48 protein-coding genes and 1 pseudogene (1 of these 49 running past the window's edge) are annotated in these 57,671 nt (G+C 32.3%); 21 read left to right on the top strand and 28 right to left on the bottom strand.

Features of this window, described 5'->3' with window-relative positions:
* Positions 1 to 1,890 carry the 3' portion of a TonB-dependent receptor gene (locus tag SLH33_RS03095; RefSeq protein ID WP_320417613.1) on the top strand. The gene continues 348 nt to the left of window position 1, outside the view, so 1,890 of the gene's 2,238 nt are visible here — the last part of the coding sequence; its start codon lies off the left edge, out of view; the stop codon is at positions 1,888 to 1,890.
* Between the two features lie 70 nt (positions 1,891 to 1,960).
* Here SLH33_RS03095 and SLH33_RS03090 read toward each other — a convergent pair whose 3' ends face one another.
* From SLH33_RS03090 to SLH33_RS03065, 6 genes are all read right to left on the bottom strand, one after another.
* Positions 1,961 to 2,761 (bottom strand): anti-sigma factor, encoded by an 801-nt coding sequence (locus SLH33_RS03090; protein ID WP_320417612.1) that lies wholly within the window; start codon positions 2,759 to 2,761, stop codon positions 1,961 to 1,963.
* A gap of 1 nt (position 2,762) precedes the next feature.
* Positions 2,763 to 3,290, bottom strand: a complete 528-nt coding sequence (locus SLH33_RS03085) for an RNA polymerase sigma factor (protein WP_320417611.1) — start codon at positions 3,288 to 3,290, stop codon at positions 2,763 to 2,765.
* A gap of 78 nt (positions 3,291 to 3,368) precedes the next feature.
* Positions 3,369 to 4,256, bottom strand: a complete 888-nt coding sequence (locus SLH33_RS03080; RefSeq protein WP_320417610.1) for a TIGR01777 family oxidoreductase — start codon at positions 4,254 to 4,256, stop codon at positions 3,369 to 3,371.
* Positions 4,250 to 4,822 (bottom strand): YdeI/OmpD-associated family protein, encoded by a 573-nt coding sequence (locus SLH33_RS03075; RefSeq protein WP_320417609.1) that lies wholly within the window; start codon positions 4,820 to 4,822, stop codon positions 4,250 to 4,252. Before SLH33_RS03075 ends, SLH33_RS03080 begins: the two co-directional genes overlap by 7 nt.
* Positions 4,823 to 6,157: a M28 family peptidase gene (locus tag SLH33_RS03070; protein ID WP_320417608.1), complete on the bottom strand. Its 1,335-nt coding sequence runs from the start codon at positions 6,155 to 6,157 to the stop codon at positions 4,823 to 4,825. It abuts the gene before it with no gap.
* Between the two features lie 93 nt (positions 6,158 to 6,250).
* Entirely contained in the window at positions 6,251 to 6,601 is a 351-nt protein-coding gene (locus SLH33_RS03065) for a DUF6249 domain-containing protein (protein WP_320417607.1), read from the bottom strand.
* 139 nt (positions 6,602 to 6,740) lie between these two features.
* On the opposite strand from SLH33_RS03065, the gene SLH33_RS03060 reads away from it, so the two are divergent.
* Both SLH33_RS03060 and SLH33_RS03055 read left to right on the top strand, forming a co-directional pair.
* Positions 6,741 to 7,325 (top strand): sigma-70 family RNA polymerase sigma factor, encoded by a 585-nt coding sequence (locus SLH33_RS03060; RefSeq protein WP_320417606.1) that lies wholly within the window; start codon positions 6,741 to 6,743, stop codon positions 7,323 to 7,325.
* Positions 7,312 to 7,725 (top strand): hypothetical protein, encoded by a 414-nt coding sequence (locus SLH33_RS03055; RefSeq protein WP_320417605.1) that lies wholly within the window; start codon positions 7,312 to 7,314, stop codon positions 7,723 to 7,725. The genes SLH33_RS03060 and SLH33_RS03055 overlap by 14 nt, the downstream gene beginning before the upstream one ends.
* Before the next feature lie 74 nt (positions 7,726 to 7,799).
* On the opposite strand, the gene SLH33_RS03050 is transcribed toward SLH33_RS03055, so the two are convergent.
* The 8 genes from SLH33_RS03050 to SLH33_RS03015 all read right to left on the bottom strand — a co-directional run bounded on the left by SLH33_RS03050 (position 7,800) and on the right by SLH33_RS03015 (position 17,121).
* Entirely contained in the window at positions 7,800 to 9,587 is a 1,788-nt protein-coding gene (locus tag SLH33_RS03050) for a DUF885 domain-containing protein (protein WP_320417604.1), read from the bottom strand.
* Positions 9,588 to 9,820: 233 nt separating this feature from the next.
* The gene (locus tag SLH33_RS03045; RefSeq protein WP_320417603.1) at positions 9,821 to 10,573 is read right to left on the bottom strand and encodes an amidohydrolase family protein; all 753 of its coding nucleotides are present in this window, start codon (positions 10,571 to 10,573) and stop codon (positions 9,821 to 9,823) included.
* A 220-nt stretch (positions 10,574 to 10,793) separates the two neighbouring features.
* The gene (locus SLH33_RS03040; RefSeq protein WP_320417602.1) at positions 10,794 to 11,288 is read right to left on the bottom strand and encodes a hypothetical protein; all 495 of its coding nucleotides are present in this window, start codon (positions 11,286 to 11,288) and stop codon (positions 10,794 to 10,796) included.
* Between the two features lie 19 nt (positions 11,289 to 11,307).
* A complete protein-coding gene (locus SLH33_RS03035) occupies positions 11,308 to 11,721 on the bottom strand; it encodes an OsmC family peroxiredoxin (RefSeq protein WP_320417601.1) in 414 nt (137 codons plus the stop codon).
* An 86-nt stretch (positions 11,722 to 11,807) separates the two neighbouring features.
* Positions 11,808 to 12,659 (bottom strand): AraC family transcriptional regulator, encoded by an 852-nt coding sequence (locus tag SLH33_RS03030; RefSeq protein ID WP_320417600.1) that lies wholly within the window; start codon positions 12,657 to 12,659, stop codon positions 11,808 to 11,810.
* Between the two features lie 195 nt (positions 12,660 to 12,854).
* A complete protein-coding gene (locus SLH33_RS03025; RefSeq protein ID WP_320417599.1) occupies positions 12,855 to 13,493 on the bottom strand; it encodes a YdeI/OmpD-associated family protein in 639 nt (212 codons plus the stop codon).
* Positions 13,494 to 13,597: 104 nt separating this feature from the next.
* The gene (gene htpG / locus SLH33_RS03020) at positions 13,598 to 15,484 is read right to left on the bottom strand and encodes a molecular chaperone HtpG (RefSeq protein WP_320417598.1); all 1,887 of its coding nucleotides are present in this window, start codon (positions 15,482 to 15,484) and stop codon (positions 13,598 to 13,600) included.
* Positions 15,485 to 15,573: 89 nt separating this feature from the next.
* On the bottom strand, positions 15,574 to 17,121 hold the full coding sequence (locus tag SLH33_RS03015) for a hypothetical protein (RefSeq protein WP_320417597.1): 1,548 nt from the start codon (positions 17,119 to 17,121) through the stop codon (positions 15,574 to 15,576).
* 136 nt (positions 17,122 to 17,257) lie between these two features.
* Here SLH33_RS03015 and SLH33_RS03010 point away from each other — a divergent pair, with 136 nt between their 5' ends.
* From SLH33_RS03010 to SLH33_RS02960, 11 genes are all read left to right on the top strand, one after another.
* Entirely contained in the window at positions 17,258 to 18,433 is a 1,176-nt protein-coding gene (locus SLH33_RS03010; RefSeq protein ID WP_320417596.1) for a 2-isopropylmalate synthase, read from the top strand.
* A complete protein-coding gene (leuC, locus tag SLH33_RS03005) occupies positions 18,433 to 19,815 on the top strand; it encodes a 3-isopropylmalate dehydratase large subunit (RefSeq protein ID WP_320417595.1) in 1,383 nt (460 codons plus the stop codon). Before SLH33_RS03010 ends, leuC begins: the two co-directional genes overlap by 1 nt.
* Position 19,816: 1 nt before the next feature.
* Positions 19,817 to 20,395 (top strand): 3-isopropylmalate dehydratase small subunit, encoded by a 579-nt coding sequence (gene leuD, locus SLH33_RS03000; RefSeq protein WP_320417594.1) that lies wholly within the window; start codon positions 19,817 to 19,819, stop codon positions 20,393 to 20,395.
* Positions 20,396 to 20,404: 9 nt separating this feature from the next.
* Positions 20,405 to 21,520 (top strand): 3-isopropylmalate dehydrogenase, encoded by a 1,116-nt coding sequence (gene leuB / locus SLH33_RS02995; protein ID WP_320417593.1) that lies wholly within the window; start codon positions 20,405 to 20,407, stop codon positions 21,518 to 21,520.
* 465 nt (positions 21,521 to 21,985) lie between these two features.
* The gene (locus SLH33_RS02990) at positions 21,986 to 22,870 is read left to right on the top strand and encodes a branched-chain amino acid transaminase (protein WP_320417592.1); all 885 of its coding nucleotides are present in this window, start codon (positions 21,986 to 21,988) and stop codon (positions 22,868 to 22,870) included.
* Positions 22,870 to 24,546, top strand: a complete 1,677-nt coding sequence (gene ilvD / locus SLH33_RS02985) for a dihydroxy-acid dehydratase (protein ID WP_320417591.1) — start codon at positions 22,870 to 22,872, stop codon at positions 24,544 to 24,546. The genes SLH33_RS02990 and ilvD overlap by 1 nt, the downstream gene beginning before the upstream one ends.
* A gap of 11 nt (positions 24,547 to 24,557) precedes the next feature.
* The gene (gene ilvB / locus SLH33_RS02980; RefSeq protein WP_320417590.1) at positions 24,558 to 26,294 is read left to right on the top strand and encodes a biosynthetic-type acetolactate synthase large subunit; all 1,737 of its coding nucleotides are present in this window, start codon (positions 24,558 to 24,560) and stop codon (positions 26,292 to 26,294) included.
* Between the two features lies 1 nt (position 26,295).
* Positions 26,296 to 26,826: an acetolactate synthase small subunit gene (ilvN, locus tag SLH33_RS02975; RefSeq protein WP_320417589.1), complete on the top strand. Its 531-nt coding sequence runs from the start codon at positions 26,296 to 26,298 to the stop codon at positions 26,824 to 26,826.
* Between the two features lie 12 nt (positions 26,827 to 26,838).
* Complete coding sequence (gene ilvC, locus SLH33_RS02970; protein WP_320417588.1) at positions 26,839 to 28,347, top strand: ketol-acid reductoisomerase; 1,509 nt, start codon at positions 26,839 to 26,841, stop codon at positions 28,345 to 28,347.
* A 3-nt stretch (positions 28,348 to 28,350) separates the two neighbouring features.
* Positions 28,351 to 29,613 carry a threonine ammonia-lyase IlvA gene (gene ilvA, locus SLH33_RS02965; RefSeq protein ID WP_320417587.1) on the top strand — a complete coding sequence of 421 codons (1,263 nt, stop codon included), beginning with the start codon at positions 28,351 to 28,353 and terminating at the stop codon, positions 29,611 to 29,613.
* A 100-nt stretch (positions 29,614 to 29,713) separates the two neighbouring features.
* Positions 29,714 to 30,721 (top strand): beta-ketoacyl-ACP synthase III, encoded by a 1,008-nt coding sequence (locus SLH33_RS02960; protein WP_320417586.1) that lies wholly within the window; start codon positions 29,714 to 29,716, stop codon positions 30,719 to 30,721.
* Positions 30,722 to 30,801: 80 nt separating this feature from the next.
* Here SLH33_RS02960 and SLH33_RS02955 read toward each other — a convergent pair whose 3' ends face one another.
* Positions 30,802 to 33,207 carry a TonB-dependent receptor domain-containing protein gene (locus SLH33_RS02955; RefSeq protein ID WP_320417585.1) on the bottom strand — a complete coding sequence of 802 codons (2,406 nt, stop codon included), beginning with the start codon at positions 33,205 to 33,207 and terminating at the stop codon, positions 30,802 to 30,804.
* Between the two features lie 93 nt (positions 33,208 to 33,300).
* On the opposite strand from SLH33_RS02955, the gene SLH33_RS02950 reads away from it, so the two are divergent.
* The gene (locus tag SLH33_RS02950) at positions 33,301 to 33,663 is read left to right on the top strand and encodes a CoA-binding protein (protein WP_320417584.1); all 363 of its coding nucleotides are present in this window, start codon (positions 33,301 to 33,303) and stop codon (positions 33,661 to 33,663) included.
* Here SLH33_RS02950 and SLH33_RS02945 read toward each other — a convergent pair.
* The 5 genes from SLH33_RS02945 to pyrR are packed head-to-tail and all read right to left on the bottom strand — an operon-like array spanning position 33,660 to position 36,765.
* Positions 33,660 to 34,598 (bottom strand): ribonuclease Z, encoded by a 939-nt coding sequence (locus SLH33_RS02945; protein ID WP_320417583.1) that lies wholly within the window; start codon positions 34,596 to 34,598, stop codon positions 33,660 to 33,662. The genes SLH33_RS02950 and SLH33_RS02945 overlap by 4 nt on opposite strands.
* Positions 34,595 to 34,915 (bottom strand): T9SS type A sorting domain-containing protein, encoded by a 321-nt coding sequence (locus SLH33_RS02940; protein WP_320417582.1) that lies wholly within the window; start codon positions 34,913 to 34,915, stop codon positions 34,595 to 34,597. Before SLH33_RS02940 ends, SLH33_RS02945 begins: the two co-directional genes overlap by 4 nt.
* A 40-nt stretch (positions 34,916 to 34,955) precedes the next feature.
* On the bottom strand, positions 34,956 to 35,288 hold the full coding sequence (locus SLH33_RS02935) for a hypothetical protein (RefSeq protein ID WP_320417581.1): 333 nt from the start codon (positions 35,286 to 35,288) through the stop codon (positions 34,956 to 34,958).
* A 2-nt stretch (positions 35,289 to 35,290) separates the two neighbouring features.
* On the bottom strand, positions 35,291 to 36,223 hold the full coding sequence (locus SLH33_RS02930; protein ID WP_320417580.1) for an aspartate carbamoyltransferase catalytic subunit: 933 nt from the start codon (positions 36,221 to 36,223) through the stop codon (positions 35,291 to 35,293).
* The gene (gene pyrR, locus SLH33_RS02925; protein WP_320417579.1) at positions 36,220 to 36,765 is read right to left on the bottom strand and encodes a bifunctional pyr operon transcriptional regulator/uracil phosphoribosyltransferase PyrR; all 546 of its coding nucleotides are present in this window, start codon (positions 36,763 to 36,765) and stop codon (positions 36,220 to 36,222) included. Before pyrR ends, SLH33_RS02930 begins: the two co-directional genes overlap by 4 nt.
* A gap of 325 nt (positions 36,766 to 37,090) precedes the next feature.
* On the opposite strand from pyrR, the gene SLH33_RS02920 reads away from it, so the two are divergent.
* Positions 37,091 to 38,752, top strand: coding sequence for a SulP family inorganic anion transporter (locus tag SLH33_RS02920; protein WP_320417578.1), 1,662 nt, complete (start codon positions 37,091 to 37,093; stop codon positions 38,750 to 38,752).
* Positions 38,753 to 38,894: 142 nt separating this feature from the next.
* Here SLH33_RS02920 and SLH33_RS02915 read toward each other — a convergent pair whose 3' ends face one another.
* The 5 genes from SLH33_RS02915 to SLH33_RS02895 all read right to left on the bottom strand — a co-directional run bounded on the left by SLH33_RS02915 (position 38,895) and on the right by SLH33_RS02895 (position 45,248).
* Positions 38,895 to 40,835, bottom strand: a complete 1,941-nt coding sequence (locus SLH33_RS02915) for a hypothetical protein (RefSeq protein WP_320417577.1) — start codon at positions 40,833 to 40,835, stop codon at positions 38,895 to 38,897.
* Positions 40,836 to 41,083: 248 nt separating this feature from the next.
* Complete coding sequence (locus tag SLH33_RS02910; protein ID WP_320417576.1) at positions 41,084 to 41,785, bottom strand: CPBP family intramembrane glutamic endopeptidase; 702 nt, start codon at positions 41,783 to 41,785, stop codon at positions 41,084 to 41,086.
* Positions 41,786 to 41,825: 40 nt separating this feature from the next.
* Positions 41,826 to 43,571 carry a M14 family metallopeptidase gene (locus SLH33_RS02905; RefSeq protein WP_320417575.1) on the bottom strand — a complete coding sequence of 582 codons (1,746 nt, stop codon included), beginning with the start codon at positions 43,569 to 43,571 and terminating at the stop codon, positions 41,826 to 41,828.
* 144 nt (positions 43,572 to 43,715) lie between these two features.
* The gene (gene coaD, locus SLH33_RS02900; protein ID WP_320417574.1) at positions 43,716 to 44,168 is read right to left on the bottom strand and encodes a pantetheine-phosphate adenylyltransferase; all 453 of its coding nucleotides are present in this window, start codon (positions 44,166 to 44,168) and stop codon (positions 43,716 to 43,718) included.
* Positions 44,169 to 44,273: 105 nt separating this feature from the next.
* Positions 44,274 to 45,248, bottom strand: coding sequence for a D-alanine--D-alanine ligase (locus tag SLH33_RS02895; RefSeq protein ID WP_320417573.1), 975 nt, complete (start codon positions 45,246 to 45,248; stop codon positions 44,274 to 44,276).
* A gap of 109 nt (positions 45,249 to 45,357) precedes the next feature.
* Here SLH33_RS02895 and SLH33_RS02890 point away from each other — a divergent pair, with 109 nt between their 5' ends.
* Positions 45,358 to 45,918 (top strand): PASTA domain-containing protein, encoded by a 561-nt coding sequence (locus SLH33_RS02890; protein WP_320417572.1) that lies wholly within the window; start codon positions 45,358 to 45,360, stop codon positions 45,916 to 45,918.
* 69 nt (positions 45,919 to 45,987) lie between these two features.
* The gene (locus tag SLH33_RS02885; protein ID WP_320417571.1) at positions 45,988 to 47,022 is read left to right on the top strand and encodes an RluA family pseudouridine synthase; all 1,035 of its coding nucleotides are present in this window, start codon (positions 45,988 to 45,990) and stop codon (positions 47,020 to 47,022) included.
* Positions 47,023 to 47,236: 214 nt separating this feature from the next.
* Here the strand turns inward: SLH33_RS02885 and SLH33_RS02880 are convergent, their stop codons facing one another.
* From SLH33_RS02880 to porQ, 3 genes are all read right to left on the bottom strand, one after another.
* Positions 47,237 to 47,869, bottom strand: a complete 633-nt coding sequence (locus SLH33_RS02880; protein WP_320417570.1) for a hypothetical protein — start codon at positions 47,867 to 47,869, stop codon at positions 47,237 to 47,239.
* Between the two features lie 100 nt (positions 47,870 to 47,969).
* Complete coding sequence (gene cmk, locus SLH33_RS02875) at positions 47,970 to 48,665, bottom strand: (d)CMP kinase (protein ID WP_320417569.1); 696 nt, start codon at positions 48,663 to 48,665, stop codon at positions 47,970 to 47,972.
* A gap of 53 nt (positions 48,666 to 48,718) precedes the next feature.
* Positions 48,719 to 49,765: a type IX secretion system protein PorQ gene (gene porQ, locus SLH33_RS02870; RefSeq protein WP_320417568.1), complete on the bottom strand. Its 1,047-nt coding sequence runs from the start codon at positions 49,763 to 49,765 to the stop codon at positions 48,719 to 48,721.
* Positions 49,766 to 49,943: 178 nt separating this feature from the next.
* Between porQ and SLH33_RS02865 the strand changes: the two genes are divergently transcribed.
* The 3 genes and pseudogenes from SLH33_RS02865 to SLH33_RS02855 form a co-directional block, all read left to right on the top strand.
* Positions 49,944 to 52,169 (top strand): gliding motility-associated C-terminal domain-containing protein, encoded by a 2,226-nt coding sequence (locus SLH33_RS02865; RefSeq protein WP_320417567.1) that lies wholly within the window; start codon positions 49,944 to 49,946, stop codon positions 52,167 to 52,169.
* A gap of 15 nt (positions 52,170 to 52,184) precedes the next feature.
* Positions 52,185 to 54,074, top strand: a complete 1,890-nt coding sequence (locus SLH33_RS02860) for a PorP/SprF family type IX secretion system membrane protein (RefSeq protein WP_320417566.1) — start codon at positions 52,185 to 52,187, stop codon at positions 54,072 to 54,074.
* 21 nt (positions 54,075 to 54,095) lie between these two features.
* A pseudogene (locus tag SLH33_RS02855) lies at positions 54,096 to 57,671 on the top strand (hypothetical protein); the annotation flags it as partial.

Below are 57,671 nucleotides of genomic sequence, written 5' to 3'. Positions count from 1 at the left end.
AACGCAATTCAATCAATAACAAAAGTTGATGTTGAAACATCACCAGTTAATTCGTCTCAAGAAATACTTAGAAAAGTTCCAGGACTATTTATTGGTCAACATGCAGGAGGGGGTAAAGCAGAACAAATTTTTTTACGAGGATTTGATATTGATCACGGTACAGATTTAACACTTTCTGTTGATGGTATGCCTATAAATATGGTATCTCATGCACATGGGCAAGGATATAGTGATTTACATTTTATAATTCCTGAAACCATTCAAAAAATTAATTTTGGTAAAGGTCCGTATTACGCAGAAAAAGGTGATTTTAATACTGCAGGTTATGTTGAGTTTGAAACAAAAAAGAAATTAGATAATAGCAAGATAAGCTTAAGTATTGGAGATTTTAACTCATTCAGAACTTTAGCTATGGTAAATTTATTGAAAGATAACAACGCATATCTTGCTTTTGAATATTTAGAATCTGATGGACCCTATGTTTCACCACAAAACTTTAACAGATCAAATATATTTGGTAAGTACAGTATTTCAACTACAAAAAAAGATCAGCTTAGTTTAACTTTTTCTTATTTTAAAAGTAGATGGAATGCTTCAGGACAAATACCTGAGCGTGCTGTAAAAAACGGAAGCATATCTCGTTTTGGATCTATAGATGATACAGAAGGAGGTAATACATCAAGAGCAAATATAAATCTTCAATATGTAACATCTTTAAAAAATACAATAGTTAAAAGCAATTTTTTTTATACAGATTATAATTTTGAGCTATTTTCAAATTTCACCTTTTTTTTTAAAGATCCAGAAAACGGAGACCAAATAAAACAATATGAAAATAGAGAAATTTTAGGGTTTAATACTCAGTTCATTAATTCTACTTCATTGGGTAATTTTGATGTTGAGTTAACAAATGGTATAGGAGTAAGAAAAGATATAGTTAATAATATTGAATTATCACATACTAAAAATAAGGTAGAACGTTTAGAAAGTATTCAATTGGGAAATATAGATCAAAGTAATTTTTATTTGTTTTTCAATTCAGATTTTAAATCAGAAAAATTTACAATTTCTCCATCAATACGATTAGATTATTTTAATTTTTTATATGAAGATAAACGAGCACCAAATTCAGGAACAGCCTTATCTAATAGCAAAACAATTGTTACCCCTCATTTAAATTTTTTATTCAACCAGAACAATAATGTACAATGGTTTTTAAAATCTGGAATAGGATTTCACTCTAACGATGCAAGGTTGGTTTTACAACAAAACACAACAAATATATTACCCAAAGCGTATGGTTTAGATATAGGTAATATATGGAAACCGGTTTCTAATTTAATTTTGAATACCGCGGTTTGGTATCTGTTTTCAGAGGAAGAGTTGGTGTATGTAGGAGACGAAGGAGTAATTGAACCGAACGGAAAATCTGAACGTTTTGGTGTTGATCTTGGTTTTCGTTATCATTTTTCAGATTGGTTGTATTTAGATACCGATGCAACTATAACCAAAGCCATAAATACAGAATTGGATCCAGGTTTTAATTATATTCCATTGGCTCCTAAGTTGACCGTTACAGGAGGATTAGCAATTAAAAAAAAGAAAATATCAGGAAGTTTACGTTATCGATTTCTTGATGATAGACCTGCTAATGAAGACAATTCGATAGTAGCAAGAGGTTATTTTGTAACAGATTTAAATATGAATTATAAAATTCAAAAAAATATTACACTTGGTTTTTCTATTGAAAATTTATTTAATACCAATTGGAAAGAAACTCAATTTGCCACAGAATCAAGGTTAAGAAATGAATCTTCTTCGGTTGAAGAAATTCATTTTACCCCAGGAACTCCTTTTCTTGCAAAAGCAAAAGTAACTTATAGTTTTTAATACATAATCCCCAATGTAGAAAACGCCTAAAAACTCAGTTTTTTAGGCGTTTTATTTTATGTTACTTATTTTAAGAACTTATTGTACCTAGTGTATATAATTGATCTAAAGTTGGTGTTAAACTACCTCCTTCTGGTTCTAAAGTAATACCAAAAGCCTGAGATTCATTAACGTTCTTAATTGTAAAAATTTTAGTAGTATTAGCACTAAAGTTATCTATAGTACCTAAACTGGTAGGGGTTAAAGGATTCAGCTTTAAAGACCATAATTGATAAACTTTTCCCTTTGGAGGAATTGGAAGACCTTGTGCGTCTAAGTAAACGTTATTATTACTTTTATCCCAATAAATTTTTGCAAAAGTATTATCAAATTTACCTTGTCCTTTCAGAGGAACAGAAATTAAATCAGGGTTTCTAAGTACAGCTAATAATTTTTCTTGCGTGTTTAAATTTATTAATGAGCTGTCTAATTGTTTTTGAAATAATACTTTTTCAGAATTGGCAATATTTAGTTTATTATTTAAAGATTTGGTTTTTATTGTGTAAAAAATTAATGTACTACCTAGTAATATACTTGCAGCCCAACCACTATAGTATAAAAGTGATTTTTTTGGGTAAAGAGGTAATACTTTAGATGCATCTTCTTTCTGTTGAAGTATTTTAACTAAAACATCTTTAAATTGAGATTCATTTTTTGATGGGGCTAAACTTGCCGTTAAAGTAGAAATAACCTTTTCAATTTCTTTAACTTCATCTAATATTTCAGGATGCTCTATAATAATATCATGCACTTGCTTATTTTCCTTTTCAGATAAAGCACCAGCTATATATAGTTCCAATATACCAGATTCTATGTATTTCTTTTTATCCATCCTATTTAACCATTTCTCTTAAAGCATTAATACAATTTCTATTTTTAGTTTTAATAGTACCCAAAGGCATGTTTAAACTTTCAGAAGCTTCTTTTTGGGTATATCCTTTAAAATATAACAAATCAATAATTTTTTTACAAGTATCTGCTAACTGACTCACAAAACTTCTAATTCCTATTGAATCAGTTTTTTCATTAAGGTTATCATGTGTTCCTATTATATCTACGAAAATTTGATCATTAAGGTTTTTAGAATTGTTCTTAAAATCTTTAGATCTTACTTTGTCTATAGAAGTATTTCTTGCTATATTTAATAACCAAGTAAAAAGTCTGCCTTTATTTGGGTTATATGAGCTTGCGTTATTCCAAGCTTTAATAAAAATATCTTGGGTTACCTCTTCTGCAATTGTTGAATCTCTTACAATATTAAAAACAACGCCTAAAATGTTGTTATGATACATTTGATAAATAGTTTCAAAAGCTTTTACATTTTTTTGTTGAAAATTTACAATCAGTTCTTCTTCTTGCATGTATGTTTAATTAAAGTGTTTAAATATAATTAATACAATTTAAAAATGGTTTTTAATATTATAAAGTTTATCTACTAATTAATTATCATACAAATTAGTTAAAGCTTTATTTAAGCTGTGGTATTTAAAATTATAAAATGTACTTGTTTTCTCAGTAGAAATTCTACTTCCTTCTAAAATAATATTAGCCATTTTTCCGAAGACTAATTGTAAAATAAAACTTGGAACATGAATAGGTAAAACAGGCTTATGAAGTACTTTTCCTAATATTTTAGTAAAGGTCTTATTTGTTTCTGGATTAGGTGCTACCGCATTAAAAACTCCTATAAAATTATCTTTTTCTATAGCTTCTACATAAAGACTACATAAATCATCAACATGAATCCATGGCATGTATTGTTTACCAGAGCCTATAGGGGCTAAAAACAAAGGAGTGTTCATTCTGTCTAAAGCACCATCATCTTTAGCTAAAACTACTCCAGTTCTTAAAACTGTTACTGGAATATCGAGTTTGTTGAATTGAAAAGCTGCATTTTCCCAACTAACACAAATAGTAGATACAAAATCATTTCCAGGAGGATCTTTTTCAGTAAAAACTATATCTGTTGTAACAGCCCCATAATATCCGATAGCAGAAGCAGAGATGAATTTGTTAAGTGGAATGTTTAATTCTTTTACTTTAGAAAATAGAAGATTTGCAGACTGAACTCTACTATTCATCAATACTTTCTTTCTTTTATCTGTCCAACGTTTATCTGCAATTCCAGCACCTGCAAGATGAATAATATAATCGGTATTCTTTAGTGCTTTTTCATCAATATAACCTTCTTTAATATCCCATTTATATTGGTTTTTCTCTGAAGGATTTCTTGACAAAATTGCTACTTCATAACCTTTAGCTTCAAGAAGCTGTGTTAATTTTTGACCTATTAATCCGGTACCTCCGGTAATTAAAACTTTTACCATGTTCCTCTTTGTTTTTGGTTAGCTTTACACAATTTGATAATTTCTGTAATTCTTTTTTGCCGAGTAGCTTCTCTTTTAGCTTGATTTAACCAATACAAGTAGCTTTTTCTGTAAGAAGGAGCAAAGTTTTGGTAGTTTTCAAAGGCTATAGAGTTGAGTTCAAATTCGGTTTGTAAATCTTCAGGAATGATTAAATTTTCTACATCATCCAATGCAAACCAAGATCCGTTTTCTTTGGCAGTTTCTATAGATTGTAAACCATTTTGATGCATTAAGTCTTGCTCAATCAATTCTTCTATATAAGTTTTGTTGAGTTTACTCCATACACTTTTAGGTTTTCTTGGTGTAAAATACTGTTGTCTTTTACCGTTTCCTAAACTCTTTACGGTACTGTCAATCCACCCAAAACACAAAGCAACTTTTACGGCTTCTTCCCAACGCATTGAAGGAATATCCATTTCTACTTTGTAAAATATTAAATACACACCCTCACTTTGTGTATGATTTTCATGTAACCAATCATACCATAACTCATGATGTTCAAAATATAATTTTGGTTTACTCATTTATCTTATAATTTTTGAAGGAAAACTAACGATGCTTTCATGTCCGTTTTCTCCAACAGCAGATACGCCAAAAAAGTAGTTGTCTATAACAATTCCGTCAAGTGTAAACTCTGTAGTATTTTCAACATATTTAAAGTTGTCCCAAGTAGGGGAAGTGGTATCTCTCCAGTAAATTTTGTACCCTTTTGCTCCGTTTACTTTATCCCACTTTAATTTAGCAGATGCTTCAACAATACCACCAATACCGACATTTTGTGGTGATGGAGGAGCAGAAGCAACACTTGCTAAATTAATTGCATTTACAGCAGTTAACTTTTTTGCGTACTCAAAGTTTACAAACTTTAGTTTGTCTCCATATTCAATTCCGTTTTCGGTGCGAATATCTTGATGCTGTTGCGTGTAGTTTTCATGAGCTTCCATAATTCTGACACCTGGAAAACCAGCATCGTTAAACGGACGGTGATGACCACCGCGTCCAAAACGATCTAATCTGTAAATCATTTTCGGATTCATTTCCGGCATATATGTTTTGGTAGTTGTATAGATAAAACGGGCTAACTGACGAGAGACACCATCAACTTCCCCACCATAAAACCGTCTTGCTTTACGTTGTTGTTCTGTTTCAGTAGGAGGAACCGGTTCACTAAATATTCTAAAGGTTCTATTGTCAATTACTCCATCTACACCTTGAATATTTCCTATCATATCGTTGTTTAAAACTCCAACAATATTCCATCCTTTTTCTTGTGCATACTTCGCTAAACCTTTTCCTCCGAACAAACCTTGTTCTTCACCAGAAAGTCCAACATACATAATACTGTTTTCAAACTGATATTTACTTAAAACACGAGCAGCTTCTATAGTTCCTGCCATTCCAGAGGCATTATCATTAGCTCCGGGAGCATCATCTGTATAATTATTAGGATCAGAAATTCTAGAATCTATATCACCACTCATAATGATATAATTGTTTGGGTATTTTGTTCCTTTTTGAACAGCAACTACATTTACAACCCAAACATCTTTAGTTATACGTTGGTTAGTACCTTTTTTTACCAAATCTTTTTGATAAAAAACATCTAAACAGTTATTGCAATTGGATGCTATTTTTTCAAACTCAGATTTTATCCAACGTCGTGCTGCACCAATTCCTCTGGTAGCAGAAAGGGTGTCGCTTAAGGTATGACGGGTGCCAAAATTAGCAAGTGTTGTAATATCTGCTTCAATTCTTTTAGAAGAAATTCCATTAATTATATCGTAAATTTTAGTATCTGTTTGAGATACTATAATGTATACGTTACATAGGAAAAATAGGAAAGTAGTTAGTCTTTTCATTAATTTGAATTTAGACAACTAATTTACAAAACAAAAAAGAGAATGCTAATAAGCGTTCTCTTTAATCACAACTTTAATAAAGCTGTTATATTTTTACTCTTTATCTAAGTTTTTGGTAATGTTGAATCCTGCAAATAAACCTGCACCTGCCATTAAAAATATCATTGCTGGGTAAATAGCTCCTTCTTCTAACTGAGTATAGGTATGTAAAACTAATGCTATAAATACACCAATACCAATCCCCATTAATAAAAGAGATAAGTTTAAGACAACAACTTTCCAAAACGGAGCTGTTTTTTGAGGCTCTTTTTTAGAGAAGAAAATAGTGGCATCTGCACCTTTCTCAATTAATGCTAAACGCTCTTTATTACGAGTAGTAAAGAATAAATAAAAGATACCAAAAATAATGGCAAATAAAAACATAAATACAATAGCTGCTTCCATATACTAAATTTTAAAAGATTAATTTTATTGTGTTTGCAGGTAAGACATCTCACTTTTTAAAAAGGTTACAAAAAAGTATAAAAAATATTTTTTTAGAAAATGTGTAACCTTTTTTGTGCTAATTATGTCATAGAATAAAATGACTATTAAAAACGACCAAACTTATATAGATAAAGTGTTGAAAGGAGACACTAATGCCTATGCTTTTTTAGTGGAAAAGTATAAGGTTATGGTGTATTCTTTGGCGGTTAAAATGTTGAACAATAAAGAAGAAGCAGAAGAAGTTTCTCAAGATACATTTGTTAAAGCGTATAAAAATTTAGCTAAATTTGAAGGAAAGTCAAAGTTTTCAACTTGGTTGTATAAAATTACATATAGGAATTGTTTAGATGCTATAAAAAAGAATTCAGTAAGATATACTATAACAGATATTAATGAAATAACCTTTAATCAAATTCAAGCTACAGAAACAATTTTAGATGGTATTGAACGTGATGAACGAAGTAAAATTATTAATGATTGCTTACAAAAGTTGCCAGAGGAGGAACGAACCATTTTATGGTTGTTTTACTATCAAGAATTATCTTTAAAAGAAATTATTGAGGTTACAGAGCTTTCTGAAGCTAATGTAAAAGTCAAATTACACCGAGCAAGGAAACATTTACTTACCATTGTTAAAAAGAATGTTGAACCCGAAATAATTAATCATTATGGGAGAAAATAAACATATTGAAGAATTAGATGCTTTTGCAAAAAAGTATGTAAAAGAGATTACCGAAGAAAAGCCTTCAGGAAACTTTACATCAAGTATTATGAATGCTATTTTGGCTGAGGAATCGAAAAAAGTGTATCAAACCAATTATAGATTTTCTTACAGTATCTGGATGGTTTTAGGCGGATTTATTATTGCCTCTATTTATCTTTTGGTAAAAGGAAAATCGACAGCCATTACCTTACCTGAAGTAGATTTTGGAAGCATTCAGTTTCTTGATTTTGAAATGAGACATTTGCTAGATGCTGTCACATTTTCCTTAACCACTGTATATGCTTTTTTCTTTTTAACATTGTTGTTTGGAGTACAAGCATATTTTTTAAAGAATTATTATGAAAAGCGTTTTCAATAACAAAAAATCCCGAGAATTACTCTCGGGATTTTTTATTGTCAGTTCGATCGGAGTCGAGAACTACATATATTTTATTACTTTCTAGAAGTAATCCACTTATCAATCTTATTTTCTAATAAAGCTAACGGAATACATCCTGTTTCTAATACTTGATTGTGGAACTCGCGAATATCAAATTTATCACCTAATTCTTGTTCTGCTTTAGAGCGTAATTCACGGATTTTTAACTGACCAATTTTATACGATAAAGCTTGCCCAGGATTAGCCATATAACGTTCAATTTCTGAAATGATGCTAGCTTCGCTTTCTGCCTCATTATCTAATGAATATTGAATAGCTTGCTCACGTGTCCAACCTTTAGCATGCATACCGGTATCAACGACCAAACGGATAGCACGATGCATTTCCATACCTAACATTCCGAAATATTGATACGGATCTGTATACAACCCTAATTCTTTACCTAAGTTTTCAGTATATAAAGCCCAACCTTCACCGTAAGCACTATACCATAAGGTTTTTCTGAAATCTGGTAAATCCTGATTTTCTTGTGTTAATGAAATTTGATAGTGATGCCCAGGAATAGCTTCATGTAAAAACAATGCTTCATCAGAAAACACATTGTATTTTGACGCATCTGGAATTGGTGTATAGAATACTCCCGGACGCGTACCGTCTAATGATCCTGGATTGTACTCAGCACTTGCAGAAGCTTCTCTAAACTTTTCTGTTTGCTTTACCACAAACGGAGTTTTTGGTTTGTTACCAAATAACTTTTCTAATTGTGGCTTCATTTTTTCATGAATAGCGTTAAAGTTGTCAATAATTTGTTGAGGTTCTGTATATGGCATTAAATCTTTGTTGTTACGAACAAAATCAAAGAATTCTTTTAAATTTCCTTCAAAACCAACTTGCTGTTTTACAGCTTCCATTTCAGATAAAATTCTTTTCACTTCACTTAATCCTAACTCATGAATTTCATCAGCAGTCATATTGGTAGTGGTATAATTTTTAATGGCATGTTGGTAGTATGCTGTTCCTTGAGGAATTGCAGAAATACCACTTTCTTCTAATCCGGCAGCTAAGTAATCAGACGTTAAAAATTCATGCATCGCTTTAAATGATGGAATCAATTTTTGGTCTAACATCTTAGTATAATCAGAGGTTAATTGCTTTTTTTCTTCTGAAGTAAAGCTATCCGGAAAGTTTTTGATTGGAGAGTAAAATAAATGCTCTGTTAACTTGGTAGTTGCTAACCCTTCAAACTGTGGAATTACTTTGTTAATTAACGATTTTGGTAAAACGTAACCCTCTTTAATTCCTTGTTGCATACGCGTTTTAGCCGATTGTAACCAAACATTGAACTTGTCTAAACGACTTAACCAGTTTTCGTAATCTTTAACCGTATTAAATGGTTGTGCACTACTACCACTTGCCAATTGCCCCATGGTTAGGTTAACTGTCCACATTTGGTTAATAGGCATCAATACATCATTTTTAAAACTGTTTTGCGCTAAAGCAATATCACAATCCCAAGCTAAAACAGCTTTACTCATTTGTTGACTATCGGTAAGCTTGTTGTCTGGAAATTCATCTAACTTTGCTTTGTAGTTTGTGTAAAAATCTTTGGTTTTTAACACATACTCGTCAGACAAGGTATTCGGAAATTGATCGTTAAATCTATTATCACCAGCATAGGTTGCGTTAATAGGGTTTAGTTCTAACTTGCCCTCGTTATAGTTATGTAATAACTCATTAAAAGCAGTATTTGGCTCTGTTACTTTTGCTTCTTCTTTAGTTGGTTGCTTACATGAAACTGCAAGCATTGAAAGTGCTATAGCACTTGCAAATAATTTTTTCATGGTGGATTAGTTTATAAAATCAATCAAAGATATTAAATTAAGGTACTTGCAAAACTTTATAAAGAACTGTTTGTAATTATTTCAGCAATTTTAGGTAGAATTACAATATTTTTTTAGCAGTTCAAATAGAGTCAAAAAGAAATAAAAATTGCGTCTTGATGAAATTAGCATTCAATCTTGATCGGATAAAGATTGCATCTTGATGGAATAAAAAGCCTATAAAACCATGCGATTTAACGAATTATTTTTTGATACCATTCCACAGCATTATTGTAAAAAATATTTTCTTGCTCTGTGGTTGTAAAATTGTCTTTTATTAATTGAATATCTTTTATGCTGAAAGGAGTTTTTGCGCGAGTAGAAGGAAGGTCGGTACCAAATAATAAAGCTTTGGGGTTAATACAGTGAATTTTACGCATTACGGGTATAGGATCAAAATCAATTCTTCCAAAACCAGTTGCTTTAATTTTTACACCTTTTTTTGCCCAAAAATATATATCTGTCAGTCCTTTTTTTGTAAGACCTAAATGATCTAGAGAAAAACTAGGTAGTTGTAAAAGTTTAGATTTTAACTCTTTTAAATGGGCACTATCTACATACAGTTCTGTATGCCAATTGTACTCGTGGTAAAGTTTGTTAGAGAGCACAACCATGTTGTTAATGGTTTCTGACCCACCACGTTTTAAGTTAAAACGGACTGCAACTATGTTGGACTTTTGTAACCGATCTAATTCTTTTTGAGTGATGTTTATAGGAATATTAGCCACACCCACATAGTTTTTACCCAGTTGTTGTAAGGAATGGATGAGGTATTCTTGATCAAACTGTTGGAAAGACCCCGATACAATAGCACCACCTACAATATTGAAGCTTTGTGTATCTTTTTGATAATCTTCAATAGTAAAATAAGGTGGAAGATATCCGTTATTAGGAAATAAAGGAAAGTTTGGGTTGATGATATGAAAATGTGCGTCGAAGATTTTCATAATAATTTTTTAAAACCATTAATATACAAAAGAAAAACCTTCTTGATCATTAATTTTATAAGATGTTAAAGAGGTTTGTTTAACGGTTAAGCGTATAAGCAGTAGCGGATTTAATGCACTAATTCTTAAGCTAAGCATAAAGATAACTGAAAATCAGAAATTTTGATTTTAGCACTTTTTCCGCTACTGCTTATACATAATGCTAGTGGTAGGTTTTTTTCTATTTATTGATAATATTTGTTTTTCTCTGTTTTCTAAACTGCATGAATGAACCAACTATAAACACAACAAAAAATACCAATAGGGTTGATCCAATTAATGGGTCTGTTGGTGCTTTTGCCAAAGGATTTCCAATTGGAACACGGGTAAAAGTCTCATTAATAGTTGGAACCCAAGACAAGAAAAAACTAAATGATAATAGAAAATTCTCAAAGTACCGAAATTTATTGTTTCCTAGTTTTTTCTTATATAGGTAATAGGCAACCAGAACTAAAATCACAATGAACAATGCAAAAATATGACCTGGGTTAAAGCCGTTTTTCAATAAACCTAATGAGGTGAGTGAAGTAACAATAGTGAAATAAAAATAAATTTTACCTGTAGTATGCCATAGGTTGATTTTGCCAAATTTCACATAAGAAATAATGGCAGCAACGATAGCAATAATTCCGATAAGGGTGTGGAAAATACCCAAAGTTGATAGTCCTAATACCATAATTATAAGTTCTTTAATATTAAACCAGATGTGATTTTGAACTAATCGAAACATTCAAAACTTTGGAAATTAAACAGTTCTTTTCCGCATCTTTGGTTACAACATCAAATTCTTCTGCAGTTATGCCTGAAATATGTCCAGTAATATTGAGATGAACGCCTGTTATTCCGCTGTTATTCATATACACTTCAGCTTCAGTATCGAGAACTTCAGGATGGAGTCCTTTTTGGGTTAAAGCTAAACTCACAGCCATAGTAAAACATCCGGCATGGGCTGCGGCTAATAACTCTTCGGGGTTTGTACCTTTTTCTTCTCCAGTAAAACGGGTTTTAAAACTGTAGTTGGATTGGTTTAATACCTCGCTTGCAGTGGTCAAGTGTCCTTTTCCTTCTTTTATGGTTCCTGTCCAATGAGCTTTTGCTGTACGTTTCATGTTGTTTGAATTTTAAAATTTTGTGTCATTATTGACATTACAAAAATGAAACAATTTGAAACGAAGGATTTTTTTTAAAAGCTCAATTATTTGTCAATTTGGCTCAAGCGATATTGACTTGGCGAAATTTTATATTTTTCAGTGAAGTTTTTGGTGAAATTGACTAAGTCGTTAAAGCCACAATCGTGAGCAATATCAGAAATACGGCTATCGGAAACAAATAATAATTCGGCAGCTTTCTCCAATTTTTTGGTTTTAAGATAATGAGCGGGCGTGTCGTGGTACAGTTTTGAAAATTCTCTTTTGAAAGACGAAACGCTAAAATTGGTGAGCTGTGCTAATTCTTCAATACTAATTTGAGAATATAAATGTGCTTCTATAACCTGTTTAAATGAATAGGAAATTGGAGAGAATAGTTGAGAAAATATTGTTTTAATTAACTCTGAATCATGTGTCTGAGAGAGTAAAATGATGATTTCCTTCAATTTCAAAATCATCATTTCTTCACTGATTAAGGCAGGGTTTTCAAAATAAAACATCAAACCATCAATATATTTTTTAATCAAAAAATCATGATTGATTTTTCCACTCGATTGATTGGTGACTGCTTTACCTCGCTGTAATAGAGTTGGCAATTCTTTATCGTATATTTTTCTTAAAATATCAGGATGGAATGTTAAAATCACCACTTCACAAACGCCTTCAGATTGGGTGTGATGTATTTCTTTTCCTGAATTTAAGCAATTGAGAAACAACGAATATTCTGCAGGAATATCATACTGAAAATCTCTCTGTTGGTATTGAAGTTCGCCTTCTCGTACAAATAGCATACAGGCTCGTTCCTCTACAGGAAATTCATACTGAAACGGAGGAGTTATCACCAACCGCTGTAGAAATTGTTTTCCAAATAAGTCTATTTTTTGATAGTCGTTGACCATTTATGAATTAGTTAATCATTGAATTTGAAGATTGTATTATAGCACTACTGCTAACAGTGTTAAGAATATGAATTCGTTTTAATCATTTATATTCAACGTCAAACGAAGCTAACCTTTTTTCAGAAGAAAGTCAACCGAAAACTACGATAAATCAGTTAGTTTTTGTAAAAAGTTTGTAGTTTAAATAAAGAAATGCTATTTTCTTTTTGCTTTGTACTTATCATGCAAGCCTTCGCCATTTAAAATTTTAGGTGTGCATTTTTCTATTCTAGAAATTCTGGTTTTAGCTTGTTTAGGCTGAGAAAAATATAAAATATATCCTCTTTGTTTACCAGGAGTTAAAGCAAAAAAAGCATTTTTTAGTTCGCCATCAGTAGCTAATATATTTTCTAATTCTTCAGGTATGGGGTCTGAATTCTTTTTAACTATTACTTGTTGTCCACTTTTTTCAATTTCAATAGCTTCAAAAATCAAGGCTTTTATAATGATTTCGTTTTTTTTGATTTTAGTAGTATTGGTAAATTTTATAATTCTGGTAACATGAGAATTTTCACCTTGTTTTTCCAACAACTTTTGGGTATTACTCAATAAAGAACCTTTAAAGAATGTCAAACAACAAAAGTTTTTAAAAGCACTAATCATTACAACATTCTTTTTTTTATAAGTATAACACGGTACTCCCCATTTAATTTCTTCAGTTAAACTGGTTTCTAGTACAATGTTTCTCAGCAGTTCTAATTCTTGGCTCCATGTATGTACTTTACAATCAGGAGTTCCTCCAAGCTTACAGCGTCCGCATCCTTCGGATAAATATTCTTCAATAGTGCTGGTCATAACTTTATAAAAAATGGGTTTCTAAAGTACTAAATTCATGATAAACAAAAAACCTCTTTGTTTTTCAAAGAGGTTTTAAATAGTTTGTTTGTGGTACTACCACATTACTTAATTAAATCATACGAGCGTTTAATAAAGTCTGTTAACTCTTTACCGTGTAATAGGTTTTGCGATAATTTAGCTAAATCAAACGCCTGTGATATCAATTGCTTTTGTTTGTCTTCCTCTGCATTTAAAATATCAGAAACTAACTCATGGTTGGTGTTTACAACCAGGTTATACATTTCTGGCATATTACCCATTCCCATCATTCCGCCACCAGTTGCGCTCATTTCCTTCATTCTTCGCATAAACTCTGGTACCGTAATTAAGAAAGGAGACGCGTTAGAATTCATTGCCTCTAATTGTACTGTGTAACTAGAGTTGTTAATGGTACTTTCTAAAATTGGTTTTAATTTCTCTTTTTCTTCCTCAGAAAGTTTAGAAATTACCGTATCATCTTTCTTGATTAAATTGTCAATATGATCAGCATCTACACGCTTAAACTGCACTTTAGCATCACCAGATTCCATTTCTAGTTTTTGCATTAAGTGCGAAACTATTGGAGAGTCTAACAACAAAACTTCGTATCCTTTTGCTTTAGCATCTTCAATATACGAGTGTTGTGCATCTTTGTTTGCAGCGTATAAAACAATATGATTACCGTCTTTATCTGTTTGAGCGTCTTTCGTTTTTTCAACTAATTCATCAAACGTAAAATAGGTGTCGTTTACTGTTGGATATAACGCAAACTTCTTTGCTTTATCAAAGAACTTATCTTCAGAAAGCATTCCGTATTCAATAATTACTTTGATATCGTTCCATTTTTGCTCAAAATCTTCACGGTTGTTTTTGAATAAAGATGAAAGCTTATCAGCTACTTTTTTAGTAATGTATCCTGAAATTTTCTTTACAGCTCCGTCTGCTTGTAAGTATGAACGAGATACGTTTAACGGAATATCTGGAGAATCAATTACACCTTTTAGCATTTGTAAAAAGTCAGGTATAATACCTTCAACATTGTCTGTTACAAATACTTGGTTTTGGTATAATTGAATTTTATCTTTTTGAATATCTATGTTTTGAGATAACTTAGGGAAGTATAAAATACCGGTTAAGTTGAACGGATAATCTACATTTAAATGAATGTGGAAAAGCGGCTCTTCAAACTGCATCGGATACAACTCTCTGTAAAAAGTTGTATAATCTTCTGCTTCTAAATCCGCTGGTTTTTTAGTCCATGCTGGTTCGGTATTGTTAATGATGTTATCAACCTCTTTTGTTTCTGGTTTTGCATCTTCAGCAGCATCTTGCGGTAACGGTAAGGTTTCTGTTTTGGTTCCGAATTTAATCGGAATTTGATTAAAGCGATTGTACTTTACTAATAACTCACGGATTTTACCTTCTTCTAAAAACGATTGCTCATCTTCAGAAATGTGTAAGATAATTTCTGTCCCTCTGTCAGTTTTGTCGTGTTGCTCTAAGATGTATTCAGGAGATCCGTCACATGTCCAATGAGCAGCAGGTTCTTCTTTAAATGATTTGGTAATGATCTCTACTTTGTCTGCCACCATAAAAGCAGAATAAAAACCTAATCCGAAGTGACCAATAACACCAGTATCATTATTCGTGTCTTTGTATTTTTCTAAAAACTCTTCTGCACCAGAAAAAGCAATTTGGTTAATGTACTTTTCTACTTCTTCAGCAGTCATACCTAAACCTTGATCAATGATATGAAGTGTTTTGTTGTCTTTATCTATTTTTATTTCAATTTGCGGATTACCATATTCAACCTTAGCTTCTCCAATAGAAATTAAGTGTTTAAGCTTGGTAGTTGCATCTGTAGCATTTGAAATAAGCTCACGTAAAAAGATTTCGTGATCAGAATACAAGAATTTTTTAATTAACGGAAAGATATTTTCTACCGATACATTAATATTTCCTTTACTCATTTTTATCTATGTTTTTAATTTATTTATTAGTTCTGATACAGAAACGACAAAAAAAATACCAAACAAGATAAACTGACAAAATGACTTTTTTAAGGCAATTTCGATTTAATAATAAATGCAACCGGTTTGTTTTCAATCTTACTTTCTAGCCAAGACAGAATATCTAAATACAAAAAGGCTCTTTTCTCATAAGGATGATGCTCATAAGGTTGTAGTACATTATATACTCTTTTAAATTCTTTTTTGAATTCGTGCGGATAGAGATCACTTAAATTTCTAATACTTTCAATAAAAATTTTCTGAACAGCCTGTAAGTTTTTCATTTGAAGTAAAAATTTATAGGTATCTTTAAATTGACGTTCTAAATCGTAATCTAATCCATATTCATAATGGGCAATTAAACTAAGTATACGAGCAAAACACTGTAAATCGTCACCAACTTTTAAGTTTTTAGAATTGATGATTTTTGATAAGTATTCAATCGTTTTTTTGTAATTGCCGGCACCAAAGTACAAACATCCTATTTTGTAGTATAAAATAACGATGTGATGATTATCTAACCTATCTTCATATTCGTTAATTTTTTTATTGATGATGTCAACCAAATACTCACCCTCTGCAAAGGTTCCTTCTAAAAAATGCAAGTGTAATTTGTTTGAATATAAATACAAAAAGGACAACATTTCTGTATTACTATTCATCACTATTTCATTATTGGCAATCTCTTTTTCAAAACAATCAAGTTCTGATTTAAACTTAGCGTAATGTTTCAAAAAGAATAAAGATTCCAGAAAATAATTTTTCCCTTTTAAATAGAAAACTGGGTGGGTTTGAATGTTTTTTGGATCATCTTGAAACAAATCTACCCACTTATTTGAATATTTATAGCTCTGTAAAAAATCTTGAGTGAGAAAACTTCTCCATAAATGTGCTTTGTATAACCATAGTTTTTCACGAAATCCTAATTTTTCAAACTCGTAATCGGGCATTCTGGCTTCAAAATAAGAGTTTATTTCCTCTAACTCTTCATCACTTTTTACATAACCTCTTTTTAATAATAAACTATATAACTGAAGCGATAAATTAGAGAGTTTACTGGTTATTACATTTAGTTGACTAACTTCTTTAGCTTGTAAAGTTAATTCATCGGCTCTTGAACTAATACTTCTGGTAATATATTGGTTTTCAATTACTTTTTCTAATTCTATAATTTCTTGAGCCAAATATTTTTCTTCATAATCCAAAGCTACTTTTTTGGTTTTTTCGAGGATTTTTAAACTTTGTTTATACAGTCCTTTTTGATAAAGAATAGTAGCAAAATCGAGTTGTTCTCTAATCTGAATTCGTATGTTTTTGTGCTGCGGATTTAATCGTAAACTGGTTAAAATTTGTTTGTATAAATGAGACTTTAAATTAGAAAGTTGTTGTTTGCTTACAATTCCTTTATCTAGAATGTCTTTTTCATTGTAATATTTTTGCTTGTCTAAAAACTTAAAAAGGGCAAAAAATTTTGCATCAGTATTCCCATCCAATCTACTTACATATAAGTTAAATTGACGTTTTTCTGATTTAGTTAAAGACTTTATTAAAATAAATAAAGAATCATCATGTTTGTTAACCGTTGTAAAATTTTTCATTTCAACCTGTTGTTTTTTATAGGGTTAGAACGTTTTTTTAGTGCTCTAAACATCGTAAACTCTAATCGCTTATTTGTGCCTTCAGATAAAGCAATATATACATTTGCTTTTATGTTAGATAATTATTTAGACAAATATGAATAACGAAAAGGTCGAAATTTTTGATACTACATTAAGAGATGGAGAGCAAGTTCCAGGATGTAAATTAGATACGCACCAAAAACTAATTATTGCTGAAAGATTAGATGAGTTGGGTGTGGATGTTATTGAAGCAGGGTTTCCTGTATCTAGCCCTGGCGATTTTAATTCTGTAAATGAAATAGCAAAACTAGTTAAAAATGCATCTGTGTGTGGTTTGACCAGAGCAGTTAAAAAAGATATAGAAGTTGCGGCAGAAGCATTAAAATATGCCAGCAAACCCCGAATTCATACCGGTATTGGTACCAGCGATTCACATATAAAATACAAATTCAACTCTTCTCAAGAAGAAGTAATTAAAAGAGCAAAAGAAGCAGTTTCGTATGCTAAAAACTTTGTAGATGATGTGGAGTTTTATGCAGAAGATGCAGGTAGAACAGCAAACGATTTTTTAGCTAAAGTTTGTGAAGAAGCCATAAAATCCGGTGCAACAGTTTTAAATATTCCTGATACTACCGGATATTGTTTGCCAGAAGAATACGGAGCAAAAATTAAGTATTTAAAAGAGCATGTAAAGGGTATAGAAAATGTTACTATTTCTTGTCATTGTCATAACGATTTAGGATTGGCTACGGCAAATTCTATTTCTGGTGTGGTAAATGGTGCTCGTCAAATAGAATGTACCATAAATGGTGTGGGTGAGCGCGCAGGTAATACAGCGTTGGAAGAAGTAGTAATGGTGTTAAGACAACATCCTTATTTAAATCTTCAAACATCTATAAATACACAGCTTTTATATGACACAAGTTTAATGGTTCGTGAAAAAATGGGTATGCCAGTGCAACCCAACAAAGCTATTGTAGGTGCGAATGCGTTTGCACATAGTTCTGGAATTCATCAAGACGGAGTGATAAAAAACAGACAAACGTATGAAATTATTAATCCGGAAGAAGTAGGAGTAACAGAAAGTGCTATTATATTAACCGCCCGAAGCGGTAGAGCTGCATTGGCCTATAGAGCTAAGAAAGTAGGGTATGAGTTAACAAAATTACAGCTTGATATAGCTTACCAAACTTTTTTATTGTTTGCTGATAAGCAAAAAGAAGTAATAGATGAAGATATTCATAAAATTATGAAACAAGTGAGTAAAGTATCTAAAATAGCAGTTGCCTAATGAAAAAGACATTGTTTGATAAAGTGTGGGATGCACATGTGGTTGATGTAGTTAAAAACGGACCTCAAATTTTATACATTGATAAGCATTTGATTCATGAGGTTACAAGTCCGCAAGCATTTAACGAGCTAAAAGAACGAAACATTCCCATAGCAAGACCTGATAAAATTGTGGCTACTGCCGATCATAATACACCAACGGTCAATCAACATTTGCCCATTAAAGATCCGTTGTCTAAAAATCAATTAGAGCAACTTACTAAAAATTGTCAAGAAAACGGAATTACTTTGTATGGTTTAGGTCATGAGTACAACGGTATTGTGCACGTAATGGCGCCAGAATTGGGTATTACCCAACCGGGGATGACTATGGTTTGTGGCGATAGTCATACCTCTACACACGGAGCTTTTGGTACGATTGCTTTTGGTATAGGTACAAGTCAAGTAGCGCAGGTGTTTGCAAGTCAGTGTTTATTGATGGAAAAGCCTAAAAAACTACGAGTAAATGTATATGGCTCGTTGAAAAAAGGAGTACTTCCAAAAGATGTGATTTTGTACATCATAGCTAAACTAGGTACCAATTCAGGAACTGGTTATTTCTGTGAATATGCAGGAGATGTGTTTGAAGATATGTCTATGGAAGGTCGTATGACGGTATGTAATATGAGTATTGAAATGGGGGCGAGAGGAGGTATGATTGCTCCTGATGAAACTACGTTTGAATACATTAAAGGAAGAGAGTTTGCGCCTAAGGGAGAGGAATTAAAGGAGAAAATTGCCTATTGGAAAACCTTAAAAACAGATGAAGGTGCTGTTTTTGATAAAGAATATCATTTTGATGCAGAAGATATTGAGCCAATGGTTACCTATGGTACCAACCCGGGAATGGGAATAAAAATTACAGAAACGATTCCTAAAAATAACAACGAATCTTTTGAGAAATCATTGAGTTACATGAATTTTCAACAAGGAGAAAGCTTGATAAATAAGAAAGTAAACTACGTTTTTATAGGAAGTTGCACCAATTCAAGAATTGAAGATTTTAGAGTAGCAGCTAATTATATAAAAGGAAAAAAGAAAGCAAGAAATGTCAATGCATGGTTAGTTCCGGGTTCACAAAAAGTAGCAAAGCAAATTCAGGATGAAGGACTTCAAAATATTTTTGAAGCGGCAGGTTTTGAGCTTCGTCAACCGGGTTGTTCTGCTTGTTTGGCAATGAATGATGATAAAATCCCCGAAGGAGAATATTGTGTATCAACGTCAAATAGAAATTTTGAAGGTCGTCAAGGACAAGGGGCCCGTACTATTTTGGCAAGTCCACTTGTGGCAGCAGCAACAGCTATTGAAGGAAGAATTATTGACATTACCAAGCACCTCAATTAATATGGAAAAGTTTGTGAAATTAATAGATACGGGAGTTCCGCTGCCAACAGAAAATATAGATACTGATCAAATTATCCCTGCACGCTTTTTAAAAGCAACTGATAAAAAAGGATTTGGAGACAATGTGTTTAGAGATTGGCGTTTTCATAAAGACGGAAGTATTAATAATGACTTTGCTCTTAACCAAGATAAATATTCAGGGAGTATATTAATTGCCGGTGATAATTTTGGATGTGGATCGAGTAGAGAACATGCAGCATGGGCTTTAGCAGGATATGGTTTTAAAGTAGTTATTTCTAGTTTTTTTGCAGATATTTTTAAAGGAAATGCATTAAACAACGGAATCTTACCAATACAAGTATCCGAAGAATATTTAAAAAAGTTACTTAAAAAAGTATCTGAAGAACCAGAAACTACGATTGTAGTGAATTTAGAAGATCAAAGATTAAAAACACCTATAGGAAATATAGAATTTGATATCAATCCATATAAAAAAATATGTCTGTTAAACGGATATGATGATATCGACTTTTTATTAAGTAAAAAAGAAAAAATTGAAGCGTTTGAGGCTTCGCTATAATTTATAATAATGAAGTTTAATATTGCTATTATACCAGGAGACGGAATAGGTCCCGAAGTAACTGCTCAAGCAAAAAAAGCATTAAAAGCCATTGCAGAGGTTTATGATCACACTTTTGTGTATAAAGAAGGATTAATGGGGGCTTGTGCTATTGATGAAACGGGCAATCCGCTACCAGATGAAACATTGAATTTATGTAAAAAATCGGATGCTATTTTATTCGGAGCTATTGGTGACCCTAAATACGATAATGACCCAACAGCAAAAATACGTCCGGAACAAGGTTTGTTACGATTGCGTAAAGAATTAGGTTTGTTTTGTAATGTTCGTCCGGTAAAAGCTTACGATCAACTTATAGAGAGGTCCCCTTTAAAAAAAGACAGAATAAAAGACACCGATATTACCATATTTAGAGAATTGACCGGTGGAATTTATTTTGGTACAAAAGAATTGAGCGAAGATGGACAAACAGCTTTTGATGGTTGTTCTTATACCGTAGAAGAAATTGAAAGAATTGCTCATTTAGCGTTTAAGTCAGCACAAAGCAGACAAAAAAAATTAACATTAGTTGATAAGGCAAACGTGTTAGAAACCTCAAGATTATGGCGTAAAACGGTAACTGCATTATCAAGCCAGTATCCAGATGTAGCATTAGATTTTTTATTTGTTGACAATGCTGCAATGCAGCTTATTTTAAACCCAAAACAGTTTGATGTAATTTTAACTGAGAATTTGTTTGGTGATATTATTTCAGATGAAGCTAGCGTTATTGGCGGTTCTATTGGACTGTTAGCATCGGCATCTGTAGGTAATGAAAATGCGTTATTTGAACCCATTCATGGTTCATATCCGCAAGCAAAAGGAAAAAACACAGCAAATCCATTGGCTTCCATTTTATCAGCCGCAATGTTGTTACAGCATTTAGGGTTGCATACAGAAGCAGCGATAATTGAAAAAGCCGTACAAAAATCTTTAGAATTAGGAATCACTACGGAAGATATTAATTCAGATCAGCCTTTTTCCACCAATAAAGTAGGCGATTTTATTGAAGATTATATTTTCAATCAAGAAGATAATAATATCAATTTTCAGAATTTACATATGGGAAGAAGCACAATTATTTAATTTTTTTAAGTTTTTATTAGGAAAGTTAAAATAATTTTAGATATTTGTTAAATAAATGAAAAAACAAGTTTTAAATATCATTTCTATTATTATCGTTGTGATTAGTTCACAAGGATAAGGAAGTGTATTTTATTACAAAATAAATTTATAAAGGCTTCCTGAATTCAGGAAGCCTTTTTTAGTTTTTAACAGTATGAAAAAAATAGTAAGCATAGTAATCATCTTAATTATTGTCATTATTAGCCCCTTAACGGGTTGATACGGGAAGTTGCTATGCTTAAAAGCCTGTGTCAATATTTTGATGCAGGCTTTTTTTTATGGTGAACATCATAAAAATAAAATTACAAAAACCTAATAATCAATAATTTAACTGATTTTTAAATTCAATTGGTTTAGGAGAAAGCATAAAAATGGAATGTTTATAGAATAGTAAAAAAATAACTTTGAATTAAATCGATTATAGCCATGTATTATACTAACGACAGTTACGTTTTTCATAACGGTAAATTTTTAAAGCCTGCAGAAGCAAATACTAATTTGTACGGACAAACCTTACACTATGGTAATGGTGTGTTTGAAGGTATCAGAGCTTATGATACTCCCGAGGGAGCAAAAATATTTAAAGGCTTAGACCATTACGAAAGACTTATCAAAGGGGCTCACGTAATGAGTATGGAATTTAACTATACTCCAGAAGAGTTATGTGAGATTACCTATGAATTATTAGAAAAAAATAATTTAAAAGATGCGTATATAAGACCATTGATTACTACGGGTGCTGATATGAGTTTACGAACGTCATCTGAGGTTAATATAACCATTCAATGCTGGGAGTGGGGTAAATATATGGGCGATAAGTTACTTAGAGTAATGACCTCAAGTTTTCAAAGACCTAACCCAAAATCGTGTTTTGTAGAAACAAAAGTTACCGGGCACTACGTAAATTCTATCTTATCAACTAATGAAGCTAAACAAAAAGGGTTTGATGAAGCACTTTTGTTAGATATGAATGGGAATGTTGCCGAATGCTCAGGAGCCAATGTATTCATGCAAAAAGGTAATAAATTAGTTACACCTCCAAAAGGACATATCATGCCTGGTATTACACGCTCTACAGTCATTGATTTATGTAAAGAAGAAGGTTTTGAAGTAGAAGAAAAACATTTCACATTAGAAGAATTAAAACAAGCAGATGCTTGCTTTTTTACCGGTACAGCTGCTGAAGTTGTTGGGTTACAATCCTTAGATGATTATCAATTTCCACTAGCGTGGGAAGAGTCGTTAGGTTATCAATTAATGCACATGTATAAAGATTTAGTATTAGGAAAACGCAAATTACAATCAGTATAATGGAGCTAAATAAATACAGTAAAACAGTCACACAAGATCCAACACAACCTGCAGCACAGGCAATGTTACATGCCATCGGATTAACTAATGAAGATTTTTATAAACCCATTATAGGAATTGCCAGTACAGGTTATGAAGGAAATCCGTGTAATATGCATCTGAATGATTTAGCAAAATTGGTCAAAAAAGGAACCAAAAATGAAGATGTGGTAGGACTCATTTTTAATACCATTGGTGTAAGTGATGGTATTTCTATGGGAACACCGGGTATGCGCTATTCATTACCTTCTAGAGATATTATTGCTGATTCTATGGAAACCGTGGTACAAGCAATGAGTTACGACGGGTTAATTACCGTTGTGGGCTGTGATAAGAATATGCCTGGGGCTTTAATGGCAATGATTCGCTTAAACAGACCAAGCATTTTGGTGTATGGTGGTACTATTGATTCTGGTTGTCATAACGGGAAGAAGTTAGATGTAGTTTCTGCTTTTGAAGCTTGGGGAAGCAAAGTTGCAGGCACTATGAGCGAAGCAGAATATCAAAGTATTGTTGAAAAAGCATGTCCAGGTGCGGGTGCTTGTGGTGGTATGTACACTGCAAACACTATGGCTTCAGCTATTGAAGCATTAGGAATGACATTACCTTTCAATTCTTCTAATCCGGCATTGAGTGATGCTAAAAAGGAAGAATCTGTAAGAGCAGGAGAAGCTATTCGATTATTATTAGAAAAAGATATCAAACCATCGGACATCATCACTAAAAAATCTTTGGAAAATGCAGTACGATTGGTAACTATTTTAGGAGGTTCTACCAATGCAGTATTACATTTTTTAGCCATTGCAAGAGCAGCTAATGTTGATTTTACCCTACAAGATTTTCAAAGAATAAGTGATGAAACTCCATTTTTAGCCGATTTAAAACCAAGCGGAAAATACTTGATGGAAGATGTTCATACTGTGGGCGGAATTCCAGCAGTACTAAAATACCTTCTTAAAAAAAGATTACTTCACGGTGATTGTTTGACCGTTACTGGTAAAACCATTGCTGAAAATTTATTGGATGTTGACGATCTATCGGAAGGACAAGACGTTATCAAGCCTATAGAAAAACCAATAAAAGTGTCAGGTCACCTAAGAATGTTATATGGAAACTTAGCTAAAGATGGTAGTGTGGCTAAAATTACCGGAAAAGAAGGATTGAAATTTACAGGAAAAGCAAAAGTATTTGATGGTGAGTATGAAGCCAACGATGCTATTAGAAATGGAAAAGTAGAAAAAGGAGACGTAGTCGTAATTCGTTATGAAGGCCCTAAAGGAGGTCCCGGTATGCCGGAAATGTTAAAGCCTACAGCAGCTATTATGGGTGCAGGTCTAGGTAAAGACGTGGCATTAATTACCGATGGACGTTTTTCTGGTGGTACACATGGGTTCGTAGTCGGACATATTACCCCTGAAGCACAAGAAGGCGGAACAATAGCTTTGGTAAAAGATGGAGATATAATAACTATTGATGCAGAAACCAACAGTATTACGCTAGAGGTTTCTGAGGGAGAATTGCTAGAAAGAAAAAAACAATGGAAAGCACCAGAACTTAAATTTTCAAGAGGTGTTTTATATAAGTATGCAAAAACGGTTTCATCAGCTTCCAAAGGTTGTGTTACTGATGAATTTTAATTTTTATAATTATGAAAGAGCTACAAACAATAGAAAGAGAAGCTACAAAAGTAAAAACAACCGAACGTATATCTGGTAGTGAAGCAGTAGTGAGATGTTTATTAGAAGAAGGAGTTGATATTCTGTACGGATATCCAGGTGGAGCTATTATGCCTGTGTATGATGAGTTGTATAAATACCAAGATAAAATTCATCATGTGTTAACACGACATGAGCAAGGAGCAACTCATGCAGCTCAAGGGTATGCACGTATTTCTGGTAAAGTGGGTGTTGCAATAGCTACTTCCGGCCCCGGAGCCACAAATTTAATCACAGGAATTGCAGATGCACAAATAGATTCTACACCCATGGTGTGTATTACTGGTCAAGTAGGGTCACACTTACTCGGTACAGATGCTTTTCAAGAAACGGATATTGTAGGTATTTCTACACCGGTTACCAAATGGAATCATCAAATAACAAAAGCATCAGAAATCCCAGAAGTTTTAGCAAAAGCATTTTACATAGCAAGAAGCGGAAGACCTGGACCAGTTTTGATAGACATTACTAAAGATGCACAGTTTGAAGAATTCGATTTTAAGTATGAAAAATGCAAAGGAGTTCGCAGTTATAATCCTTTACCAAAAATCGATTTATCATCTGTGAAAAAGGCTGCAGAATTGATCAATAATGCCAAAAAACCATTAGTGGTTTGGGGGCAAGGAATCATTTTAGGAGAAGCTGAAGAAGAGTTTAAACAAGTGATTGAAAAAGCTGGCTTACCCTCAGCATGGACCATTTTAGGAGCTTCGGGAATACCCACAAGTCATTCTTTAAATGTAGGTATGGTTGGAATGCATGGGAACTATGCACCTAATGTGTTAACAAATGAATGCGATGTATTGATAGCTATAGGAATGCGCTTTGACGATCGTGTTACGGGAAATTTAAATACCTATGCAAAACAAGCCAAAGTAATTCACTTTGAAATTGATCCTGCGGAAATTGATAAAAACGTAAAAACCGATGTGGCTGTGTTAGGTGATGCCAAAGAGTCGTTAAGAGTATTATTACCTCTTTTAAATGAAAATTCGCATCAAGAGTGGCATCAAAAGTTTAAAGATTTATACAAAATTGAACATGAAAAAGTCATCAATAACGATTTAAATCCGACCAAAGAAGGCTTAACCATGGGTGAAGTTTTAAAGGAAATCAATAAACAAAGTCAAGGGAAAGCAGCAATTGTAAGTGATGTAGGGCAACACCAAATGATTGCTTGCCGTTATGCCGATTTTAATACAACGAGAAGTAATATTACTTCGGGTGGTTTAGGCACTATGGGTTTTGCGCTTCCAGCGGCAATAGGAGCTAAAATGGCTGCACCAACTAGAGACGTGGTTGCGGTTATAGGAGATGGAGGTTACCAAATGACCATTCAAGAGTTGGGAACTATTTTCCAGACGAAAGTACCAGTAAAAATCGTGGTGCTGAATAATGATTTTTTAGGGATGGTTCGTCAGTGGCAACAATTATTTTTTGATAAACGCTATGCATCCACAGAAATTCTAAATCCAAATTTTGTTGCTATTGCTGAAGGTTATCATATCAAAGCAAAAAAAGTGACCAAAAGAGAAGATTTAGCTTCTGCTGTAAAAGAAATGATGGATGCTAAGGAAGCCTATTTTTTAGAAGTTTCTGTTGAAAAGGAAGACAATGTTTTTCCTATGATACCTACAGGAGCAAGTGTTTCAGATATAAGATTAAGTTAGTATGAGTCAAGAAAAACAATTATACACCGTTACAGTGTACACTGAAAATAATATTGGATTACTCAATCGTATTTCAGCAATTTTTCAGCGAAGACACATCAATATAGAAAGTATCAATTCTTCGGTTTCAGAAATAAAAAACATTTCTAAATGGACGATCACAGCCACCTTATCAGAAGAACAAATAAAAAAAATTATTGGTCAAATAGATAAGCAGGTTGAGGTAATAAAAGCCTATTATCATACTGATGAGGATACTATTTATCAAGAATCTTGTTTGTTTAAAATAAAGTCGGATTTGTTGTTCAACGACCGTCAAATCCAAAATATCATTAAAGAAAGCAATGCAAGAATTGTTACGGTGAACAAAGAATTCTTTGTACTTGAAAAATCAGGAAGAAAAAGTGAAATAGAATTACTTCACAGAGAGTTAAGCGCTTTCGGAATTTTACAATTTACAAGATCCGGACGCATAGCAGTTACAAAAGAACCCATGGAAATAACAAAAATGCTTGAAGCATTTCAATTATAAAAACATACTACAATGGCAAATTATTTTAACACATTATCATTAAGACAACAATTAGAACAATTAGGCAAATGTCGCTTTATGGAAGCGTCAGAATTTGAAGAAGGCGTAAAAGCATTAAAAGACAAAAAAATAGTAATTGTAGGGTGTGGAGCTCAAGGTTTAAATCAAGGATTGAACATGAGAGATTCAGGTTTAGATGTTTCTTATGCCTTACGTCAGGTGGCTATTGATGAGCAGCGTGCTTCATACAAAAACGCTACTGAGCATGATTTTAATGTGGGTACTTACCAAGAATTAATTCCGACTGCTGATTTGGTGTTGAACTTAACACCCGATAAACAACATACCAATGTGGTTACTTCTGTCATGCCTTTGATGAAAAAAGGAGCAACGTTAAGTTATTCTCACGGATTTAATATTGTGGAAGAAGGAACAAAGATTCGAGAAGATATTACCGTAATTATGGTAGCACCAAAATGTCCAGGAACAGAAGTGCGTGAGGAGTACAAACGTGGTTTTGGAGTACCTACTTTAATTGCAGTGCATCCAGAAAATGATCCTGAAAATAAAGGATGGTCGCAAGCTAAAGCGTATGCGGTGGCTACGGGCGGACATAGAGCAGGAGTGTTAGAATCTTCTTTTGTTGCTGAGGTAAAAAGCGATTTAATGGGCGAGCAAACCATTTTATGTGGTGTGTTACAAACGGCATCCATTTTATGCTTTAACAAAATGGTTGAAAAAGGAGTAGATACGGGGTATGCAGCTAAATTAATACAATATGGTTGGGAAACTATTACAGAAGCCTTAAAGCACGGTGGAATCACGAATATGATGGACAGATTATCCAATCCTGCAAAAATTAAAGCTTTTGAATTATCTGAAGAATTAAAAGATATCATGCGTCCTTTATTTCAAAAGCATATGGATGATATTATGTCCGGACATTTTTCTGAAACCATGATGAAAGATTGGGCTAATGATGATAAAGATCTGTTAACATGGAGAGCCGCAACTGCTGAAACGGCTTTTGAAAAAGCTGCATTAACATCCGCAGATATTTCAGAACAAGAATATTTTGATAACGGAGTTTTGTTAGTAGCCTTTGTAAAGTCGGGAGTAGAGTTGGCTTTTGAAACGATGGTAAGTTCGGGTATTATTGAAGAATCTGCGTATTACGAATCGTTACACGAGTTACCGTTAATTGCAAATACTATTGCAAGAAAAAAATTGTATGAAATGAATAGAGTGATTTCCGATACTGCAGAGTACGGTTGCTACTTGTTTGATCATGCAGCAAAACCATTGTTACAAGATTTTATGAAATCAGTTAATACTGATGTAATTGGTAAACCTTTTTCAAAAACCAATGAAGTAGATAATGTGTACTTAATTAAGGTTAACGAAGCTATTAGAAATCATACTATTGAAGCGGTAGGTAAACGTCTGCGTAATTCAATGACAGCAATGAAGAAAGTAAAATTAAAGGTAGAAAAGGAAGTTAAAGATGCAGTTTTAGTATAATTTATGGAGGTAGAAACAAAATATAAAGTATCGTTAAAAGATGTAAAAGAAGCAGAGGTTACTTTAAAAGAAGTTGTTTCTGTAACACCTTTAATGCATAGTTTAACCTACTCAAAAAAGTTTAAGGCAAATGTATTTTTAAAAAGAGAAGATTTACAACAAGTGCGCTCTTATAAAATTCGTGGTGCCTACAATAAAATAAAGTCATTAACTCCACAAGAATGTGCAAGAGGTATTGTTTGTGCAAGTGCCGGTAATCATGCGCAAGGAGTAGCATTAGCTTGTAGCCGGTTAAAAATAGAAGGGACTATTTATATGCCTTCACCTACACCAAAACAAAAGGTTGAGCAGGTTAAAATGTTTGGAGGAAAGTATGTAACGGTGAATTTGATAGGAGATACTTTTGATGATTCTTATAACGAAGCTCTAAAAGAATGCCACCAATCTTCAAAAATATTTGTACATCCTTTTGATGATCCTAAAATTATAGAAGGACAAGCCACCGTAGCCTTAGAAATTTTAGAGCAAGCCAATCAACCAATTGATTATTTGTTTCTTCCAGTAGGTGGAGGAGGATTGGCATCCGGAGTCTCAAGTATCTTTAAATTAATATCTCCTAACACCAAAATAATTGGAGTAGAACCCAAAGGAGCACCTTCTATGAAAACAGCTTTTGAAAAAGGGTACAATGTAAAATTAGAAGAAATTGAAAAATTTATAGATGGAGCTTCTGTGCAACAAGTAGGAGAGTATACCTATGCTATTTGTAAAGATACCATAGATGAAATGAGTACCGTTGCAGAGGGAAAAGTGTGCCAAACTATTTTAGACTTGTATAATAAAGATGCAATTGTGGTAGAACCTGCTGGGGCTTTGACTATTGCATCTTTAGATGATTTTGCAGATGAAATTCAAGGCAAGAATGTGGTTTGTGTGGTAAGCGGGAGTAATAATGATATTACAAGGACAGCAGAAATAAAAGAGCGTGCTTTGTTGCATGCTGATTTAAAACACTACTTTATAGTTCGTTTTCCGCAAAGGGCGGGAGCGTTAAAAGAATTTGTTGCAGAAATTTTAGGTCCTGATGATGATATCACTCATTTTGAGTATACTAAAAAATCTAGCAGAGAAAATGCTCCTGCAGTGGTGGGTATAGAGCTCAAAAATAAACAGGATTTAGAGCCTTTAATAATAAAAATGAAGGAACGTAATTTTTTTGGTGATTACTTAAATAATAAACCTGATTTGTTTCAGTTTTTGGTGTAAATAAGAAATATTGATATATGTGATTTTGTGCAAAAGTTTAAAATTCATACTTTTACAGGCTTAAATTTTGCAAACAACTAAAAAACAATCACATATAATTATGTATAGTTCAAAAATTACAGGTTTAGGATACTATGTTCCAGAAAATGTAGTAACTAATGATGATTTGACGCAGTGGATGGAAACCAGTGACGAATGGATTCAAGAAAGAACAGGAATCAAAGAACGTCGTTGGATAGACCCTAAAACTGGTGATACTACAGCGGTAATGGGAGCTAAAGCTGCCAAAATTGCTATTGAACGTGCCGGATTAACTAAAGATGATATTGATTTTATCATTTTTGCAACATTGAGTCCGGATATGTATTTCCCAGGTGGAGGAGTGCAAATTCAAGATATGTTAGACATGCCAACAATTGGAGCGTTAGATATACGTAACCAATGTTCTGGTTTTATTTATTCAATGTCAGTGGCAGATCAGTTTATAAAAACGGGTATGTATAAAAACATATTGGTAATAGGTGCTGAAAACCATTCAGGAGGGTTAGATAGATCTACTCGTGGACGTGGAGTTACTGTAATTTTTGGAGACGGGGCAGGAGCTGCTGTATTATCAAGAAATGAAGAAGAAGGAAAAGGAATTTTATCTTCACACTTACACTCTGAAGGGGCACATGCTAAAGAACTAGCATTGATTGGCCCTTCAACAGGAAGATGGGTACCTGAGATTTTAGAAGCTAACGATCCAGATGATATATCTTACTTCCCATATATGAACGGACAGTTTGTATTTAAACATGCAGTAACTCGTTTTGCTGAAGCTATTAATGAAGGTTTGGAAGCAAACGGATTACAAAAAGAAGATATTGATATGTTAATTCCGCACCAAGCAAATTTACGTATTGCACAATTTATTCAAAAGAAATTCCAATTATCAGATGACAAAGTATATAACAATATCATGAAATATGGTAATACTACTGCGGCATCTGTAATTATTGCTTTAACAGAAGCTTGGGAAAAAGGAAAGATTAATGAAGGTGATTTAGTGGTGTTAGCAGCCTTTGGAAGTGGATTTACTTGGGGTTCTGTTATTATCCGCTGGTAATTAGATTTAATTTAGTTTAAGATTGAAATAAAAAAATCCGAAGCAATGCTTCGGATTTTTTGGTTTGAATAAAACCCCGATTAAAAGAAGCCTCCGCCTCCTTGGTTTTCATTACGATCTCTTCTTTTTCTAGATTTAGCTTTGTTTTTTCCACTTCCAAATCTGTAGTTAAAACCTAAATAAGCAGTTTGACTTTCCCAGTTAAATTGACCGTTTTGTACGTATGGGTTGGTAGAGTCAAAAGCAAATTTCATTCCTTTAAAAATATCATTCACTCTAAAAGAAAGCGTTCCTTTACCATCAAATACATTGTAAGTTGCTCCTGTATTTACCATCCACATATTCTTACGATTAAATTGTATACCGTCTTGAGAACCTCTGTACATGGCAAATACTTGAAAACGTAAATCTTTTGTAGCTGTAAAGTTGTTGCTAATTCTTGCGTTAAAGGTGTCGGCATCTACTTCTAAGGGTTCGGCATTTGGATCAGTTAAATCAACCACTCCTAATTGTTTTTGAGCATAAACTTCGGTACTTAAATTAGCTCTCCACCATTTGGCTAATTTTAAATTTGCAGAAAACTCTAATCCATAAGCATCTGTATCTTCAAAGTTGGTGTAAGATAAAATTTGACGTACTTCATTTGGATCTTCAGGGTCTTGATAAGTTACACGAGAAATAACATCGTTAATTTTTCTGTAGAATGATCCGATAGTAAATGATCCTCCTTTAATTTGTCTTGTATAATTAAATTCAAACGAGTTTGTGAATTGAGGTACTAGATCTGGATTACCAATAGAGGTAATTAATGGCGTACTCCATTCACGAATTGGATTTACTTGTCCAATTCCAGGTCGGTCAACTCTTCTGCTATAACTTAATTGAAATTGATCTTTTTCTGTAGCATCATAAGTCATAAACACAGAAGGATATACACTAAATATTTCATCAGTTACTTTAGCAGGTTGCTCACCTTCTTGATTAAAATTACCTTCAATATCATACTGTTCAAAGCGAGCACCTAACTGGGTGTTTAACTTACCAAATTTATGTCCGTAATTTACATAGGCAGAATAGATGTTTCTATCATATTTAAAGTCAGAATTTGGATTCCCTTCTTGTGTAGTTATGTTATTATTTTGAGTTTTGTTTTGACGATATTCAACACCTAATTCCAGCTTACCATTTTCAGAAATTGGATTGGTATAATCTAAGTTAATCTGAGTGTTGTTACCTTCGTTTAAAATATCAGTTATATAATTTAAACTTTCATCCGTAGGATTAATTACATCTGTATTAATGGCATCTTCAACACCATCGTTTTCTGTGTAATTGGCTTCAAATTCAATGTTATGTCCTTTATCATTAAAATCATGTTTATAGTTTACATTATAAGTTGCAGAATGATTATCCATTATTTGGTTGTTGAAAGCATCACTTACTAAAGTACCTGTTTCTGTAATCATGGTTGTTCCGCTTCCACCACCGTTATACCAGTTTTGAGTTGTATATAATGATAAAGTATTTTTTTTGTCTAAATAAATATCTGCTCCTACTTTGAATAAATGAGATCTGTTTTCATTTACAAATTCAAAATCTTGCAGCCTTTGTGCTCCTGGTCTGTCAACAAAACCATAATTGTAATTATCTCCTCCGTTATAACCATAATTGCCGAAGAAATTTACATTACCAGTTTTATAGTTCATGTTGGTAGATGTATTATAACGTACATAATGGCCTGCAGTAACTCCAAAATCTACCGTACCATTAAAACCCATGTTAGCATTTTTATTTAAAATAATATTGATGATACCACTCATTCCTTCCGGATTGTATTTTGCAGACGGATTGGTAATTAATTCAATACTTTTAATAGATGACGATGGTATTTGTTTAAGTATTTGTGCTTCACTAATATTTGTTGGTTTACCATCAATTAATACGCGTACATTTTCATTACCACGTAAACTGATGTTTCCTGTTTGACTGTCAACACTTACAGATTGTACATTGTTCAGTAATTCTGAAGCAGTAGTGCCCGCAGCAGTTAAATCTTTACCAACATTTATTACTTTTCTATCAACTTTTTGTACAACCGTTGAGGTTTCTGCTCTCACTTCAACTTCTTGTAACGTTGTAGAATCTTCTTCTAAAAAAATAGTCCCCAGATTTACATTTTTATGATCCTTGTTAATAGTAATATTTTTAGCAACTGTTTTAAAGCCTATGAATTGAATTTCAACAATACTTTTACCTTCTGGTATGTTCTTAATGTTAAATTCACCTTTATCATCTGTAATTCCTCCTGTTATTACTTTTCTTGAAGTGTCATACACTACTATATTTACATAGGGTAGTGGTTGGTTAGATAGCTTTTCAATTACCTTACCCATAATTGTCCCCGGTTTGGGTAAGATATTTTTCTTCATTTGTGCAAATACCCCTGTTTGTAATATAAGAGCAAATAGCAATAATAGTTTTTTCATTTTAATTGTTTTGAGTAGTTTTAGTGTTTAAAAGACGGATTGGTAAGAAAGATGTTACCATTCTTAACGTTGTTTAACGTAATATTAACACATATGAAAAACACAACTCTAGTATTAGGAGCTTCTACAAATCCTATCAGATATTCATTTATGGCAATTCATAAATTGAGAAATCATAATAAAAAAGTGGTAGCTATTGGAGCTAAAGAAGATAAAGTACTTGATGTGCCTATAGTTACAGAAAAGGTTGCCTTTGATACTATTGATACGGTTACGATGTACTTAAGTCCGAAAAATCAAAAAGAGTACTATGATTATATTTTATCGTTACAACCTAGACGAGTAATTTTTAATCCAGGAACTGAGAACCATGAGTTAATGGAGCTGTTAAGAGAAAATAATATTGAGGTTGAAGTAGCGTGTACTTTAGTGCTACTTAATTTAGGTCAGTATTAGTTGTGAATTTTCAAAGGGAGAGAACTATCAAATGTTTTACCAACTTCTGCCAATTCAACATTGTCAAAAACGGTTTGAGCTTCTTTTTTAAACTCTTCTAAATTTGTGTATCTGCTAGAATAATGCCCTAAAATAAGTTTTCCTACGTTAGCCTTTTCAGCAATGATTGCAGCTTGTTGGGCAGTAGAGTGTTTTGTTTTTTCGCATAACCTTTCTAAATCTGTTAAAAAAGTAGATTCATGATACAGTATATCCACTTCTGAGATAATAGGAACTATGGCAGGTTTAAATTTAGTATCACTACAATAAGCATAACTTTTTGGCTTTGGCGGATCAATAGTAAGTTCTGTATTAGAAATAATTTCTCCAGAGCTTAAAATAAAATCTTTTCCTGCTTTTAAGTTGTGATAATCACAAACCTCAATTTCATCATACATTTTAATATTATCAAGATGTAAATTACGAGGTTTAGGTTTTTCAGTGAATAAATAACCATTGGTATATACTCTATGATCTAAAGGAATAGTATGTACAGTTACTTTATCATCTTCAAAAATTAATTCGCTTTTTGTTGATGATAACTCATGAAAAATAATCTTGTATTTGGTATAAGAACTGGTTAATTTGAGTTGCATTAAAGTAATTTCTTTAATACCTACTGGTCCGTAAATATGTAAGTCTTTTTCTCTATTAAGAATTCCGAAAGTAGAAATTAAACCAATCAATCCAAAGAAATGATCTCCGTGTAAATGAGAAATAAAAATATGGTTTATTTTAGAGAAGCCTACTTTGTATTTACGCATTTGGCGTTGTGTGCCCTCTCCGCAATCAATTAAAAAATGACGATTATTAATTTCTAAATATTGTGCAGTAGGGTAAGCATTGGCACGTGGTGTAGCCGAATGGCATCCTAAAATAGTAAGTTGTATACTCATCGAATAACAAAGCGCTTTGAAATAATTTCATTATTGCTTTGAATGGCATATATATACATACCTGGTTTAAGATTTCTAGCTTCAAAAATTATTTCTTTTTTTCCTTTTTTAGTATAGTACCCTTTTTTAAATACGGTTTTGCCTAAAACATTCTTTACTATTAAAATGATACCTTGTTCTTGAGCAGAATCAAAAGAAATTGTAGTTGTATTGGAAAACGGATTAGGAGATGCCATTAAATTATTTACAGCTTTTTCTTGAGAAAAAGTGGCAATGGTACACAGAAAAAAGAATAATAAAAGTACTTTTTTTATCATAGACTGAGTTTTTGGGGATTATACTCTTTGCTAATATACGTTAAAAACCTAAATCTCGTTGAATATTTTCCATTTCTAATACATCTTCCGCTTCTTGTATGGTAGGAACTATGTTAAATGTTTCCGGAAATTTATCAACGTCAACACTCGAACAAACTAAAACAAAAGTCATACCATTTTGTTGATGTTGTTCAGAATAATCCAAAAATACAAAAATATCTTGGTCTTTTAAGTTAAGATTTTCAGAAATAGATACAATTAAATGCTTTTTTGAAAAATCAGTATATTTTTCCTTAAAATTTTCTACAAACTCTAAAAATGTAGGTTCATTTGAAGAAATGTATAAATAATTGGGTTTGTTTTCAATTTTCATGCTTATTGTTTTATTTGTTGGGCTAACAAATAAATGGCTGCCATTCTTACTGCTACTCCATTTTCTACTTGGTTAAGAATAATAGATTGATCGCTATCTGCAACATCACTTGTCATTTCTACACCACGGTTAATAGGTCCCGGATGCATAATCACAATATCCTTGCCAAGGTTGTCTAAAATTTCTTTGTTTATTCCGAAAAGTTGTGTGTATTCACGAGTAGAAGGGAAGTATTTAATATCCATTCGTTCGTGTTGTACACGTAACACATTGGCAACATCACACCACTCCAAAGCCTTTTTTAAGTTGGTTTCAATTCCAACGCCTAAACTTGAAATATAACGCGGAATTAAGGTTGTAGGACCACATACTTTAACTTCTGCACCTTGTAGTTGCAGTGCAAATATGTTTGATAAGGCTACACGAGAGTGTAAAATATCGCCTACAATAACTATTTTTTTTCCTTTTAGGTCTGAATTAAGTGCTTCTCGCATAGAAAAACTATCTAGTAAAGCTTGAGTAGGATGTTCGTGGGTTCCGTCTCCTGCATTGATGATTTTAGCATCTACGTGTTTTGATAAGAAAACCCCTGCACCCACATTGGCATGACGCATCACCACAATATCAACTTTCATTGATAAAATGTTGTTAACTGTGTCAATTAACGTTTCTCCTTTTTTTACAGAAGATTGTCCTGCCGAAAAGTTAATAACATCTGCCGATAAACGTTTTTCTGCTAATTCAAACGAAAGTTTGGTACGTGTACTGTTTTCAAAAAACAAATTGGCAATGGTAATATCACGAAGTGAAGGTACTTTTTTAATAGGACGATTGATAACTTCTTTAAAATGAGAGGCAGTTTCAAAAATAAGTTCTAAATCATTTTTGGTAAGATATTTAATGCCTAATAAATGTTCTACACTTAACTGCTTCATTTTTTTTGAGGTTCAAGGTAAATTGCGTCTTCTTTATGCGTTTCTTTCCAGTTAACTACTACTTTTTCTTCGTTGATAGCATCTACTTGTCTTCCTCTGTAATTAGGTTGTATGGGTAAATGACGGCTAAATCGTCTATCAATTAACACCAATAATTCTACATTGGTAGGTCTCCCAAAAGCTTGCAATGCTGTTAATGCAGAACGAACACTTCTACCAGAGTACAAAACATCATCTACAATCACCACATTTTTATTTTCAATTAAAAAGTCGATTTTTGTTGGAGTAGCTTCTAACGGTTCATTTTTTCTGCGGAAATCATCACGGTAAAATGTTATGTCTAACAAGCCTAATTTAAGATCTTTTATTCCGTAGTCTTTTTCTAAAATTTTAGCCAAACGTTGTGCTAAAAAAGTACCACGTGGTTGTAAACCAATTAATACTGTATTAGAAAAGTCGTTGTGATTTTCGATTAACTGACACGCTAATCGATGCAGAATAATGTCGATTTCTTTAGAAGTAAGTAGTTTTTTTCTGCTCATTTGTCGCTATCACATTTGTTTGATAGTTTCAAAACTCAAAAATAAGTGAAAAATTAACTTTAGCAAAGTTAATGGCATATTTATTCTTAATTAAAATTAAAGAGATTATTGCCTTAGCAGGAATGACACAGTTAAGAAATAGCATTAGGGATTGAGTTATTTGTTTGAGCTCTTTTTTAATTGCTATTTCAACTATGCTCAATAACCGATTAAAAAAAGCGAGTAACGAAAGCCCGCCGTGAAAGGGAACGCCCAAATTTAAACTTCAATAAACCATGAAACATCAAATAATGTCTATATTTGCACGCTTTTTAAAAGACTAATTATGACAGATTTGAAGAAAATACTAGGAAGCAATATAAAAAATGATGTACTGGCAGGTATGACGGTTTCTTTAGCTATGATCCCTGAAGTAGTAGCCTTTGCGTTTGTTGCGCAAATAGATCCTTTGGTTGCGTTATCTGGTGCCTTTATAATTGGATTAATTACTGCAATTTTTGGTGGTAGACCAGGTTTAATATCGGGTGCAGCAGGTGCGGTTGCGGTTATTTTTGTGAATATGATTGCAGAAGGACACGAGAAAGGGATGCTGTTTGATACGCCGATAGATAATATGGGCTATTATTATTTATTAGCAGCTGTTGTTTTAATGGGATTGATTCAAGTTTTAGCGGGTGTTTTTAAATTAGGTCGTTTTGTACGGTTAATTCCTCATCCGGTAATGATGGGATTTGTAAACGGTTTAGCCATCGTTATTTTTATTGCACAGGTTAAAATGTTTACGCATAAGCAATTAGAAGTAACTAAAGAGGGGTTAAAAAAGTATGTAAATATTCCAATGGAAGGTATTGAACTATATACTATGATTGGACTTGTGTTGTTAACTATGGGAATTATTTGGGGATTGCCAAAGCTTACTAAAAAAGTTCCTGCTGCCTTAACAGCAATTTTAGTAACCAGTTTAATCGTTATTTTAGGAGGTATAGAAACCAGTACCGTAGGTTCTTATATTAGAGAAGGAGGAGGAGCAGGATTGTCTGGTAAATTTCCTACACCTAACGTAGAGTTATGGCAAAACTTACCGTTTAATGCCGATACGTTGTTTTTTATTCTGCCATTTGCTTTTTTAGCAGCTTCGGTAGGTTTAATTGAGTCGTTGATGACGATGAATTTAGTGGATGAATTAACAGAAACAAGAGGTAACGGAAACCGAGAATGTGTTGCCCAAGGAGCTGGTAATATTGTAAGTGGTTTGTTTGGTGGTACAGGAGGTTGCGGTATGATTGGTCAAACCGTGGTAAATATTAATGCAGGAGGTAGAGGACGCTTATCGGGTGTAATGATGGCGTCAACACTTTTAGTTTTTATCTTATTTGCTGATACCTATATTGAACAAGTGCCTATTGCAGCGTTAGTAGGGGTAATGTTTATGATGGTTATTGATACGTTTGCTTGGTCTAGTTTTAGAATTATGAAAAAAATACCAAAGTCAGATGCTTTTGTATTGGTAATAGTTTCTGCTGTAACGGTGTTCTTTGATTTGGCAATTGCTGTTTTTGTGGGAGTTATTATTTCGGCGTTAGCTTTTGCTTGGGAAAGTGCAAAACGTATTAGAGCGCGTAAACGTATGAAAGCAGACGGAACCAAAGTATATGAAATTTGGGGACCTTTATTCTTCGGAAGTATTACCTCATTCAACGAAAAGTTTGATGTAAAGAATGATCCTCAAAACGTTGAAATTGATTTTGTAGAAAGCCGTATTTCTGATCACTCAGCATTAGAGGCGTTGTTTGTTTTGGTTGAAAAATACCAAGCGGCAGGAAAAACAATAAAATTAAAACACTTAAGTAAAGATTGTAAAGTGTTGATGTATAAAGCGAGTGAGAAATTTCATGATGTGATTATTGATGATGTAGATGATCCTCGTTATCATTTAGCTGAAAATCCAGAGGCATTCCCGAAGCCTTTAGGAGAATATAAGTTTTAATAAAAACGCCCGCAATTGCGGGCGTTTTTGCTTTCATCGCTATTACTTTTATATAAGATTAGATGTATCTTTAAGTATAAATACAGAACAAACAGAAAATCTGGGAGTATTTTTGTAAATAGGTGATTACTAATAATTAATTTTATACGGAGTTATTTCCAGTTTTTTGTTCCATTTTATATAAATTCAAATCGTCTTCAATTTTATAGATAACAAGAATTAATAGTTTTAATAACGTCAGATAATCATTCTGTTGGGTATCAATTGAACTGCTGTTACTTCCGTGTAAATACTTATTTCTTAAGTCCAATCCGTTAGAAAACTCTTTTTGGTTTAGATAATAATTCAAATATCTTCTTTCTTCGATGGTGAATAAAGTATTTTCAAATTTTACCATTCCGTTATTTTCCATTTCTAAAATAACGTTTCTTGTCCGTTCGGAATAATGCCAAAAATTTATAACATCTTCATAATGTAGCTTCCCAATTACAAAAATCAATTCTTGATTGTTAATTCTTAAAAATCCACCTTTATCGGTTGATAAATATTCATTTGAAATTAAATAATCAATTTCTCCTTTTTGATAATCTTGGAAGTCATTATAACTTATGTTTTCGTTAATAATTAACTGATAAAATGTTCTGTATTTTTCTTTAAAAGGCTCTATGTAATAGAGCATAGATTGATTAGAAAAGAAGCAGTATTTTATTCTCAAATATTCATTACTCTTTCCATAAACATATTTCCTTTTTAGTTTACTGTTTACTTTACTTAAATGTAACTGAGAAGTGCTTATTCTCAAAAGATCAAAATCTATATAACCTTCCTCTACGTAACATTGGTATTGCTTAATTAGAAATTCTAGTTCAGGGGCAATAAATCTGATTTTTTCTAATGGTGAAGCATTTTCAGAAGCAAATGAAATTGTTAAGCCTTTAATTTCGAACCTTTCATTTAAAATTTCATTTACTTGATGCGATAAAACTTGTTCAAGAGTTATATTATTTTCTTGTAAATAGTGTATGTAGATTGCTAATTGTAAATGAGATAATAAACTTTTGCTGTGAAACTTAAAACTAATTAAGTATTCGTTTTTAGAACGCATAAAAGTTCTTTGAAATGAGTCAATCTCGTGATTTTTGCTTACTAATTCAATGCAACCTTGTGCGTTGACATATTTAAATAAATAAGAGAAATTACGAAAAACATTTTGATTGGATCTTGTAGTGTTTAACCACTTTTCTGAATAGCAATGGGTAAATTGTCCATTCTGATTTTCTAATTTATAAGGTTCTTTCTGGTCTTTTGAAATAGAAACCTGTAAAACGTTAGTAGAACCTGTTCCTTTATCAAAAATTTCATCGTTTTGTTTTTTCTCTAATCTTTTAGCTTTTAATTTTGTTTTGTCTGATATTTTTAAAGTCCTTGATTTAACAACTAATCTAACATAGTTTAAATTAGCGTTTGGTGAATCCAAATAGTTTAGTATTATAGCTTCCTTATCATTATCATTTAATGACGTTGGAAAGAATAGTTTTGGTTTTTCAGAAAAAATGTGGTCTTCTTCAAATTGGGAAAGTAATAACTCTGCTGATTCTGTCGATTCAATAAGATAATCTTTAATTGTTTTAGAATAATGATTGACTATATTTTTTTGCTTTAAAAACTGTCTTATATAAAATCTACCATCTTTTAAAATTTCAGTTATGCTTTCTGCTGATATTTTTTTGTAAAGACTTAATTGGTTTATTAATGTCCAAAATGACTCATGATATTGGTAATCTATCGAATAAAAATAAGTTGTGATATTTTCATTATTGATTTTAATAAAAAATGAAGTGATTTTGTTCCAAAATGAATCGACAGTCTTTATGTAGTTTGATTTTGTTTCAATACTCCAAGAATTTCGATAAAGTTCATTGTCAAAGTAAAGTTTAATCTGATATAATTCTAAAATATCGTTTATATCATAGTTTTTTTTTGAATCAAAGTTGTCAATTAATGGTTCAGCATTTTCTAGATTTCTATCACCTGATAAATCTTGTATAGAATAAAAAACTACTCGATTTATATCTCTTTTCATTGTCGAATTTCAAATTTGGGTGATTTTCGGTCAAATTATTGTCAATATGTTAAGACATCCATGCTTTCAATGATTGATGTCGCAATCTGTAGCTAAGTAAATGTTTTTTATTTAAAAAGTCAATTAAAAGATTTTAAAAACCGGTACTAACATAAGAGCTTTTTCATAATGTTCGGTTTGTTGGTAGAAACAGCACAGGTGTGTTCTTAGATTTTTATTTAAATGATCAATTATTTTTTAATGGTCTTTTAATAGCCAAAAAATAAACTATTCGCAAGTTCATAATAATTTAGTTTATCAAAATATGCCAGGGTAATAAACATACTGTCTATTAAAGAATGTAGCACAATGGTTACCCAAAGGTTATAGTTGGTTTTTACGTAAACGGTGGCAAAGATTAATCCGAATATAAAGGTCATTATAAGTCCGCTGATGCCTTGGTATAAATGTGGAATACTAAAAAGTACTGCTGACAGTACTATAATAACTGCTGTTTTAAATTTAAAGTTGGGTAGTATTATAGAAAATTGTCTAAATAAGAAACCTCGAAATAATATTTCTTCCCCAAATCCGGCACTTATCAAAATAAAAACAAAATATTTTAAGAATTTAGAGAAGTTATGGGCAACACTTTTAAATGCAGAATAATTGGCAACTTCACCTGTAAGTTTATTAACAAGTGGTTGTATAATAAAATCTAAAATAGGTTCTAAAAGAAGAAAAAGTAAAAGCCCAGTACCAATTGTTTTTAAAAAACTAGTTTTTGGTTGTAATCCAATTCTTTTTAAAGAGGTGTCATTCCAATAAGTAATTATCAAAACCGAAATGATAATGATGATAAAAGTATATGGAAAAGACGTCCACGGATTAAAAATAAAACTGTAAACTAAAATAAATTGCAATAAAGCTAAAGTTTTAGGATTGAGGGTTAGTTGTTTAAAAATATTCATAGCTTTTAGTGGGGGTCTATTTTTTACTTATGAGACGGATTTAAAATAATTTATATACAGGCACTAACATATGTGCTTTTTCATAGTGTTCTGTTTGTTGGTAGATCCAATATAGTTGTGCTCTTGGGTTGTTAGCAAACTCAGAGTCTGTTTTTAATTTTTCATCAAACGTTTTTTTAACTTCTGGGTTTTGCTGTAAGAATTCTTCTGCTTTGTCTTCAAAAACATAGGCTGAGAATCCTTCTTTTTGTTGTAAAACAGTATCGAAAAAGTTCCAGTTAAAAAAGCTATCCACAGCTTCAGGTTCCAAGGTTTCGAGTAAATAACGTACACCAATTTGATTGGTAGGAATGAATACATCCCCTTTTTTTAAATCAATATTTTTAGTCGATTTTTTAACTTCGGTATTGTAATGTAAATAATGTCTTTCAAAGGGCATTTGTACCGTTTCAAAATGAGCAATATGATTAACTTCTACAGTAATTGTAGTATCTTTTTTAAAACGGGTAAACTCAATACGGTTATTTTCTAATCGCTCAATTACGTTGTGCCAACCATCCGGAATTATATATGCTTTTGGTATGTTTACTTCTTTGGTAACCGTGAAGTTATTGTAATAATTTACTTCTTTTTCAAAAGGTTTACTACGGTCGTAAAACAAGCGTTTTCCGTTGGTAACTTTACTATCAATATAACTTCCTTCAAAACCTTTAAACGTAAAAGGAGATGGGTTTTCTTTGCTAACTTTATAAGCTATTGGGTACGTTTGCTTTTGCAAGATTTCATCAACTGCATGAGTGCGTAACTCTTTGATTTTTGCTGAGTTTTTCTCGGTAAAATCTATAGCTGAAAATAATAACTCATAGGTTTGCTCTACTCTTGTTTTATAGGGTTTTAACATGTGGGTTTCTACCATTAAACCTAACGTATTAAATAAGGTTGTATAACCCGTAGAATAACGTGGAGAATCCATAAACTGGGACCAGCCTTCATCTGGCGTAGTTCCCCAAACATTTACATACGGAGTAATTGGGATACCTTTATTAGCCAATGATTTTTCTATACTCGGACGCATTTCTTGCTCTAAAAATTCGCCTAATTTTCCGCCCAATTTATTGTGTTGTGTAAATAAATGCGTGATAGCGTATTGATAATCGGCACCATTACTTACATGATTGTCGATAAACACATCCGGATTTACCGTATGGAAAATTTCAGCAAAAGATGCTGCATTTTTGGTATCTTGTTTGATAAAATCTCGGTTTAAATCGAAGTTACGAGCGTTTCCTCTAAAACCGTATTCTTTAGGTCCGTTTTGGTTAGCACGTGTATGAGAATTTCGGTTTAACGCGCCACCAATATTGTATACAGGAATTACACAAATCAATGTGTTTTTATATACTTTTTTCAAAGAATCATTTTGTACAATATCTCTCAAAAATAGCATAGAAGCGTCAATTCCGTCTGATTCTCCCGGGTGAATTCCGTTGTTGATCAGAATTCTGTTTTTTGTTGATGCTTTGATGTTTTGTACATCGGTTTTTCCATCTGCATTAAAAACTACCAAATGTAATGGATTACCGCTATCTGTAGTTCCTATTTCGTGTAATGAAATTTCAGAATACGCATCAGCTAAATCTTTGTAATAACTAATAACTTCTGGATAAGTTGGAGTTTCTGTTCCATTTGATGTTTCAAAAAGTGTGGTGAAATCTGTTGTTTTTTTCTTTTCTGTTTTTTGACAAGAAATGATAAGAATAAGTAGTAGTAGGGTTAGTTTTTTCATGTTAGTTGAGATGAGGGTGTCAGTTCGAGCGCAGTCGAGAACTTTTGAATTGTCACGCTATCAAAAATCTTTCGTAAAAAATCAAAATGTATTTTTATTGAAAATACATTTTGATTTTAATAATGCTCAAGTTGATAAATGAATTTATATTCTTACAGAATCTGGTACCAAGCCAGTGTAATCTCCATTATTTCTAATAACATCACGTACAATAGATGATGAAATATAACTTTTACCAGAAGAGGTTAATAAGAATACGGTTTCTATTTCAGATAGTTTACGGTTGGTGTGTGCAATGGCTTTTTCAAACTCAAAATCAGCAGGATTACGAAGTCCTCTTAAAATAAATTGAGCATCCACTTCTTTACAGAAATTTACCGTTAATCCTTCATACGTTACTACCTTAATTTTCGGTTCATCTTTAAAGGCTTCTTCTATAAATTGCTTGCGTTTTTCTAAAGGAAACATATAATTTTTATCGGCATTGATACCAATAGCAATGATCAATTCATCAAAAAGGGTTACCCCACGTTCAATAATATCAAAATGCCCTAAAGTTATCGGATCAAAAGATCCTGGAAAAATAGCTCTTTTCATGTTTTTTCTTTTGTTATTCCCACGTAGGCGGGAATCTATTTTGTTATTTATGATGAGATTAGCTTGCGCTTAACTCAAGTTTCCTGCTTTTGCAGGAATGACAGTTTATTTTAACGCTTGCTCAATGGCGTTTGAAAATAGTTGTGCTAATGAAATTCCTTCATTATTAGCTTGTTGCGGTAAAATACTTGCTTCTGTAAGTCCGGGTACGGTATTCATTTCTAAAAAGTGAGGTTCGTCATTCACAAAAATATATTCAGAACGAGAAAAACCACTCATATTTAATATTTCATACACACGTTTAGCAACTTCACGTACTCTATTTTCTTGTGTTGATGATAAGCGTGCTGGAGTAATTTCTTGCGATTTTCCTAAATACTTAGCTTCGTAATCAAAAAAGTCGTTTTCAGAAACAATTTCAGTAATTGGTAATACTTTAGTTTCACCTTTATACTGAATAACACCCACAGAAACTTCGGTTCCGTCTAAAAAGCTTTCAATTAAAATTTCTGAATCTTCTTTGTAAGCTTTTTCAATAGCAGGAATTAGCTCTGCTTCTGTATGAACTTTTGAAATACCAAAACTTGATCCTGCATTATTTGGCTTTACAAAACAAGGTAAACCAACTTTTTCTATGATATTTTTGGTAGAAATTTCATCTCCTTCATTCATATAAATGGAAGTGGCAGTTGGAATTCCGTATTGCTTCACCACGCTTAGTGTATCACGTTTATTAAACGTTAATGCCATTTGGTAGAATGGGGCAGAAGTGTGTTTTAATCCGATTAAATCAAAATAGGCTAAAATCACTCCGTTTTCACCTGGAGTACCATGAATAGCATTAAAAACGCAATCAAATGTAATTTTATAGCCATTTACGGTTGTAGAAAAATCGTGTTTATTAATAGGGTGTTCGTTGTCGTTTTCATCAACCATTACCCATTTATTTTTTAAAATATGAACGCGGTAAGCATCATATTTTTCTTTATCAAGATGCTTGTAAACTACATTTCCGCTTTTGAGTGAAATTTCAACTTCTGATGAATATCCACCCATAATAATAGCTATGTTTTTTTTCATTTTTACGTGTTAGTTATACAAACTTACCAAAAAAACTCTTTTAAGAGTCGCAGTTTTTAAAATAGTACTATTTTTACTGTAAATTTGCCAAATATTACAAAAAATCAATATGAGTTTATTACAGTTTTTAAAAAGTAAAACGTTTTTAATTCAGCTAGCGTTGGCGGTGGTTGGGTTGTTGTTATTCATTTTTTTATTACAATGGTGGTTAGGGTATACTACCAATCATAATCAAAAAATACAAGTGCCTAATTTGCATAAAAAATCGCTTGCAGAGGTAGAAAAAAGCTTGAATGAATTGGACTTAGGTTTTATTGTGATTGATAGTGCGAGTTATAATCCGGAATATCCAAAAAAATCAGTAATTGACCAAAATCCAGAACCGGGTGATTTTGTAAAAGAAAAACGTAAAATTTACTTAACGTTAAATCCGTCTAAATTCAGAGACGTAGCTATACCGGATTTGAATGGAAAAACCAAAAGACAAGCAACTACGCATTTGCGCTCTATAGGATTTAAAGTAGGAACAAATTATACGTATGTACCAGACATTGGAAAAGATGTGGTTCGTGGATTAAAACATAATGGGAAACAAATAGGTTTAGGTGATAAATTACCTAAAAATTCGACTATTGATTTGATTTTAGGAGACGGTAGAGGAGGCGAATAATAATTTTTTAAATTATAAAAGGGTCGAGTTGGTAACTTTTGTTTACTATCGGCCTTATTTTATTTTTATATGCAAGAGTTTAATAACGATACAGAAGAGAACGACGAATTATACGAGCATTTTAGATTTGTAGCTGCGGAAGGACAAGAACCTTTACGAGTAGATAAATTTTTAATGAATTTTATTGAAAATGCTACCCGTAATAAAATTCAACAAGCAGCTAAAGCTGGTGGTGTGTTGGTAAATGATGTAGTTGTAAAATCTAATTACAAAGTAAAACCAGGTGATGTAGTACGTGTAGTATTAGCACATCCACCACATGAAAATTTATTAGTTGCTGAAGATATTCCGTTGGATATTGTTTATGAAGATGATGAAGTAATTGTGGTTAATAAACCTGCGGGTATGGTAGTGCATCCCGGACATGGAAATTATTCAGGGACATTGGTAAACGGATTAATTCATCATATTGAAAATTTACCGAAGAATAGTAACGAGCGTCCTGGTTTGGTACACCGAATTGATAAAGATACTAGTGGTTTATTGGTTGTGGCAAAAACGGAATATGCTATGGCGCATTTATCAAAGCAGTTTTTTGATAAAACTACTGAAAGGTTATATTATGCGTTGGTTTGGGGGAATGTAGAAGAAGATAAAGGAACTATTACTGGTCATATTGGTAGAAGTTTAAAAAATAGGCTGCAAATGGATGTTTTTCCTGATGGAGAATTTGGAAAACCTGCAGTTACTCATTACAAAGTTCTTGAAAGACTGACCTATGTTACATTGGTTGAATGTAAATTAGAAACAGGACGCACTCATCAAATTAGAGCACATTTTAAACATATTGGCCACACGCTTTTTAATGATGAGCGTTATGGTGGAAATCAAATTTTAAAAGGAACAACCTTTACCAAATACAAACAGTTTGTAGAAAATTGTTTTAAAGTTTTACCAAGACAAGCACTACATGCAAAAACGTTAGGATTTGTACATCCTACAACAGGTAAGTTTTTACAGTTTGAATCGGAAATTCCAGAAGATATACAAGCATGTTTAGAAAAATGGAGAACTTATTCGGAGCATTCAAAATATGAAGAATAAAATGTATTATTTTGAACTTATTTCTGAATCTGTACAACCTTTGAAAATTTGTAGAAAAATCTAAAATGTTATTTAATTTTCAGTCGCTGAGAATCGCGTATTTGATTTCGTGAAGTAAATTATACGTGAATATGAAATTCTCATAAAAGCAAAAGAATATAAAAAGCCTCATCAATTTTGATGAGGCTTTTTAATTTTATAGGGTTGACAATGATTATTCAGCTTTTACATAAGTAAGTTCATAATCATCACCATCTATTTCTAAGTTATAATTGTATTTTTGTGGAACAGTATTCACAATGAATGATCTTTGTAGTTTACCGTCTACTACATCAACTTTATCAGTTCTTTCAGTTTTAATAGCTTTTACATCTTCTACTTCAATTCTTTCAATTTTCTCATTTTTATGAGATGCAAAACCAATAATTTCAACATCACCAACACTAGCGTATGATTTACCTTTTAATGGGGTAGTTGTAATGTAGAATTCTTTATAACCATCATTATTTTGATCTAAAACAAAAGTTTCTAATACTTTACCTTCAAAGCTTATGGTTTTTCTAAATTCATTATCTAAACCTTTGGTATATATTAAAATACGGTTGTTGTCTTTGTTGTTTGCAGCAATATTAAAAGTAAAATTGTCACCTTCTAAACTGTTTTTTAATGAGTAATTGTTTAATAATTCAGTTACAGATTTACCATCAATAATAATATTATCATCGGCATATACATCTACAGTTTCGGTTTCAACTTCTACCGCTTTTTTTTCTTCTTTGGTATTTTTACAACTAATTACTGTTAAAGCAAAAAGTAAAATAAATAGTTTAAAATTCAATAATTTCATGATTTCTAGTTTTTAATTATACCACAAAATTATAGGGAAACAACAGGAGAGGTTAACTCATATCGTTTAAACTTTTACTCATTTGGTAGGTATGAAGGTGTTAATTTTGCTCTATTCTTAGTTTTACTAAGCTCATAATACGATTAAATTGCTCTTTTAATCCCATGTCTGAGTTGTCAATTTCTACAGCATCATTTGCTTTTATTAAAGGAGAGTCTTTTCTTGAAGAATCAATTCTATCACGTTCTTGAACGTTAAATAAAATATCTTTAAATTTTACATCATGACCTTTGTCTAGCAATTCTTTATACCTTCGAGTAGCACGTCTATCGGCAGAAGCAGTCATAAAAAGTTTTAATTCAGCATTCGGAAAAACTACGGTTCCAATATCTCTACCGTCCATTACAATACCTTTTTCTTTACCCATTTCTTGTTGAGCTGCTACTAATTTTTTTCGTACTTCAGAAACTTCAGATACTTTACTTACCAATTTAGAAACTTCAAGAGTTCTAATTTCTTTTTCAACGTTTTCACCATTTAAATACATTTCTGCAAAGCCTAAATTATTATTAAATTGAAACGATAAATCAATGTTTTGCAAATCGTTAATAAGTTTTTGCTTGTCAAAAGACGAATTGGTAATGTAGTTCTTTTGCATTGCATACAAGGTAACAGCTCGGTACATAGCACCAGTATCTACATATATATAACTAAGTTGTTTGGCAATTTGTTTGGCAATGGTACTTTTTCCTGTTGATGAAAAGCCGTCTATAGCAATGATAATTTTCTTGGTCATTTTTGTGAAATATAAGCAAATATACGGTTTGTGGTTTTTAAAAACTAAGAATGTTAATATCTTGTAGGCACTTGTCCTTTAGCATTTCTATTCAAATCAATTTCAAGGCTAAAAGTACTAACATTACTGGCAGAATGAAATTTTGAATACGCATAATTCAATTTGAATTTGTTCATTTTTAAACCAAAACCAAACGAGAGCCCACCAAAAGAACGAACATTTTGTAATTGCAACTCTTTACCTCTTCTAAAATTATATCCTAAACGCAAATTAATAGCACTTTTTGGGAATAATTCTGCTCCAACAATAACATGCCTAAAAGCATTGTTAATAAAAGATATGCTTTCTTCCGTAGTATTGCCTTCCAAATCTGTACTACTGTTTGACGGGTTGGGAACACCTATTCGCCATTTTTGTAAGTTATCTATAGTTCCGTATAATTTTAAAGGAACATTTTCTAGTTGGTAAGATCCTCCTAAAACAATTTCAAACGGTAATTTTTCAGAAGTACCATTAAAACTGGCTAACTGAGTTCCTATATTTCGTAATACCAATGTGAAAACATAGGGTTTATAATCATTATAATAAATCAGCCCTATATCTAATGCGACGGCAGAAGAACTGTAATTAGCAATGGAAGAATAGATAAATTTTACATTGCTACCCACTCTAAAATTAGAATTAGGAATTTGATATGCGTATCCTACAGAAAAAGCTATATCACTAGCGTTAAAAGTTCCGGTTTCATTTCCTTCTGTATCTGCTGCAATAAGGGTTCCATAATTTAAATATTTTATAGAAGTATGAATAGGTTCTATCCGGCGATTAAAACGATGCGCATAAGAAGCAGAGCCAATAGAAATTCCCGATAAATAGCTAGTGTAGTTGACAGATAAGAATCGATCCATATTCAAATTAATAGTAGCAGGGTTCCAGATAGGTTGGTTAACATTGTCTAACAATACTAATGTTTTACCACCTAAAGCAACCTGACGTGCAGAGGAAGAAGTGTTTAAAAATAAATACGCTTGTTCACCACCTGTTTGTGCGTATGAAACGGTACAGTAGATCAAAAAAAGGCTAAAAATGTACTTGGACATTCAAAAAAAATTAACTTTAGCACATAGTTAGTAAAAGTAACACATAAAAACTAAAACTAGTACAAATAATTTTTTTTTGAATAAAAAAGACAATTAATAGTCTTTTTTTGTTTTATTTAAATATATTTGTTATGATGTACATCAAATAAAATTTGCAAATTAATAGTCCCCAACTATTATGTATTATATATTAAATCCCTATCGCCTAAGAGTCTTTTTAGGCGCTGTTTTACTACTTTTAAGTGTAGGTTTGTATGCGCAGGAGCTACAAAAACCTAGGCTTAATTTCACTTTTGCTTGTGCTAGCAGTAGTTTTAATAATTTTACTTTTGAATTTGATTTTACAGGTACTGCATTTAATTCCGATAACGTTTTTATAATTGAGCTTTCTAATGAAAATGGGGACTTTAGTGATGTTGTAAATGTTGGAACTATTACAGGAGAAAATTCAACTTACTTTGATATTGAAGGGAGTTTTTCTTTACCAACAGATACTTATGGTGCAGGTTATAAAATAAGAATTAGAAGTACAAGTCCTGAAATTATTGGTCCTGAGTCAGATGCTTTTGAAGCTTATTATGTGCCAGATGTTAACTTAATATTAAATAACAATACAGATTTAGTATTGTGTGGAAGTACACCTCAAGAAGTTTTTTTAAATTTAACTGATGATAAGTACCAATTTGTTTGGTTTTATAATGGAAATCCTATAAACGGACAAACGTCTTCAAGTTTATTAATATCACAACCAGGAGAATATTATGCGGCAATAGAGGCTGGAGAGTGTACAAATTCATATCAACCTTCAAATAAAATTAATGTCACTTCTTTAGATATTGGTAATGTTTCTATAGAAGGAAGTAATAATGTGCAAATTTGTGCAAATGAAACTTATACGTTAGACTCTAGTGTAACTGATGCTAGTTATATCTATCGTTGGTTTAAAGATGATGAATTAATAGATGGGGCTACATCACCTTCATATACTACAGCTACTGTAGATCAGTTTGGTGTGTATCGTTTGGAGGTAGAAGTTGGCGGTTGTATTGCAAACTCTCAAAATGAAGTAACCATTTCTCAACAAACAGGGGCTGATTTTGATGTAAGCTTTAATCCGGACTGGATTACACCAGTAATTTTACCAGGTCAAATAATTGATTTAATTGTAGAGGATAATTTAACTTCTGCTTCATATACTTGGTTTATAAATGGAGAACAAGAAACATTTACTTCTGATCAAGTTAGAGTTAGTCAACCAGGATTATATGAAGTTGTAGTTACAGATACCTCAGGAACTTGTCAATTTTCAAAATCTATAGAGGTGGATATTTTAGGGGTTGAAGAGTTAATACCAACTATTAGGCTAGGTGCAAATTACGTTGAAGATTGTACCGTATCTTCAACAACACTAACTACATTAGGTATTCAGGCATTGGCAAGTGATGGAAACTTATATGATTTAAGTGATGTAAGACCTCCTGATCCTAATAATAATACTCCTTCTCAAATGGAAATGTTAAATTACCAATGGTTAAAAGATGGTGGAACAGTTACAGGAGCAACATTTGATGAATTAACATTGAACTCATACCAAGATAATGGTGTTTATATCTTACAGGTTTCTGTAGGTTCAGATTCTTATCCTTCAAATGAATTACCTATTTTACTAACAATAGAAGGAATTGAAATTCAATCTACCTCTCCCTCAAATAAATTGTGTACAGGAGGTTCTATTACTCTTTCAATAGCTTTAGAGCCAGGTTTTACTTACACTTGGTTTAAAGATAATGAGGAATTAACCGTTTCGGATCCTTCAAGTGTAGAAATAACAGAAACAGGAGTTTACTATGTGTCTATAGATGGTTATGGTTGTGAGTTTAATTTACCTGAAGTTACCATTGAAGAATTTGATGCATCTGTATTAGAAGTAAGTCCGTCAACAACTACTGTAATTTCTTTAGGAGAAACAGCAACAATTACAGCTTCTGGAGCTGATGCATATGAATGGTATAATGAAAATGGTACTTTATTATCAACCAATGAAACACTGAATGTAGATCAATTAGGTAGTTATTTGCTTATAGGAAGAGTAGGAAACTGCTTAGTTGAAAAAAATATAGAAGTAGTGGCAGATGATGGTAAAAATATTATTCCAAATATATTAACTCCATTTAATTTAGATGGAGTGAATGATACTTGGGAGTTACCCAACAGGTTTGCTTTTCAGCCAGATGTACGTGTAATTATTTATAATTCAAATGGTAAAGAAATATTAAATACGGTTGATTACCAAAATGATTGGCCGTTAGACAATAATATTAAAGATGGAATGTTATTTTACTTTAAAGTTATTAAAGATGATAACAATTTAATAAAAGCAGGAACTATTTCTGTGTTAAAATAAAGAAATCAACAAAATATGGTAAAGAGAATTACTTTATACATACTTTTATTATTTACAGCTTCAATATCACTGGCACAAACCAGTGGTTCAGGAGATGAATATAATGGTTTTGCTACCAGAAGTTTTATGAAATTTAATGGTTTCTTAACAGTACCTACATTTTCTGTTATTCATAAAAATAACCAAACTATACAAGCCTTAGTAAGAAATTCAAATATTGAGTTTGATGATGCCTCTCGTTTACATGTATTAAGTTATTCTGGAGGTGGTCGCGAAAACATAGGTGCAGGCGTGGCTGTTTTTCAACAAGAAGTGGGTGTTTTTAAAGATTTTGGAGCAGTAGCAAATTATGCTTATCAACTTCAATTAGGGGCAGAAAGTAAACTAACATTTGGTTTTAACTTTTTTTATAGTAGAAGAGGAGTTGATGACGGAAAAGTATTATCGAATGGAGAAGCACCTATTCTAAATAATTATCAAGATAGACCCGCAGTGGTTTTTCAACCCGCGGCAACCGTTTCTTTTGGTAAGTTTTATGCAGGTGTTTTCCTTGAGAATTTAGCCGATTTTAATTTAAAAGAAAGTGAGTTTATTACTTCATTTTCTGAAAAAACAATATCGGCGCATTTAGGTTATACAGCTGATTTAGATGATTTTAGTGGTCTCTTAGAAGGAACCACTTTACGTGCTTTAGGGGTTGCAAGAAGATCGCAAGAGCAAGGTTTTATGTATGCAGCTAATGTGTTGGCAGATATACCTAAAGCAGGTTGGGTAAAGGTAGGATATGATAACTACTACGGACTAAATGCTGGTTTAGGTATTAATTTATCAGACAGACTTTCTATTGGATTTACCTATGAAAAGCAGAAAAATTTAGGGGCAACTAATGAAGTTGGTCTAATTTATAATTTAGGAGGAAAAGCAAGAAGAGAGAGAGCTGAAAGAACACCTATTTCCATTAAAAAACCAGAATTAGAAGAAGAGGAAGAAGATGATTTTATGGCTCCTGTTGATATGCCAAAACCTATTAAGAATGTTTATGAAGATCCTGAGCATAATGACTTGTCAGATGAATTACAAATTGCTCAAGATTCCATCAATATCTTAAATAAAAAGGTAGATCAAATACTAAAAATATTAAAAAATCAACCTAAACAGGTTGAAATTATTAGAGAAGTTCCAAGTAATCAGCCAAAAGAGGAAGCTAGTCAATCTGAAGAAGAAATGGATTATTCTTTAGAAAGAAGTAAGGCAACTCCATGGCGTCAAAGCACTATTACCAGAACAGGTGGTGGCGCAGGAACTATGTATTATGTAGCAGTTGATCAATTTAAAGATTTAGCAAAAGCAAGAGACTTAGTAAAATATTACAAAAAAAGAGATGTTAAAGTACGCTATGTAAGAGATCCTAAATTTGATAGCTATTTTGTATACATAGAGCGTTATGCGAAGAGAAAAGATGCTGAAGAAAAAGTAGATGAAGTAAATGGTGGACGAAAAGGATTTGAAAATGACGATGAAGAGGATGATTTAGGTATTAAAGTTAAAAAAACAACAAAAGACCCTGTTTACGTGGTAAAAATAACTTTAGGAGCTCAAGGTGAAAGTTACACAGAGCCTAAACCACAAGCACCCGCAAGAGTAAGAACCATGAAAAAAGTAGAAGGTTTAGAAGAAGGTTATTATTTACAAGTAAGTGTAAATAGTAAAAAAGCATATGCCGATAAATTTATTGATGAATTACGTAGTGATGGTATAAAAGCTAATTATTTTATCAATCCGGCAACTGGTTACAGACATGTATACATCCTGAAAACGGATAGTAGAGAAGAAGCGATTCGTTTATACAAAAACAACTTAAACGGAACGTATTATGATAGAAAAAATATAATAAATATTAGATAGTATATTCTAAATCCCCGATATATGAATAGAAGAATACTTTTAAGTTTAATAGCATTGTTTCAAATTGCGATATTGTTTTCGCAAGAAAAAGCTATTGACAGTACAGGTGTAAATGAATATTTAAGCTATAAAAAATTTAAAGAGTCTTCAGGACTATATAAACAAAGTGCAAGACCTCCTGGTTTTGCCCAAAGAACTATTAATCCAGATGGTTCTGCTGGAGGAATGAATGTAAAAGGAAATATAACTTTTATAGCTAATAATATCTTAAGTAGAGATTCGAATAATAGAGATCCTGAAGACCCTTATGATGGAAATGCTTCGAATGGAAATTTAAATATGCAATATATTGATATTGATAATGATCCATCTACAGATAATTCAAGTTCAGATCAATTAAATTTACCTACCTGTTCAAGAGTAGTATATGCCGGTTTATATTGGGCTGGAGTTTATCCTTATGAATATTGGAGTAATGGAGCTAACAATAACCCGCAACCTGTTCCAAAAGCTCATAATTTCTGGGAAATGAAATTTAAAGTGCCAGGAGGAACTTACCAAGATATTGATGCTCAAACAAATGGAGATATCATTTTTGATAATAATTTTACATATATCTGCTATAAGGATATTACAAGTATGATCCAAGGTTTGGCAGATCCTAATGGTACTTATTTTGCTGCTAACATTAGAGCTGTTAGAGGTGTTGATAATATAAGAAATAATGGAGGTTTAGGTGGTTCAGGCGGTTGGACCATGGTGGTTATTTATGAAAATGAAACAGAATCAAGTAAAAATATTTCTGTTTTTGATGGTTTTGCAGAAGTAAGAAATGGTAATAATCAAGATATTAGTTATTCAGGATTTACTACAGTACCAGTAGGTCCGGATCCTAGTAATCCAGCACCAGTAAGAGCAAGTTTATTGGCTGCTACTTTAGAAGGAGATAGAAGTATACCGGGAGATAGTTTCCAAATACAAAATACTGTAGGAAATTATGTAGATCAATACACTCCAAATGTAAATCCACGTCAATGGGCAGGCGGCTGGTGGGGAGGTTATTGGACATATAATTTCTTTAATGGTTCTATTAGTATAGATGATGCTTATTTAACTTCTCGTACTCCAGATAGTGAAAATACATTAGGGTTGGATGTAGATTTATATCAATTAGATAACCCCAATAATAGCTTAATAGATAATGATCAAACAACAGCAAATGTAAGGTTTACAACTAGTCAAGATGTTTACTGGCCATTTTTGAATGCTTTAGCAGTTGAAATTATAGAACCAGACTTACAACTAGTCAAATCAATAGACGATGGCTCTGGAAATGATATACAAGGAACAGACGTAACATTAGGAAGTGAATTATTTTATGATATAAGTTTTCAAAACGTAGGAACAGATGATGCAACAAACACGTTTATTATAGATAGATTACCTAAAAACGTTGATCTTTTAACTACAACAGCACCAAACGGTTCTGTTGCACCAGACGGCACAAGATTTGATATTACATTACCTCCGGGAATTACTATATCTTCTTATAATCCGCCAAGTGCAGCAAATGGGTTTAGAGCAGAATTAGAATTATCTGTTCCAGATAATATGGTAGAAGAAAATGGAGCAGAATATCATATTAGAATGCATGTACAAGTAGTTACAGACTGTAATCAATTAAGAGATGTATGTTCTAATGTGATTCAAAATCAAGCATTTGCTAGGTATCAAGGAGTAAGAGGTGGAGTTGTTATAGATAACGAACCAAGTTTTTCTGGAATTGATTCTTGTGATTTTGGTATTGTAGGATCATCTAATTTCTTAGTTAATGTAGATAATTGCTCTTATGAAAGAGATGAAGTTTTATGTGGGCCAAGTATAACATTAACAGCAGGAGATGGGTTTGAATCATATGAATGGACAAATAGTTCTGGTAATGTAATAGGTAATACACAATCTATAGTAGTAACTCAAGTAGGTACCTATACAGTTGTAAAAACAGCACCAGCTTCATCTGGTTGTATTAGTACAAATGAAGTTATTAATGTTATCCCATTCGGTTCAGGAATCAATCCAGTAGTAGCAGCCTTAGATGATATAGGTGCTTCATACACAATTCAAACCTGTCCTAATGATAATTCTGAAATTGTTGAAATTTATTTATGTGGAGATAGTGATTCTGTTCAATTAGCAACTGGAGTTACTAGTCCTACAACAGTTAAATGGCAACAATTAAGTAGCAGTTGCTCTCCAGATCCAAATCCTAATTGTCCCGTTTTAAATAATTCTTGTTGGGAAGACGTTACAACAAGCTCAGATGCCCCTACAAGAATTTTTTCTGATGCAGGACAATATAGACTAGAAGTTACAGAGGAAGGAGGTTGTTTTGGTAGATACTATTTTAATATATATAAAGCAAATATAACCCCTACAATTACTACAGATGATATTATTTGTGCAAATCCAGGAAGTATCACCATAGCTAACGTACCTACAAATTATGAATATGCCATAGTAGCTTCAGGAAGTCCAGCTCCAGCAGATTCTGCTTATCAAGCCTTAGCTTCAGGAGAAACAACCTTTGTATATCCAGTTGCTACAGCAGGAACGTATGATGTATATATCAAATCTGATGACACATCATGTATTTACTCATATCCAAATTATACAGTTAGTGCTATTGATATAGATGTTGATATACAAACAAATCCTATATACTGTTATAATTCAACAGGACAAATAATTGTTCAAATAAACTCTGATATTCCTGCTCCATATACATATACTATAACAAATGGAGGAGCTACGGTAGGAACTTATGGGCCAACAAGTGATAAATCATACACTTTTACTGTTTCTAATGGAGGAACGTATACTGTAGATGTTACTTCAGATCAATGTAATTATTCAGAAGATGTAACTTTTACGATACCCTCTGAATTAACACTAACAGCAGTTAAAGAAAAAGATATTAATTGCAACGATGGAATAATAACATTAACAGGAAACGGAGGAACACCTAATTACTCTTATGCTATTTGGTCATATACACCTGCTTCAACTGCAAGTGCTTCACCAATTTCATATGCTAGCGTTTCTTCTATTCCTAGTACAGATTTTTTTACGGATACTACTTTCTTAGTAGCAAATGGAGGTGAAGGTATATATGAATTTGTAATTTTAGATAATAATAATTGTTCATCTTTTTCTGCTCCTGTAGAAGTTTTATTAGAACCAGAGCTTCAATTTAATCAAAATATTTCAGGGGTTACTTGTAGTGGAGTTTCTGATGGATCTGTTAATATTTCTGTTAATGGAGATTCTTTAGGATATACTTTAGAATACAGTATCGATGGAGGTGTAAACTATAATTTTACAGGATCGTTTACAGGTTTAGCATCAGGAGATTATACTGTTGATATTAGAGCAACAAAAAATGGGTATTCCTGTCCATATACAATCAGTCCTGTAACAGTTCCAAATGTTTCGCCAGTTGTACCTGGTACCGCAAATTTAACACAGGATTATACTTGTAGTACATTAGGAGAGATTACATTTACGTCGGCTACGGGAGGTACACCACCATATACCTAT

This window comes from Tenacibaculum sp. IB213877, from assembly GCF_034043975.1.
Taxonomy (GTDB): Bacteria; Bacteroidota; Bacteroidia; order Flavobacteriales; family Flavobacteriaceae; genus Polaribacter.
This window is presented reverse-complemented; position numbering and strand designations above follow the sequence as displayed.

Excerpts from the sequence above, each read along its gene's own strand:
- SLH33_RS03065 (WP_320417607.1), bottom strand. The coding sequence starts at position 6,601 with ATGGAAGCAGCTATTGTATTTATGTTTTTATTTGCCATTATTTTTGGT.
- SLH33_RS02915 (WP_320417577.1), bottom strand. The coding sequence starts at position 40,835 with ATGAAAAGAGATATAAATCGAGTAGTTTTTTATTCTATACAAGATTTA.
- SLH33_RS03055 (WP_320417605.1), top strand. The coding sequence starts at position 7,312 with ATGGGAGAAAATAAACATATTGAAGAATTAGATGCTTTTGCAAAAAAG.
- ilvC (WP_320417588.1), top strand. The coding sequence starts at position 26,839 with ATGGCAAATTATTTTAACACATTATCATTAAGACAACAATTAGAACAA.
- SLH33_RS02935 (WP_320417581.1), bottom strand. The coding sequence starts at position 35,288 with ATGAAAATTGAAAACAAACCCAATTATTTATACATTTCTTCAAATGAA.
- leuC (WP_320417595.1), top strand. The coding sequence starts at position 18,433 with ATGAAAAAGACATTGTTTGATAAAGTGTGGGATGCACATGTGGTTGAT.
- SLH33_RS03090 (WP_320417612.1), bottom strand. The coding sequence starts at position 2,761 with ATGGATAAAAAGAAATACATAGAATCTGGTATATTGGAACTATATATA.
- SLH33_RS03050 (WP_320417604.1), bottom strand. The coding sequence starts at position 9,587 with ATGAAAAAATTATTTGCAAGTGCTATAGCACTTTCAATGCTTGCAGTT.
- SLH33_RS03040 (WP_320417602.1), bottom strand. The coding sequence starts at position 11,288 with ATGGTATTAGGACTATCAACTTTGGGTATTTTCCACACCCTTATCGGA.
- SLH33_RS03025 (WP_320417599.1), bottom strand. The coding sequence starts at position 13,493 with ATGACCAGCACTATTGAAGAATATTTATCCGAAGGATGCGGACGCTGT.
- SLH33_RS03060 (WP_320417606.1), top strand. The coding sequence starts at position 6,741 with ATGACTATTAAAAACGACCAAACTTATATAGATAAAGTGTTGAAAGGA.
- SLH33_RS02865 (WP_320417567.1), top strand. The coding sequence starts at position 49,944 with ATGTATTATATATTAAATCCCTATCGCCTAAGAGTCTTTTTAGGCGCT.
- SLH33_RS02880 (WP_320417570.1), bottom strand. The coding sequence starts at position 47,869 with ATGAAATTATTGAATTTTAAACTATTTATTTTACTTTTTGCTTTAACA.
- ilvD (WP_320417591.1), top strand. The coding sequence starts at position 22,870 with ATGGAGCTAAATAAATACAGTAAAACAGTCACACAAGATCCAACACAA.
- pyrR (WP_320417579.1), bottom strand. The coding sequence starts at position 36,765 with ATGAGCAGAAAAAAACTACTTACTTCTAAAGAAATCGACATTATTCTG.
- leuB (WP_320417593.1), top strand. The coding sequence starts at position 20,405 with ATGAAGTTTAATATTGCTATTATACCAGGAGACGGAATAGGTCCCGAA.
- ilvN (WP_320417589.1), top strand. The coding sequence starts at position 26,296 with ATGAGTCAAGAAAAACAATTATACACCGTTACAGTGTACACTGAAAAT.
- SLH33_RS03030 (WP_320417600.1), bottom strand. The coding sequence starts at position 12,659 with ATGGTCAACGACTATCAAAAAATAGACTTATTTGGAAAACAATTTCTA.
- SLH33_RS02905 (WP_320417575.1), bottom strand. The coding sequence starts at position 43,571 with ATGAAAAAACTAACCCTACTACTACTTATTCTTATCATTTCTTGTCAA.
- SLH33_RS02960 (WP_320417586.1), top strand. The coding sequence starts at position 29,714 with ATGTATAGTTCAAAAATTACAGGTTTAGGATACTATGTTCCAGAAAAT.
- SLH33_RS02895 (WP_320417573.1), bottom strand. The coding sequence starts at position 45,248 with ATGAAAAAAAACATAGCTATTATTATGGGTGGATATTCATCAGAAGTT.
- leuD (WP_320417594.1), top strand. The coding sequence starts at position 19,817 with ATGGAAAAGTTTGTGAAATTAATAGATACGGGAGTTCCGCTGCCAACA.
- SLH33_RS03035 (WP_320417601.1), bottom strand. The coding sequence starts at position 11,721 with ATGAAACGTACAGCAAAAGCTCATTGGACAGGAACCATAAAAGAAGGA.
- htpG (WP_320417598.1), bottom strand. The coding sequence starts at position 15,484 with ATGAGTAAAGGAAATATTAATGTATCGGTAGAAAATATCTTTCCGTTA.
- SLH33_RS03075 (WP_320417609.1), bottom strand. The coding sequence starts at position 4,822 with ATGAGTAAACCAAAATTATATTTTGAACATCATGAGTTATGGTATGAT.
- SLH33_RS02950 (WP_320417584.1), top strand. The coding sequence starts at position 33,301 with ATGAAAAACACAACTCTAGTATTAGGAGCTTCTACAAATCCTATCAGA.
- SLH33_RS02890 (WP_320417572.1), top strand. The coding sequence starts at position 45,358 with ATGAGTTTATTACAGTTTTTAAAAAGTAAAACGTTTTTAATTCAGCTA.
- ilvA (WP_320417587.1), top strand. The coding sequence starts at position 28,351 with ATGGAGGTAGAAACAAAATATAAAGTATCGTTAAAAGATGTAAAAGAA.
- SLH33_RS03010 (WP_320417596.1), top strand. The coding sequence starts at position 17,258 with ATGAATAACGAAAAGGTCGAAATTTTTGATACTACATTAAGAGATGGA.
- SLH33_RS02940 (WP_320417582.1), bottom strand. The coding sequence starts at position 34,915 with ATGATAAAAAAAGTACTTTTATTATTCTTTTTTCTGTGTACCATTGCC.
- SLH33_RS02920 (WP_320417578.1), top strand. The coding sequence starts at position 37,091 with ATGACAGATTTGAAGAAAATACTAGGAAGCAATATAAAAAATGATGTA.
- SLH33_RS03070 (WP_320417608.1), bottom strand. The coding sequence starts at position 6,157 with ATGAAAAGACTAACTACTTTCCTATTTTTCCTATGTAACGTATACATT.
- coaD (WP_320417574.1), bottom strand. The coding sequence starts at position 44,168 with ATGAAAAGAGCTATTTTTCCAGGATCTTTTGATCCGATAACTTTAGGG.
- SLH33_RS02885 (WP_320417571.1), top strand. The coding sequence starts at position 45,988 with ATGCAAGAGTTTAATAACGATACAGAAGAGAACGACGAATTATACGAG.
- SLH33_RS03080 (WP_320417610.1), bottom strand. The coding sequence starts at position 4,256 with ATGGTAAAAGTTTTAATTACCGGAGGTACCGGATTAATAGGTCAAAAA.
- ilvB (WP_320417590.1), top strand. The coding sequence starts at position 24,558 with ATGAAAGAGCTACAAACAATAGAAAGAGAAGCTACAAAAGTAAAAACA.
- SLH33_RS03045 (WP_320417603.1), bottom strand. The coding sequence starts at position 10,573 with ATGAAAATCTTCGACGCACATTTTCATATCATCAACCCAAACTTTCCT.
- SLH33_RS02930 (WP_320417580.1), bottom strand. The coding sequence starts at position 36,223 with ATGAAGCAGTTAAGTGTAGAACATTTATTAGGCATTAAATATCTTACC.
- porQ (WP_320417568.1), bottom strand. The coding sequence starts at position 49,765 with ATGTCCAAGTACATTTTTAGCCTTTTTTTGATCTACTGTACCGTTTCA.
- SLH33_RS02955 (WP_320417585.1), bottom strand. The coding sequence starts at position 33,207 with ATGAAAAAACTATTATTGCTATTTGCTCTTATATTACAAACAGGGGTA.
- SLH33_RS02990 (WP_320417592.1), top strand. The coding sequence starts at position 21,986 with ATGTATTATACTAACGACAGTTACGTTTTTCATAACGGTAAATTTTTA.
- SLH33_RS03085 (WP_320417611.1), bottom strand. The coding sequence starts at position 3,290 with ATGCAAGAAGAAGAACTGATTGTAAATTTTCAACAAAAAAATGTAAAA.
- SLH33_RS02945 (WP_320417583.1), bottom strand. The coding sequence starts at position 34,598 with ATGAGTATACAACTTACTATTTTAGGATGCCATTCGGCTACACCACGT.
- cmk (WP_320417569.1), bottom strand. The coding sequence starts at position 48,665 with ATGACCAAGAAAATTATCATTGCTATAGACGGCTTTTCATCAACAGGA.
- SLH33_RS02910 (WP_320417576.1), bottom strand. The coding sequence starts at position 41,785 with ATGAATATTTTTAAACAACTAACCCTCAATCCTAAAACTTTAGCTTTA.
- SLH33_RS02860 (WP_320417566.1), top strand. The coding sequence starts at position 52,185 with ATGGTAAAGAGAATTACTTTATACATACTTTTATTATTTACAGCTTCA.
- SLH33_RS03015 (WP_320417597.1), bottom strand. The coding sequence starts at position 17,121 with ATGAAAAATTTTACAACGGTTAACAAACATGATGATTCTTTATTTATT.